This window comes from Azospirillum agricola (genome assembly GCF_020005195.1).
GTDB lineage: Bacteria > Pseudomonadota > Alphaproteobacteria > Azospirillales > Azospirillaceae > Azospirillum > Azospirillum agricola.
Window position 1 is genome coordinate 1437501 of the sequence record NZ_JAIFZR010000005.1, and the last position, 55805, is coordinate 1493305.

General features: G+C 69.3%; 51 protein-coding genes (2 of these 51 cut by a window edge). 26 read left to right on the top strand and 25 right to left on the bottom strand.

The genetic code is table 11. The features are described 5' to 3' along the window. From JN22_RS21830 to mdh, 6 genes are all read right to left on the bottom strand, one after another. Positions 1–357 carry the 5' portion of a PAS domain S-box protein gene (locus JN22_RS21830; protein WP_085555919.1) on the bottom strand. Its footprint begins 78 nt before the window's first position, so 357 of the gene's 435 nt are visible here — the first part of the coding sequence; it begins with the start codon at positions 355–357; its stop codon lies beyond the left edge, outside the window. Positions 358–1110: 753 nt separating this feature from the next. After that, on the bottom strand, positions 1111–2358 hold the full coding sequence (gene odhB / locus JN22_RS21835) for a 2-oxoglutarate dehydrogenase complex dihydrolipoyllysine-residue succinyltransferase (RefSeq protein WP_085555920.1): 1248 nt from the start codon (positions 2356–2358) through the stop codon (positions 1111–1113). 43 nt (positions 2359–2401) lie between these two features. Further along, complete coding sequence (locus tag JN22_RS21840) at positions 2402–5308, bottom strand: 2-oxoglutarate dehydrogenase E1 component (protein WP_085555921.1); 2907 nt, start codon at positions 5306–5308, stop codon at positions 2402–2404. Positions 5309–5461: 153 nt separating this feature from the next. Next, positions 5462–6337: a succinate--CoA ligase subunit alpha gene (gene sucD, locus JN22_RS21845; RefSeq protein WP_085555922.1), complete on the bottom strand. Its 876-nt coding sequence runs from the start codon at positions 6335–6337 to the stop codon at positions 5462–5464. Between the two features lies 1 nt (position 6338). Beyond that, positions 6339–7535 (bottom strand): ADP-forming succinate--CoA ligase subunit beta, encoded by a 1197-nt coding sequence (gene sucC, locus JN22_RS21850; RefSeq protein ID WP_085555923.1) that lies wholly within the window; start codon positions 7533–7535, stop codon positions 6339–6341. 134 nt (positions 7536–7669) lie between these two features. Further along, positions 7670–8638 carry a malate dehydrogenase gene (mdh, locus tag JN22_RS21855; protein ID WP_085555924.1) on the bottom strand — a complete coding sequence of 323 codons (969 nt, stop codon included), beginning with the start codon at positions 8636–8638 and terminating at the stop codon, positions 7670–7672. Between the two features lie 269 nt (positions 8639–8907). On the opposite strand from mdh, the gene JN22_RS21860 reads away from it, so the two are divergent. Continuing rightward, a complete protein-coding gene (locus JN22_RS21860) occupies positions 8908–9372 on the top strand; it encodes a hypothetical protein (protein WP_085555925.1) in 465 nt (154 codons plus the stop codon). Positions 9373–9391: 19 nt separating this feature from the next. Here JN22_RS21860 and JN22_RS21865 read toward each other — a convergent pair whose 3' ends face one another. The 3 genes from JN22_RS21865 to JN22_RS21875 all read right to left on the bottom strand — a co-directional run bounded on the left by JN22_RS21865 (position 9392) and on the right by JN22_RS21875 (position 13733). Beyond that, on the bottom strand, positions 9392–10570 hold the full coding sequence (locus tag JN22_RS21865; RefSeq protein WP_223677838.1) for a DUF2336 domain-containing protein: 1179 nt from the start codon (positions 10568–10570) through the stop codon (positions 9392–9394). 221 nt (positions 10571–10791) lie between these two features. Beyond that, positions 10792–11709, bottom strand: a complete 918-nt coding sequence (locus tag JN22_RS21870) for a hypothetical protein (protein WP_085555927.1) — start codon at positions 11707–11709, stop codon at positions 10792–10794. Positions 11710–12164: 455 nt separating this feature from the next. Beyond that, complete coding sequence (locus JN22_RS21875; RefSeq protein ID WP_085555928.1) at positions 12165–13733, bottom strand: lysine--tRNA ligase; 1569 nt, start codon at positions 13731–13733, stop codon at positions 12165–12167. A gap of 187 nt (positions 13734–13920) precedes the next feature. On the opposite strand from JN22_RS21875, the gene JN22_RS21880 reads away from it, so the two are divergent. Next, positions 13921–14244 carry a DMT family transporter gene (locus JN22_RS21880; RefSeq protein ID WP_085555929.1) on the top strand — a complete coding sequence of 108 codons (324 nt, stop codon included), beginning with the start codon at positions 13921–13923 and terminating at the stop codon, positions 14242–14244. Here JN22_RS21880 and JN22_RS21885 read toward each other — a convergent pair. Further along, the gene (locus tag JN22_RS21885) at positions 14213–16921 is read right to left on the bottom strand and encodes an EAL domain-containing protein (protein ID WP_085555930.1); all 2709 of its coding nucleotides are present in this window, start codon (positions 16919–16921) and stop codon (positions 14213–14215) included. The genes JN22_RS21880 and JN22_RS21885 overlap by 32 nt on opposite strands. Before the next feature lie 313 nt (positions 16922–17234). On the opposite strand from JN22_RS21885, the gene JN22_RS21890 reads away from it, so the two are divergent. After that, on the top strand, positions 17235–17738 hold the full coding sequence (locus JN22_RS21890; RefSeq protein WP_085555931.1) for a GAF domain-containing protein: 504 nt from the start codon (positions 17235–17237) through the stop codon (positions 17736–17738). Positions 17739–17779: 41 nt separating this feature from the next. On the opposite strand, the gene mtgA is transcribed toward JN22_RS21890, so the two are convergent. Next, positions 17780–18454, bottom strand: coding sequence for a monofunctional biosynthetic peptidoglycan transglycosylase (gene mtgA, locus JN22_RS21895; RefSeq protein ID WP_085555932.1), 675 nt, complete (start codon positions 18452–18454; stop codon positions 17780–17782). A gap of 117 nt (positions 18455–18571) precedes the next feature. Here mtgA and JN22_RS21900 point away from each other — a divergent pair, with 117 nt between their 5' ends. Continuing rightward, a complete protein-coding gene (locus JN22_RS21900) occupies positions 18572–21352 on the top strand; it encodes an ATP-dependent DNA helicase (protein WP_085555933.1) in 2781 nt (926 codons plus the stop codon). 22 nt (positions 21353–21374) lie between these two features. Here JN22_RS21900 and JN22_RS21905 read toward each other — a convergent pair whose 3' ends face one another. The 3 genes from JN22_RS21905 to JN22_RS21915 form a co-directional block, all read right to left on the bottom strand. After that, the gene (locus JN22_RS21905) at positions 21375–21779 is read right to left on the bottom strand and encodes a hypothetical protein (protein ID WP_085555934.1); all 405 of its coding nucleotides are present in this window, start codon (positions 21777–21779) and stop codon (positions 21375–21377) included. Positions 21780–22203: 424 nt separating this feature from the next. Further along, entirely contained in the window at positions 22204–23895 is a 1692-nt protein-coding gene (locus JN22_RS21910) for a methyl-accepting chemotaxis protein (protein WP_085555935.1), read from the bottom strand. Between the two features lie 448 nt (positions 23896–24343). After that, on the bottom strand, positions 24344–25273 hold the full coding sequence (locus JN22_RS21915; RefSeq protein WP_247877518.1) for an AEC family transporter: 930 nt from the start codon (positions 25271–25273) through the stop codon (positions 24344–24346). A 210-nt stretch (positions 25274–25483) separates the two neighbouring features. On the opposite strand from JN22_RS21915, the gene JN22_RS21920 reads away from it, so the two are divergent. Together JN22_RS21920 and JN22_RS21925 are read left to right on the top strand one after the other, a co-directional pair. Beyond that, positions 25484–25888: a tellurite resistance TerB family protein gene (locus tag JN22_RS21920; RefSeq protein ID WP_085555937.1), complete on the top strand. Its 405-nt coding sequence runs from the start codon at positions 25484–25486 to the stop codon at positions 25886–25888. Between the two features lie 8 nt (positions 25889–25896). Next, positions 25897–26823 (top strand): NAD(P)-dependent oxidoreductase, encoded by a 927-nt coding sequence (locus tag JN22_RS21925; protein WP_085557286.1) that lies wholly within the window; start codon positions 25897–25899, stop codon positions 26821–26823. 84 nt (positions 26824–26907) lie between these two features. Here the strand turns inward: JN22_RS21925 and JN22_RS21930 are convergent, their stop codons facing one another. Then, entirely contained in the window at positions 26908–27927 is a 1020-nt protein-coding gene (locus tag JN22_RS21930; RefSeq protein WP_085555938.1) for an aspartate-semialdehyde dehydrogenase, read from the bottom strand. Between the two features lie 207 nt (positions 27928–28134). Between JN22_RS21930 and JN22_RS21935 the strand changes: the two genes are divergently transcribed. The 5 genes from JN22_RS21935 to JN22_RS21955 all read left to right on the top strand — a co-directional run bounded on the left by JN22_RS21935 (position 28135) and on the right by JN22_RS21955 (position 32053). Further along, positions 28135–28395 (top strand): hypothetical protein, encoded by a 261-nt coding sequence (locus JN22_RS21935; protein WP_085555939.1) that lies wholly within the window; start codon positions 28135–28137, stop codon positions 28393–28395. Between the two features lie 260 nt (positions 28396–28655). Beyond that, positions 28656–29045: a succinate dehydrogenase, cytochrome b556 subunit gene (gene sdhC / locus JN22_RS21940; RefSeq protein ID WP_085555940.1), complete on the top strand. Its 390-nt coding sequence runs from the start codon at positions 28656–28658 to the stop codon at positions 29043–29045. An 11-nt stretch (positions 29046–29056) separates the two neighbouring features. Beyond that, on the top strand, positions 29057–29458 hold the full coding sequence (sdhD, locus tag JN22_RS21945) for a succinate dehydrogenase, hydrophobic membrane anchor protein (RefSeq protein ID WP_085555941.1): 402 nt from the start codon (positions 29057–29059) through the stop codon (positions 29456–29458). A gap of 5 nt (positions 29459–29463) precedes the next feature. Then, positions 29464–31248: a succinate dehydrogenase flavoprotein subunit gene (gene sdhA, locus JN22_RS21950; RefSeq protein ID WP_085555942.1), complete on the top strand. Its 1785-nt coding sequence runs from the start codon at positions 29464–29466 to the stop codon at positions 31246–31248. Between the two features lie 28 nt (positions 31249–31276). Beyond that, positions 31277–32053 (top strand): succinate dehydrogenase iron-sulfur subunit, encoded by a 777-nt coding sequence (locus tag JN22_RS21955; RefSeq protein WP_085555943.1) that lies wholly within the window; start codon positions 31277–31279, stop codon positions 32051–32053. Between the two features lie 87 nt (positions 32054–32140). On the opposite strand, the gene JN22_RS21960 is transcribed toward JN22_RS21955, so the two are convergent. After that, positions 32141–32353 carry a hypothetical protein gene (locus tag JN22_RS21960; RefSeq protein WP_085555944.1) on the bottom strand — a complete coding sequence of 71 codons (213 nt, stop codon included), beginning with the start codon at positions 32351–32353 and terminating at the stop codon, positions 32141–32143. Positions 32354–32513: 160 nt separating this feature from the next. On the opposite strand from JN22_RS21960, the gene JN22_RS21965 reads away from it, so the two are divergent. Beyond that, a complete protein-coding gene (locus JN22_RS21965; protein WP_085555945.1) occupies positions 32514–33362 on the top strand; it encodes a branched-chain amino acid aminotransferase in 849 nt (282 codons plus the stop codon). Between the two features lie 325 nt (positions 33363–33687). Here JN22_RS21965 and JN22_RS21970 read toward each other — a convergent pair whose 3' ends face one another. Further along, entirely contained in the window at positions 33688–34320 is a 633-nt protein-coding gene (locus tag JN22_RS21970; protein WP_085555946.1) for a S24 family peptidase, read from the bottom strand. A gap of 203 nt (positions 34321–34523) precedes the next feature. Between JN22_RS21970 and JN22_RS21975 the strand changes: the two genes are divergently transcribed. The 6 genes from JN22_RS21975 (at position 34524) to JN22_RS22000 (ending at position 40559) form a co-directional block, all read left to right on the top strand. Continuing rightward, positions 34524–34910: a hypothetical protein gene (locus tag JN22_RS21975; RefSeq protein ID WP_085555947.1), complete on the top strand. Its 387-nt coding sequence runs from the start codon at positions 34524–34526 to the stop codon at positions 34908–34910. Positions 34911–34984: 74 nt separating this feature from the next. Beyond that, positions 34985–35344 carry a hypothetical protein gene (locus tag JN22_RS21980; protein ID WP_223677839.1) on the top strand — a complete coding sequence of 120 codons (360 nt, stop codon included), beginning with the start codon at positions 34985–34987 and terminating at the stop codon, positions 35342–35344. Positions 35345–35361: 17 nt separating this feature from the next. Further along, positions 35362–36963, top strand: coding sequence for a portal protein (locus tag JN22_RS21985; protein ID WP_085555948.1), 1602 nt, complete (start codon positions 35362–35364; stop codon positions 36961–36963). Continuing rightward, complete coding sequence (locus JN22_RS21990; protein WP_085555949.1) at positions 36956–37213, top strand: Bbp19 family protein; 258 nt, start codon at positions 36956–36958, stop codon at positions 37211–37213. Before JN22_RS21985 ends, JN22_RS21990 begins: the two co-directional genes overlap by 8 nt. 50 nt (positions 37214–37263) lie before the next feature. Next, a complete protein-coding gene (locus tag JN22_RS21995) occupies positions 37264–38022 on the top strand; it encodes a capsid assembly protein (RefSeq protein ID WP_085555950.1) in 759 nt (252 codons plus the stop codon). Between the two features lie 212 nt (positions 38023–38234). Further along, positions 38235–40559 (top strand): EAL domain-containing protein, encoded by a 2325-nt coding sequence (locus JN22_RS22000; protein ID WP_085555951.1) that lies wholly within the window; start codon positions 38235–38237, stop codon positions 40557–40559. On the opposite strand, the gene JN22_RS22005 is transcribed toward JN22_RS22000, so the two are convergent. Next, positions 40560–41087, bottom strand: a complete 528-nt coding sequence (locus JN22_RS22005) for a metallophosphoesterase family protein (protein ID WP_085555952.1) — start codon at positions 41085–41087, stop codon at positions 40560–40562. Positions 41088–41148: 61 nt separating this feature from the next. After that, a complete protein-coding gene (locus JN22_RS22010; protein ID WP_085555953.1) occupies positions 41149–41385 on the bottom strand; it encodes a DUF4170 domain-containing protein in 237 nt (78 codons plus the stop codon). Positions 41386–41595: 210 nt separating this feature from the next. Between JN22_RS22010 and JN22_RS22015 the strand changes: the two genes are divergently transcribed. Both JN22_RS22015 and JN22_RS22020 read left to right on the top strand, forming a co-directional pair. Beyond that, a complete protein-coding gene (locus JN22_RS22015; RefSeq protein ID WP_085555954.1) occupies positions 41596–42285 on the top strand; it encodes a cytochrome b/b6 domain-containing protein in 690 nt (229 codons plus the stop codon). A gap of 213 nt (positions 42286–42498) precedes the next feature. Next, on the top strand, positions 42499–43557 hold the full coding sequence (locus tag JN22_RS22020; protein ID WP_085557288.1) for a cytochrome-c peroxidase: 1059 nt from the start codon (positions 42499–42501) through the stop codon (positions 43555–43557). Between the two features lie 247 nt (positions 43558–43804). Here JN22_RS22020 and JN22_RS22025 read toward each other — a convergent pair whose 3' ends face one another. After that, a complete protein-coding gene (locus JN22_RS22025; protein ID WP_085555955.1) occupies positions 43805–44236 on the bottom strand; it encodes a c-type cytochrome in 432 nt (143 codons plus the stop codon). Between the two features lie 271 nt (positions 44237–44507). Here JN22_RS22025 and JN22_RS22030 point away from each other — a divergent pair, with 271 nt between their 5' ends. After that, a complete protein-coding gene (locus JN22_RS22030) occupies positions 44508–45713 on the top strand; it encodes an aspartate transaminase (protein WP_085555956.1) in 1206 nt (401 codons plus the stop codon). A gap of 189 nt (positions 45714–45902) precedes the next feature. Continuing rightward, positions 45903–46865 carry a polyphosphate kinase 2 gene (gene ppk2 / locus JN22_RS22035; protein WP_211099680.1) on the top strand — a complete coding sequence of 321 codons (963 nt, stop codon included), beginning with the start codon at positions 45903–45905 and terminating at the stop codon, positions 46863–46865. A gap of 114 nt (positions 46866–46979) precedes the next feature. Here ppk2 and JN22_RS22040 read toward each other — a convergent pair whose 3' ends face one another. After that, complete coding sequence (locus JN22_RS22040) at positions 46980–49019, bottom strand: elongation factor G (RefSeq protein ID WP_085555957.1); 2040 nt, start codon at positions 49017–49019, stop codon at positions 46980–46982. A gap of 664 nt (positions 49020–49683) precedes the next feature. On the opposite strand from JN22_RS22040, the gene JN22_RS22045 reads away from it, so the two are divergent. From JN22_RS22045 to JN22_RS22060, 4 genes are all read left to right on the top strand, one after another. Next, positions 49684–50148 carry a cache domain-containing protein gene (locus tag JN22_RS22045; RefSeq protein ID WP_085555958.1) on the top strand — a complete coding sequence of 155 codons (465 nt, stop codon included), beginning with the start codon at positions 49684–49686 and terminating at the stop codon, positions 50146–50148. A 47-nt stretch (positions 50149–50195) separates the two neighbouring features. Continuing rightward, positions 50196–51908, top strand: coding sequence for a methyl-accepting chemotaxis protein (locus JN22_RS22050; RefSeq protein ID WP_085555959.1), 1713 nt, complete (start codon positions 50196–50198; stop codon positions 51906–51908). Positions 51909–52011: 103 nt separating this feature from the next. After that, positions 52012–52479 carry a Dps family protein gene (locus tag JN22_RS22055; RefSeq protein ID WP_085555960.1) on the top strand — a complete coding sequence of 156 codons (468 nt, stop codon included), beginning with the start codon at positions 52012–52014 and terminating at the stop codon, positions 52477–52479. A 184-nt stretch (positions 52480–52663) separates the two neighbouring features. Next, positions 52664–53260: a hypothetical protein gene (locus JN22_RS22060; RefSeq protein ID WP_085555961.1), complete on the top strand. Its 597-nt coding sequence runs from the start codon at positions 52664–52666 to the stop codon at positions 53258–53260. A 93-nt stretch (positions 53261–53353) separates the two neighbouring features. Here JN22_RS22060 and ahcY read toward each other — a convergent pair whose 3' ends face one another. The 4 genes from ahcY to JN22_RS22080 form a co-directional block, all read right to left on the bottom strand. Then, a complete protein-coding gene (ahcY, locus tag JN22_RS22065) occupies positions 53354–54655 on the bottom strand; it encodes an adenosylhomocysteinase (protein ID WP_085555962.1) in 1302 nt (433 codons plus the stop codon). A gap of 201 nt (positions 54656–54856) precedes the next feature. Next, the gene (locus JN22_RS22070) at positions 54857–55075 is read right to left on the bottom strand and encodes a hypothetical protein (RefSeq protein ID WP_085555963.1); all 219 of its coding nucleotides are present in this window, start codon (positions 55073–55075) and stop codon (positions 54857–54859) included. A gap of 83 nt (positions 55076–55158) precedes the next feature. Then, positions 55159–55389, bottom strand: coding sequence for a hypothetical protein (locus JN22_RS22075; RefSeq protein WP_085555964.1), 231 nt, complete (start codon positions 55387–55389; stop codon positions 55159–55161). Between the two features lie 57 nt (positions 55390–55446). Next, on the bottom strand, positions 55447–55805 hold the 3' end of the coding sequence (locus JN22_RS22080) for a DUF4142 domain-containing protein (protein ID WP_085555965.1). 673 nt of this gene lie beyond the right edge of the window; only the last 359 of its 1032 coding nucleotides appear in the window; the start codon falls outside the window, past its right edge; it ends in the stop codon at positions 55447–55449.

Genomic DNA, 55805 nt, shown 5'->3' on the forward strand with positions numbered 1-55805 from the left:
GTCGCGGACGACGGCGACGATGGCGTCGACGCTGCCGTCGGGCTTGCGCAGCAGCGCCACGGTGAAGGCGATGGACAGGGCGTGGCCGTCCTTGTGCAGCGCCGGCACCCGCAGCACGTCGTTGCCGTAACGGGTCAGGCCCGTCCGCATGGTCTTGTCGTAACCGTCCCAGTGACGCTGGCGCTGGCGTTCCGGGATGATGAGGTCGAGCGACTGGCCGAGCGCTTCGGCCTGGGTGAAGCCGAACATGCGTTCGGCCGCCGCGTTCCACAGGGTGATGGCGCCCTGCGCGTCCGACACGATCACCGCGTCGCCGATGGCTGCGATCAGTTGGGCGTAATCGATGTCCGTGGTCATGACGGGCCTCGCACCAGGAAGGGACGCGACCCGCGGGAGCGCGGGTTCGTGAAAGGGATGCCGAGCGTTCGCGCGCTTTTCGGCGTTGGCTTCATTCCGATCTCCTCGACGCTTTTCGGGCGTCCGGCCTCGGCACCGTTCGAGACGCCGGCTTGACCCGCAGCGACTTCTTGCCGGTGTGGAGGGCCCTTGGAGCGGCCGCGCACTGACATTATCGATATGGTATACCAGATACCAATCTAAGGCAAGCGCAATTGAAAGCGCTCCGAACTATTGCGCATGCGAACAGAGTGAGAGGGGGTGGCCACGCGGCGGGACGGCGGCGGAAAGGCAGGGAAAATCGGGGCCGCCAGCCGGTTGGGGCGGATCCCTTGCGTCAACTCGTCGAGGATGACAAAGCCGTTCATCGCGATGCCCGGCGGTCACGCGGTCGCGGTCGCGGTCGCGGACGGCTTCCGGCGCGGCGCCGATGTCGCCGGCGGCTTTGCCGACGAAATGGATCACTCGGCGGGAGGAGAAGGCGCCGACGCCGGTGCTTCCCGACGACTCGCGATCCAAGGGATGTGGCGATGGCGGTGGAGACGGTTGGGGGTAGCCCCCAGCACCGGGGCCGCCCAAGAACGGGAGGCGCACGCCATAGAAAAAAGGGCGCCTTTCGGCGCCCTTTTGAGGGTTCCAAGGGCGGTCGGGCCCCTGGCGGGTGGGTTGTGCGGAGGGCGGAGCCCTTCCGCAGTCCCTTGTCGGAAATTCGGCTCAGACGTCCAGCAGCAGGCGGCGCGGATCCTCGATCAACTCCTTGATGCGGACGAGGAAGGTGACCGCTTCCTTGCCGTCGATGATGCGGTGGTCGTAGGAGAGCGCGAGGTACATCATCGGACGGACCTCGATCTTGCCGTTGACCACGACCGCGCGGTCCATGGTCTTGTGCATGCCGAGGATGGCCGACTGCGGCGGGTTGATGATCGGGGTCGACATCAGCGAGCCGTAGACGCCGCCGTTCGAGATGGTGAAGGTGCCGCCGGTCAGCTCGTCCATCGACAGCTTGCCGTCGCGGCCCTTCTTGCCAAGGGCGGCGATGGTGCCCTCGACGCCGGCGAAGTCCAGCTTGTCGGCGTCGCGGATGACCGGAACCACCAGACCCTGCGGCGTGCCGACGGCGACGCCGATGTCGTAGTAGTTCTTGTAGACGATGTCGGTGCCGTCGATCTCGGCGTTGACCGCCGGGATTTCCTTCAGCGCCTGAATGGCGGCCTTCACGAAGAAGGACATGAAGCCGAGACGCACCTTGTGGCGCTTCTCGAAGAAGTCCTTGTACTCCGAGCGCAGAGCCATCGCCGCGCTCATGTCCACCTCGTTGAAGGTGGTCAGCATGGCGGCGCTGTTCTGGGCCTCCTTCAGGCGCTCGGCGATGCGCTGGCGCAGGCGGGTCATGCGGACCCGCTCCTCCTGCGCGGCGCGCGGCCGCTCGCCCTGGGTGCCGGCGGCCCACTGGAACTTGGGCGCGGGGGCGGCGGCGGCCGGAGCCGACGCGGCGGGCTTGGCCGGGGCGGCCAGCACGTCGCCCTTGGTGATGCGGCCGTCCTTGCCGGTGCCGGCGATGGAGGCGGTGTCGACGCCCTTCTCGTCGGCCAGCTTGCGGGCGGCCGGGCCGGAGGCGGCGATGTTGCCGGGAGCCGCGGCGGGCGCCGGGGCGGCGGCCGGAGCCGGAGCAGCCGCCGGAGCCGGGGCGGCAGCGACCGCCGGAGCGGCGGCGGCGCCGGCCGCGCCCTCGGTGATGACGCCCAGCAGTGCGCCGACGCCGACGTTGTCGCCCTCGGGGGCGACGATCTCGGCCAGGACGCCGGCGGCGGTCGCGTTGACCTCCAGCGTGACCTTGTCGGTTTCCAGCTCGACCAGCGGCTCGTCGACGGCGACGCTGTCGCCGACCTTCTTCAGCCAGCGGGCGATGGTCGCCTCGGAGACGGATTCACCCAGCGTGGGGACCTTGATTTCGGTAGCCATGACTTCCTCAGTTCGTCTTTTTTTGGTCGCTTGGGTGAACGGATTACCGGACCGTCAGCGCGTCGTCCAGCAGCTTGGCCTGCTCCTGGTTGTGGCGCTTCAGCAGGCCGGTCGCGGGCGACGCGGTGGCCGGCCGGCCGGCGTAGACCGGACGGCCCGCCTTGTGGTCGGTGGCCTTCAGGCAGCCCTCGATGCGGCGGTCGACGAAGGTCCAGCCGCCCTGGTTCTCCGGCTCCTCCTGGCACCAGACGACCTCGGCGTTCGGGTATTTTGCGAACTCCTTGGCCATGGTGGTCTTGGGGAACGGATACATCTGCTCCAGGCGGATGAGGACGACATCCTTGATGCCGCGGCTCATGCGTTCCTGCAGGAGGTCGTAATAGACCTTGCCGGAGCAGACGACGACGCGGCGGATCTTCTCGTTCTCGACCAGATCGTTGGCGGTCTCGCCGAGCACGCGGTGGAAGCTGGTGTTCGGGCCCAGTTCGGCGAGGTCGGAGATGCAGAGCTTGTGGCGCAGCAGCGACTTCGGCGTGAAGAGGACCAGCGGCTTGCGGAAGGAGCGGCGGACCTGGCGGCGGAAGATGTGGAACAGGTTGGCCGGGGTCGTGACGTTGCAGATCTGCCAGTTGTCCTCGGCGGAGTTCTGGAGGAAGCGCTCCGGACGCGCCGAGCTGTGCTCGGGGCCCTGGCCCTCGTAGCCGTGCGGCAACAGCAGGACCAGGCCGGACATGCGCAGCCACTTGGATTCGCCCGACGAGATGAACTGGTCGATGATGGTCTGCGCGGTGTTGGCGAAGTCGCCGAACTGCGCCTCCCACAGGATCAGGTCGTGCGGCTCGGCCAGCGAGTAGCCGTACTCGTAGCCGACGACGGCCGCTTCCGACAGCGGGCTGTCGTGAACCTCGAAGGTGCCCTGCTCCGGGTGGAGGTTGGTCAGCGGCAGGTACTTCTCTTCGGTGTTCTGGTCGTACATCACCGCGTGGCGGTGCGAGAAGGTGCCGCGGCCGGAATCCTGGCCCGACAGACGGACGCCGGTGCCCTCGACGAGCAGCGAGCCGTAGGCCAGCGCCTCGGCGGTCGCCCAGTCGATGCCCTCGCCGGTTTCGATGGCCTTCTTCTTGGCCTCGAGCTGGCGGGCGATCTTCGGGTTGATCGCGAAGTCCTTGGGATACTGGCAGAGCTTCAGGCCGATCTCCTTCAGGAGGTCGAGCGAGACGCCGGTGTTGCCGCGGTGCTCGGTCTGTTCGTCCTGCTGCTGGAGACCCGCCCACTTGCCTTCCAGCCAGTCGGCCTTGTTGGGCTTGTAGGTGCTCGACGCCTCGAACTCGGCTTCCAGCTTCTTCATGAAGTCGCCGGTGATCTGGTCGGATTCGGCCTGGGTGATGACGTTCTCGTCGACCAGCTGCTTGGCGTACAGCTCGCGCGTCGTCGCGTGGGCGCGGATCTTCTTGTACATCAGCGGCTGGGTGAAGCCCGGCTCGTCGCCCTCGTTGTGGCCGTGGCGGCGGTAGCACACCATGTCCACGACGACGTCGCGCTTGAACTTCTGGCGGAACTCGATGGCCATGCGGCTGACATGGACCACGGCCTCGGGGTCGTCGCCGTTCACGTGGAAGATCGGCGCCTGCACCATCTTCGCCATGTCGGAGCAATAGACGCCCGAGCGCGAGTAGGTCGGGTTCGTGGTGAAGCCGATCTGGTTGTTGATGATGAAGTGCATGGTGCCGCCGGTGCGGTAGCCGCGCAGCTCCGACAGGCCGAGCGTCTCGGCGACGATGCCCTGGCCGGCGAAGGCGGCGTCGCCGTGGATCAGCACGCCCATCACCTGCTCGCGTTCCAGGTCGCGGCGCTGCTGCTGCTTGGCGCGCACCTTGCCGAGCACGACCGGGTTGACCCATTCCAGGTGGGACGGGTTGGCGGTCAGCGACAGGTGGACGATGTTGCCGTTGAAGTCGCGGTCCGACGAGGTGCCGAGATGGTACTTCACGTCGCCCGAGCCCTGGACGTCGGTCGGGCTCGACGGGTTGCCCTGAAACTCGGAGAAGACGGCCGAGAAGGGCTTGCCCATGAAGTTGGTCAGCACGTTCAGACGGCCGCGGTGGGCCATGCCGACGACGACTTCCTTGAGGCCGAGCTGGCCGCCGCGCTTGAGGATCTGCTCCAGCGCCGGGATCATCGACTCGCCGCCCTCAAGGCCGAAGCGCTTGGTGCCGGTGTATTTCAGCTGGAGGAACTTCTCGAAGCCCTCGGCGGCGGTCAGGCGCTCCAGGATGGCACGCTTGCCGTTCACCGTGAAGTCGGTGTGGTTGCGGCCGCCCTCGATGCGCTCCTGGATCCAGGCCTTCTCCTCCGGGTCCTGGATGTGCATGAACTCGACGCCGATCGTCCCGCAGTAGGTCTTGTGCAGGATGTCGAGAATCTGGCGCAGCGTCGCCGTTTCCAGGCCGAGCGAGTAGTTCAGGAAGATCGGGCGGTCGAGGTCGCCGGGGCCGAAGCCGTAGGTCGCCGGATCGAGTTCCGGGTGCGGCTCGCGCTTTTCGAGGCCCAGCGGGTCGAAATGCGCGTTCATGTGGCCGCGGACGCGGAAGACGCGGATCAGCATCAGGGCGCGGATGCTGTCGAGGGTCGCCGCGCGCAGCTGCTGCGGGCTGATGCCGCCGTGGACGGCCTGCGCGTGGGCGACGAGGCCGCCGTTGGCGGGGCCGGCGAAGCCGTTGCCGCCGGTGGTCTCCGGGGCAGCCCCGTTCGTCTCATCGTCCCGCAAGGTCCAGGAGGCGCCGCGCAGCTCGTCGAGCACGGCGCGCGAATCGTCGTCCAGGTCCTTGAAGAAGCCGTTCCAGCTCGGATCGACCGCGGCGGGATCCGTGAGGAAGCGGGCGTAGAGTTCGGCGACGTAACCGGCGTTCGATCCGAAGAGGAACGAGGTCTGCTCCAAATTTGCCGACATGATTCACTTCGGGCTTTCGCCCGATTCCCTGTGAGGGTTCTTTATGTGCGTTGGAGAGGCGCAGCGGCCTTCGGATCCCCGTGCGAGAGGGGATCCAAGGGCCGCCGGCCCTTGGCGGGGGTTGCGAGGGGACGGCGTCCCCTCGCTGTCACCTCAGCCCTTGAACACCTTCAGCATGGTCGAGCCAAGCGAAGCGGGGCTGTCGGCGACGGCGATGCCGACCGACTTCATGAAGTCGATCTTGAAGTCGGCGGTGTCGTTGCCGCCGGAGATCACCGCGCCGGCGTGGCCCATGCGGCGGCCCGGAGGGGCGGTGCGGCCGGCGATGAAGCCGACGACCGGCTTCTTCGTGCCCGACGCCTTGAGGAACTCGGCCCCCTTGACCTCGGCGTCGCCGCCGATCTCGCCGATCATGATGATGCCCTCGGTCTCCGGGTCCTTCACGAACAGCTCCAGGCTGTCGACGAAGTTGGTGCCGTTGACCGGGTCGCCGCCGATGCCGATGCAGGTGGTCTGGCCCAGGCCGGCCGCCGTGGTCTGCGCGACGGCCTCGTAGGTCAGCGTGCCCGAGCGGGACACGATGCCGATCTTGCCGCGCTTGTGGATGTGGCCGGGCATGATGCCGATCTTGCACTCGTCCGGCGTGATGATGCCGGGGCAGTTCGGGCCGATCAGGCGGGTCTTGGAGCCGCTGAGCGCGCGCTTGACCCGCACCATGTCGAGCACCGGGATGCCCTCGGTGATGCAGACGACCAGCGGGATTTCGGCGTCGATGGCCTCCAGAATCGCGTCGGCCGCGAAGGGCGGCGGCACGTAGATCACCGACGCGTTGGCGCCGGTCTTCTCGACCGCGTCGGCCACCGTGTCGAAGATCGGCAGGTCGAGGTGCTTGGCGCCGCCCTTGCCCGGCGTCACGCCGCCGACCATCTTGGTGCCGTAGGCGATGGCCTGCTCGGAGTGGAAGGTGCCCTGGGCTCCGGTGAAGCCCTGGCAGATCACCTTGGTGTTCTTATCGACGAGAACAGCCATTTCACGCGGCCTCCTTCACGGCCTTGACCACCTTCTCGGCGGCGTCGGCGAGGTTGTCGGCCGAGAGGATCGGCAGGCCGGATTCGGCCAGGATCTTCTTGCCCAGATCGACGTTGGTGCCTTCGAGGCGGACGACCAGCGGAACGTGCAGGTGCACCTCGCGGGCCGCGGCGACGACGCCCTCGGCGATCACGTCGCAGCGCATGATGCCGCCGAAGATGTTCACCAGGATGCCTTCGACGTTGCTGTCCGAGAGGATCAGCTTGAAGGCCGCGGTGACGCGCTCCTTGGTGGCGCCGCCGCCGACGTCGAGGAAATTGGCCGGCTCGCCGCCGTACAGCTTGATGATGTCCATGGTGGCCATCGCCAGGCCGGCGCCGTTCACCATGCAGCCGATGTTGCCGTCGAGCTTGACGTAGTTGAGGCTGTGCTTGGCGGCCTCGATCTCGTACGGATCCTCTTCGGCCTCGTCGCGCAGCTCTTCGACGTCCTTGTGGCGGAACAGGGCGTTGTCGTCGAAGCTGATCTTGGCGTCGAGCGCCAGGATATCGCCCGAGCCGGTGACGATCAGCGGGTTGATCTCGACGATCGCGCAGTCCAGGTCGATGAACGCCTTGTAGGCGGCCGTGATGAACTTGGCGGCGGCGCCGACCTGCTTGCCCTCGAGCCCGAGGGCGAAGGCGACCTTGCGGGTGTGGTAGCCCTGGACGCCGGTCGCCGGGTCGATGGCGACCTTGACGATCTTCTCGGGCGTGTTGTGGGCGACCTCTTCGATCTCCATGCCGCCCTCGGTGGACGCCATGATGGTGACGCGGCCGGTGGCGCGGTCGGTCAGCATGCCGAGATACAGCTCGCGCTTGATGTCGGCGCCTTCCTCGACGTAGAGGCGCTTGACCTCGCGGCCTTCCGGACCGGTCTGCTTGGTGACCAGAACGTGGTTGAGCATCTCGCCGGCGTTCTTGCCCACGTCCTCGATGGACTTGACGACGCGGACGCCGCCCTTGCCCTCCGGGTTGTCCTTGAAGCGCCCGGCGCCGCGGCCGCCGGCGTGGATCTGGGACTTCACGACCCAGACCGGACCGCCCAGCTCGCGGGCGACCGTCTCGGCCTCCTGCGGGGTGTAGGCAACGCCGCCGCGGGGAACCGCGACGCCGTACTTCTTCAGCAGGCTTTTGGCCTGATACTCATGGATGTTCATCGGGCGTCCATCTGTTTTTTGGTTCGGCTGACGAGATCGGATCGACTGACGATGGGGAACCGCCGCGGCCCGGCCTCCGGCACCCGCTCCCGACCCGTGGGAGATGGGGTGGAGGCCGGGCCGCGGGAAGGGCCTTAGGAGGCGGCCTTCTCGGCTTCCTGCTTCTTGACGACGTCGACCAGGGTCTTCACGGCGTCGACCGAGTTCTGGAACATCGCCTTTTCGTCGTCGTTCAGCTCGATCTCGATGATCTTCTCGACGCCGCCGGCGCCGATGATCACGGGAACGCCGACATACAGGTCGTCCTGGCCGTACTGGCCGGTCAGGTGGGCGGCGACCGGCAGGACGCGCTTCTGGTCCTTGAGGTAGGCTTCCGCCATCTGGATGGCCGAGGCGGCCGGGGCGTAGAAGGCCGAGCCGGTCTTCAGCAGCTTGACGATCTCGGCGCCGCCGTCACGGGTGCGCTGGACGATCTGGTCGAGCTTCTCCTGCGTGGTCCAGCCGAGCTTGACCAGATCGGGCAGCGGGATGCCGGCGACGGTCGAGTAGCGGACGAGCGGGACCATGGTGTCGCCGTGGCCGCCGAGCACGAAGGCGGTGACGTCCTCGACCGAGACGTTGAACTCCTCGGCCAGGAAGAAGCGGAAGCGCGCCGAGTCGAGCACGCCGGCCATGCCGACCACGCGCTCCGGCGGCAGGCCGGAGGCCTGCTGCAACACCCACACCATGACGTCGAGCGGGTTGGTGATGACGATCACGAAGGCGTTGGGGGCGTACTTGCCGATGGCCTCGCCGACGGTCTTGCAGACGCCGCTGTTGATGCCGATCAGGTCGTCGCGGCTCATGCCCGGCTTGCGCGGGATGCCGGCGGTGACGATCACGACGTCGGCGCCCTCGATGACCGAGTAGTCGTTGCCGCCGGTCAGGCTGGCGTTGTAGCCCTCGACCGGGGCCGTCTCGGCCAGATCCAGCGCCTTGCCGGCCGGCATGCCTTCGGCGATGTCGAACAGGACGACGTCGCCCAGTTCCTTCTGGGCAGCGAGCAGGGCCAGCGTGCCGCCGATCTGGCCGGCACCAACGAGCGCAATCTTCTTGCGAGCCATGGAGCGTTTCCTAAAACGTTGAGCGTCCCCCATTCAGCGGGAGACTAGAACCAATGGTCATTCTAACGTCTTAGGGATCCAGCGCCCCGAGATTTCGGGATGGTTGGTAGCGCGTTTTGTCGCGGAGAGCAAGCGTGACCGCAACGCTGCTGTTGCAGCGCAGTGCCGCAGCCCCGATCTTCATTGCGCGCGACAGGATCGCCGGGTTCTATGCGTAGGATATCCAATCGTTTCGCGACCCGTTCACGAAGGTTCAAGGGAGAGCGTCCATGGCCCGTTTCACCACTTTGCTGTCCGTGTCCCTGCCGCTGGCGCTGCTGGCCGGCGGGGCGCTGGGACAAACCGTCGCGGACTACGAGGCGGCGCTCGCGGCGGCGCCGGTCACCGACAGCACCAGCGCCGTCAGCGTCGCCCATTGCCGGACGCTGACCAACTACGTCTTCACCAACATCCCCGGCGGCGAGCGCACCGGGCTGGTCCTGCCGCTCTACGCCTTCAGCGGTTCGGACGCGGCCGGGATCGCCGACAAGCGGGCGGCCTGCAAGGAGGTGCGCAAGCAGGCGCTGATCGCCTTCGACGGCGGCACGGGCGAGCAGATCGTCACCCCGGCCGAGGCGCTGGCGTCGCCGACCGACCGCGGCCCCTACTACAAGGAGCCGTCGGCCGACACGCCGCTGCCGCACGCCGGCCGCGCGACGCCGCGCCAGCCGATGCCGCGCACCGGCACGCCGTAAGGACGGTCGCAGGCCGGGCTCAACTGCGGATGCCGTAACGCTCCAGGTGCCGTTCCATGGCGGCGGCGGACAGCGGGAAACCGCTGCCCTGCCGGGCGTTGAGCATCGAGCGCGGCGGGATGCCGGCGACGCGCGCCTGGATCTGCATGGCGCAGCGCATCGACAGCCCGGCGCGCCAGACCAGCGCGGTCACCGCCGTGGCGTCGTGGGCGTCGAGGATCAAATCCACCACGTCGGGCGCCACGCGGGTGCGCAGGGTCAGGGCGGCGCGGACAAATCCGGTCTCGTTCCAGGACAGGGCGTCGCCGAGCGCGGTCTCGTCCAGCTTGCCCTGGCGGTGCAGGCGGACGGCGCGGCGCTCCGGCGATTCGCCGCCGTCGGCCGACTGGGCGGCGACCTCGGCCCAATCGATGCGGCGGCGGGTGGCCGCGGCGATCTCCGCCACCGTCGCGTCGTCGAAATCGGGGCGGCGGCGCAACGCCTCGACCACCGTCAGATCGACGAAATCGGCCAGCCGCACCGCCAGCCGGCGGGGCAGGGCGGGGCGGCGGGCCAGCGTCGCCTGCCAGTCCGGATGGCGGGCCGCCGCCTCGACCAGGGATTCGAGCGTGCGCTCGGCGATCACGGCGCCGCTGTTGTCGAGCAGGATGCCGGTCGCCGCGGGGTCGCCGGCCCCGGCGATGGCGTCGGACAGCGGGGCGCCGACATGGCGCCGCCGCGCGATGGCCGCCAGCGCCCAGCCGGCCGGGGCGCCGGCGACGATGTCCAGCAGATCCGCGTCGGTCAGGGCGGCGCAGCAGCGCAGCACCGGCTCCGCCACCGAGCGCTCGACGTCGCGCGCCAGCGTCGCCACCAGGGCGGGCGGCGCGCAGGCGACGTCCTTGATGGCGGTCGCCAGCGCCTCGCGCACCCGCAGGATGTGGTCGCGGGCAAGCTGCTCCAGCGCGCGGACGGCGACGGTGCCGACGGTCTCCGCCCCGCCCGGCGGCAGGTCGGGCAGCAGGCGGCACAGGGTGCGGGCCAGCCGGGCGCGGACGTCGGCGTCGCCCATCCCGGCGAGCCGCGACTCGACCAGCGCGTCGCCGACCCGCTGCGCCGCCTTGCGGGCCGGGACTGGCGCGGGAAGCGGCGCCGGCAGGGAGGCGGGCGGCGGATCCGATGGCTCCTCGAACAGGTAGTCGAGCAGTTCGGGCGCCACTCCCTCCCCGGCGTCCGCCGTGGGCACAGGGTGGGGGAGGGGGCGCTGGGGTGTCACCGGACCATGAGCCTCGACAGGGATGCCCCGATGCGGGGGGACGTGGGCATTGCGCCATCATGCAACCGCAGCTTCGGTTAACAGCCGGCTAATTCGGCTACGTGAGAACCGCCGGTTTCCTGCGTCCCTTTTCCTCGGCGCCCCTTTTCCTTCGGCGTCCGGGTTCAGCGCCGCTTCGCCGCCGGGGTGGAGCCCAGCATGCTGCGCTGGGCCAGCATCGGGCGCGGCTTGCTGCGGCCGCCCAGCGCCTTGATGGGAAGCGACTGGTCCAGCCGGTGCTTGTCGAACTGGTCGAAGATGCGCAGCAGGCTGTCGGCGGTTCCCTCGCCGTAATGGATGTCGACGCGGGCCCGGTCGAACTCGCTGCGCAGATGGTCGCGCAGCCGGCCGAACAGGCTGTCGAACAGCGTGTCGAAATGCTCGTCGGCGAAGACGAAGCGCTTGTCGCGCAACAGCCCGGTCATCCGCCGCATGAAGGTCTGGCGCTGCGGGTGGAACTGGCGGAAACGCAGCATGACCCGTACGAGCAGGGTGTCGGCCAGCACCGCCAGCGTGCCCTCGCCGGCGATGCGGTCCCAGATCCGCTCGTCGCGCTCGGTGCCGATGCGGTTGTAGATGGCGATGGCGTCGGCGTTCAGCGCCTGCCATTCCCGGTCGTAGAACAGGCCGTTCAAGCTGGCCTGGAGACCGCCGACGATGATCTGGGGGAAGCGGACGCCGGTGATCGGGTCCATCGCCTCCGGCACCCGCGCCCGCAAGGTGGAGACGATCAGCCGCGTCGCGAAGTCCCGCCGCCGCTCGTCTGATTTCGGGGCGGACTGGAGGAGGGCCGGGCGCGGCTCCCCGCCGCCGCAGCCCCTGCCGGCCCGGCAGCCGGCGGCGGTGCAGGACTGGCAGATGCCGGCGAACAGCGGCAGGACGGCCGGCCAATGCGCCATCATCAGGTTCACGGCGCGGGCGAAGTCGTCGCGCGACAGGGCGCCCTTGCTGGAGAATTGCGGCTCCAGCGCTTCCTGGAAGGTGCTGACCAGGGCCTGTGCCGCGCGGTGGTGGCGCACGAAGGGCGGTGGATCGGTCGTCATCCCGGAAAGCTCCCCATCGGCCCGCGCCTGTCCAAAGCGCGGTGGTGATGGGACAATTTATCGCGTATTTTATTCATTCCGCTGTGATGGCGGTCACAGGCGCGGGCCGGGCGGCGTCCGGGCAGAAAAAAAGGCCGCAGCCCCGAGGGGCGCGGCCTTTGAAGTCTAGGGAGGAAACGCACTGCAAAATGCAGTAACGGGACCGAGTATACGGACGCCCTCCTGTTAGCGGTATCACGCTTTTGGAATTGGTGCGGTGCGGCATCCGCATGGCACGGAACGGAATAAGTCTTTTTCTGCGCGCACAATAGGCAGGCGGGCAGAAGATTGCCCAAGCCGCGAACAAAGATCCTTTCGGGGGAGGCGCAGATGATCCCGAATCTGGACTGTCGCGTTTTCAAGAAGAGGAAGAAGCGCCGGGTGGCGCTCCTTCCCATTCCCTGTGGAATGACTGGTCAGGCCGCCAGCTTCTCACGAATGAGCGCCTTGGTTTCCGCAACTCCGTAAAGTTGAATGAAGGAACCCATGCGCGGTCCGGTTGTCTGGCCGAGCAGCACCTCGTAGAGCGCCTGGAACCAGGCGCGCAGCTCGGTGAAGCCGTGCGCCTTGCCGACCTCGAACACCTCGTTCTGGATGACGTCGGCCTTGGCGTCGGCCGGCAGCGTGTCGAGCTTGACCAGCAGGGCCTCCAGCGCGGCGCGCTCGGCGTCGGTCGGCGCGCGGAAGCGCTTCGACGGCTTGATCTGGTCCTGGTAGTAGCGGACCGCGTAGCCGACCATGCTGTCGAGGAAGGGGCTGTTCTCCGGCGTGGCGTCGGGCGCGTAGCGGCGGATGAAGCCCCACATGGTCTCCTTGGTCTCGGCGTTCGCCGCCGCCGCCAGATTGAGCAGCAGGACGAAGGAGACGTCCGAGCGCACCGCCGGCGGCTTGCCGCCATGGATGTGCCAGGCCGGATTCTCCAGCTTGCGGGCCGGCTCCTCGCCATGGACCTTTTCGACGAAGGTCAGATACTCGTCCACCGCGCGCGGGATGACGTCGAAATACAGGCGCTTGGCCGATTTCGGCTTCTGGAACATGTAGAGGGCGAGGCTCTCCGGCGGCGCGTAGGCCAGCCATTCCTCCATGGTCAGGCCGTTGCCCTTCGACTTGGAGATCTTCTGGCCCTTGTCGTCGAGGAAGAGCTCGTAGTTGAAGCCCTCCGGCGGGGTGCCGCCGAGGATGCGGCAGATCTTGCCCGCCAGCTCGGCCGAGGGGATCAGATCCTTGCCGTACATCTCGTAATCGACGCCCAGCCCGAACCAGCGCATGCCCCAGTCGGGCTTCCATTGCAGCTTCACATGGCCGCCGGTGACCGGCAACTCGATCTTCTTCCCGTCCTCGTCCTCGAAGACGATGGTTCCGGCCTCGAGGTTGCGCTCCAGCACCGGCACCTGGAGGACCCGGCCGGTGGAGGGCGAGACCGGCAGGAAGGGGCTGTAGGTCGCCTGCCGCTCGGCGCCCAGCGTCGGCAGCATGACCGCCATCACCTCGTCGTAATGGCGCAGCACGCCGAGCAGCGCGTCGTCGAAGCGGCCGGACTTGTACCAGTCGGTCGAGGACTGGAACTCGTACTCGAAGCCGAAGCTGTCGAGGAAGGCGCGCAGCCGGGCGTTGTTGTGGGCGCCGAAGCTGTCGTGGGTGCCGAACGGGTCGGGCACCTGGGTCAGCGGCTTGCCGAGGTTGGCGGAGACCAGCTCCTTGTTGGGGATGTTGTCGGGGACCTTGCGCAGCCCGTCCATGTCGTCCGAGAAGCAGAACAGCTTGGTGGGCAAGTCGCTCATGGTCTCGAAGGCGTGGCGCACCATGCTGGTGCGCGCCACCTCGCCGAAGGTGCCGAGATGCGGCAGACCCGACGGGCCGTAGCCGGTCTCAAACAGGACGTAGCCTTTGGCGGGCGGCGCTTTCGCGAAGCGCGCGACCAGTTTGCGCGCCTCCTCGAACGGCCATGCCTTCGCCTGCAACGCCAAATCCCGCTCGCCGGTCATTGTCGGACCCTTTCGACACCAGAAACATAAGAATGGAAGAGGGCAACGACCCTAGGGCGGGGCGGGCGTGCCGTCAACCGCAGGTGCGCGTCGTCGAAGCCGTCCGGGGGCCGCTGCCGGGCTTGCCGGGCACCGGGCGGGGGGCTAGGCTCGCGCCGCCTTTTCCGCTTTCCGCCGGGTGTGTTCGATGAGCTGGCTGTATCTGGGCGCGGCGATCGCGCTGGAGGTCATCGCGACCTCGGCGCTGAAGATGTCCGATGGGCTGACGAAGCCCTGGCCGGTCGCCGTCGTGGTGCTCGGCTATGTCGCGGCCTTCGCGCTGCTGGCGCAGGCGCTGAAGACGATGGAGGTCGGCATCGCCTACGCCGTCTGGTCGGCGGCCGGCACCGCGGCCATCGCCGCGATCGGCGTGCTGGTGTTCGGCGAGACGCTCAGCGCCATGAAGGTTCTCGGCGTCGTGCTGATCGTCGCCGGCGTCGTCAGCCTTCATGTGGCGGGCGGCCCGGCGTGACCGGAGCCCGCTCGCGGGGCTGATTCTCGGAAAGCGGCGGGGGTGCCGGCAGCGACTGCCGGGCGGCGCGCTCCACCGCCTCGGCCGGGCCGGGGCGGCCGAGGAAGTAGCCCTGGGCGACGTCGCAACGCAGGTGGCGAAGCTGGTCCAGCGTCTCCTGGTCCTCGACCCCCTCGGCGACGGCGGTCAGGTTCAGGTTGTGGGCCATCTGGATGACGGCGGCGGTGATCTTGGCGCTGTCGTGGTTGCGGCAGAGATCGGCGATGAAGGAGCGGTCGATCTTCAGCTTGTCCACCGCCAGACGGCCGATGTAGGACAGGTTGGAGTAGCCGGTGCCGAAATCGTCGATCGAGAGCTGCACGCCCAGCGCCTTGAGCCGGCGGATGTTCTCCACCACCAGATCGGTGTTCTGGATCAGCGTCGATTCGGTCAGCTCCAGCTCCAGGCAGAGCGGGTCGAGGCCGCTGCCGGCCAGCGCGTCGGTGACCGTCCGCACCAGATCGGTCCGCTGGAGCTGGCGCGCCGAGAGATTGACCGCCACCGTCAGCGGCAGGCCGGACTCGTGCCAGCGCGCCGCCTGCCGGCAGGATTCGCGCAGCACCCATTCGCCGATCGGCACGATCAGCCCGCTGTCCTCGGCGATGGGGATGAAGTCGCCGGGCGGGATCAGCCCGCGCTCGGGGTGGTTCCAGCGGAGCAGCGCCTCGGCCCCGATCACGGCGCCGCTGTCGATCGCCACCTGGGGCTGGTAGGCGACCTGGAACTCGTTGCGCTCCAGCGCCCGGCGCAGGCCGCTCCGGGTCGAGAGATGGGCCACCGCCTCGGCGTTCATCGCCTCGGCGAAGAAGCGGTGGGTGTTGCGGCCGCTGGCCTTGGCGTGGTGCAGGGCGGTGTCGGCGTTCTTCAGCAGCGTCGCGAAGTCGCTCCCGTCGATCGGGGCAAGCGCGATGCCGAAGGACAGGGTGACGGTCAGTTCGTGCCCGTCGATGTCGAAGGGCCGGGCCATCGCCTCGTGAAGCGAGGCGACCGTCTCGACCACCGCGTCGGCGTCGGGCAGGCCGGACAGCAGCAGCAGGAACTCGTCGCCGCCCGGCCGGCTGACCGTGTCGGTGTCGCGGACGCAGGCCGTCAGCCGTTCCGCCACCGCGCGCAGCAGCCCGTCGCCGACGCCGTGGCCCAGCGAATCGTTCACCGTCTTGAACTGGTCGAGGTCGCCGGCCAGCAGCGCCACGATGCGGCCATTGTGCTCGCCGCGGGCGATGGCCTGGGTGGCGCGGTCCTGCACCAGCAGCCGGTTGGGCAGCAGCGTCAGCGGGTCGTGGTGGGCCAGGAACTCCATGCGCTCCTGCGCCGCCTTGCGCTCGGTGATGTCGCGCACCACCACCAGCAGCCGGCGGTTGCTGCCGCCGAGCGCCGCGCGGCGCATGTTGACCTCGACCCAGAACAGGCTGCCGTCCAGCCGGCGGGCGTGCCATTCGAACAGCGGGGTGTCCCCGCCGGCGGCCTTGCGCACCCAGCCGATGGCGTCCTCCAGGCTGTAGGGCGGCTCGCCCGCGCTCAGCATGCCGATGTCGAGCGCCGACAGCGGCATGTCGCCGATGCGGTACATCTCGATCATCCGGCGGTTGGCCTGGATGATCTCGGTGCCGTCGAGGTCGTGGATGAAGATGGCGTCGTTCACGCTGTCGAAGATGGTGCGGAAGCGCGCCTCGCTGGCCGACAGGGCGGCGACGGCGTCGCTCAGGCTCTCGGTCTTGGCGTCGACCTGCCGGCGCAGCAGCGTGATCCAGACCAGCGTCACCGCCCCCAGCGCCAGCGCGCCCAGCAGAATCTTGACCAGCAGCGCCAGCAGGTTGGATTCGGCCGGGTTGGACAGCTTGCGGCCGAACCAGCGCTCGTCGATGGCGTGGCGCTCCTCGGGGGTGATCTGCGCGAAGCCATCGGCGACCTGCTGGAGCAGCGCCGTGTCCTCCTTGCGCACCGCCCAGTGGAGCTGCCCGGTGTAGAGCGGGTCGGTGTAGCGGAACTGGCCCTGGATGCCGCGTCTGGCCATGTAGTAGCGCGCGGACGGGTCGTCGATGCAGAAGACCAGCAGATCGCGCCGGGCGGCGGCGTCGAGCATCGCCTCGAAGTTCGGAAAGCGCTGGAAGCCGGTGATGCCGCGGTCGCTCAGCCATTCGACGCAGAAGTCGCTGTCCTTCACCCCCACCGTGAAGCCGCGCAGGGATTCGCTGCCGGTGATCCCGCTGAGGTCGGCGTTGAACCAGATCGGCACGTCGATGGCGGCGTAGGGCGCCGAGAAGGCCAGGGTCCGTTCGCGGGCGGGGCTGCGGAAGATCGTCTCGATGACGTCGGCCTTGCCCTCCTCCATCACCTTGCGGGCCAGCCCCCAGTCGGTGGGCAGCAGTTCCACCGGCACGCCGGTCCGGCGCGACCACAGCGCCCACAGATCCGCCACGATGCCCATATGGACCCCGTTCGCGTCGCGGAAGCTGAAGGGTGGGTAATTGTCGTCCATCGTCACCCGGATGGGGGAGCGCGCGGCCGGCTGCCCGGCCGGCTCCGCGCCCGCCGCGCGCGTCCATCCCGGCACGGCGGCCGCCAGGACCACGGTGGCGCACAGCGCGAAGGCGGCGCGGCGCGACCCCGATCCAAGGCGCGAAGGGACGGATGGCATGCAGGACCCGGCGGGTTGTTGGGCGGTGTTCAGGCGCGCTGTGTGGATGACGGTGCCTGCGCACGGGTCGCCCCGCCGCTTTCTCCTTGTCCAGTCCCGAGTCTACTCCTTTTGTTGCGAAGCGGCAACGCGAGGTTCGGCAGGTCCGGCGAAGATCACGCGCGCAGGTTGGTGTTGTCCGATCTGATCGAGATCTCGATCGCTCCGGATCACAGCTTGAGGATGCGATGATTCGATGGCGTTCGACATTCCGTTGCTGCGCCGTTACTGTCACGATTAAGATGATCGCGGCGATGGCGGCGGGGTTGTTTCGATGGACAGAACGCGGGCTGCGGTGTTCGGGTTGCGGGTCGGCCATGCCAAGGCCGGGGATGTGTGGAAGGCGGCCTGCGAGGACATCGTGGAAGGGCTCGGCGTGTCGCGGGCCAGCGTCTGGGTCTTCGACGCGGACCACGAGACCCTGGTCTGCCGCAACCTGTTCGACGCCGCGCGGCGGGAGCACCGGTCCGGCATCGTGCTGACGCGCGCCGACCATCCCGACTATTTCCGCGCCCTGACCAACAACGCCCGCGTCGTCGCTTCCGACGCGCTGGGCCATCCGGCGACCAGGGGCTTCGCCGACGGCTACTTCAAGGAAAGCGACGTCCGCAGCCTGCTGGACTTCATCGTCCTGCACGAGACCGTGCCGGTGGGCGTGCTCTGCTGCGAGCAATCCGGGACGATGCGGGAGTGGAGCGCCGCCGACATCGCCTTCCTGCAATCGGCGGCGGTGCTGATCGGCACCGTGTTCCTGGCCGGGAGCGCCGTGCCGCCCTGACGCGGCCCCCCCCGGCGCGGTTTGCGGCTTGCGGGAGGCGGTCAGCGCACGCAGCCGGCCAGCCCGTCGCGCTCCACCACGGCCATCCGCCGCTCGATGATTCCGGCGCGGCGGACGACGTAGGCGCTGGGCGTGGCGGGCGACCAGCGCAGCGGGCTCGGCAGCACCACCGCCAGCAGGGCGGCCTCCCGCCGGGTCAGCGCCGAGGCGGATTTGCGGAAATGATGCCGGGCGGCGGCCTCGGCGCCGTAGATCCCGTCGCCCCATTCGACGATGTTCAGATAGACTTCCAGGATGCGGCGCTTGGGCCACAGCCCCTCGATCAGCAGGGTGAACCACGCCTCCGCCCCCTTGCGGGTCCAGCTCCGGTCGGGCCACAGGAAGGCGTTCTTGGCGGTCTGCTGGCTGATCGTGCTGCCGCCGCGCAGCCGCTTGCCCTCCTCGTTCTCCTCCAGCGCCGCCTCGATGGAGGCCCAGTCGAAGCCGCCATGGCCGCAGAAGCCGGTGTCCTCCGCGGCGACCACCGCGCGGGCGAGGTGGGGCGAGATCGCCTCCAGCGGCTCCCAGTCGCGGTCGAGGCCGGAACCGCCGGCGGCGCGGATCAGCATCAGCGGAGTCGCCGGCACCGGGACCACCCGATAGAGCAATGCCCAGGCGACCGTCAGGCCGACCAGACCGAACACCCCGACCAGCGCCCACCGCAACAGCCGCCGCATGCCACCCCCACGCCGAACCCGCCGTTCTCAATGGGGGCGGCGGGGGCATCCGTCAACAGGCAGGCCGTCCGCAAGCGGCGCTCGCTTGCCGGGGACGGGCACCCTATAGTGCGCGCGATGGACATGACCTCCGACCCAGAGCAGCTTCCCCGGCTCGACGACGCGCCCGCCATGGTGGCCGGGGCGCGCCGCGTCGTGGCGCTGTCGCTCGACGGCGAGGTCGAGGAGCTGACGCTGGCCGCCGCCGCGTCGCGCGTGCGCCGGCAGCCGCCGCTGCTCTGCCACGCCCGCGCCTTCGCCCGCCGGCTGGGCATCGACGGCTTCCCCGCCTTCGACGCGCTGGAGCTGTTCGCCTTCGTCCATCCCGCGCGCTTCTGCGTGCCGACCCCGCGCGGGCTGGCCGAGGCGCTCGACCTGCCGGCCCCCGACGGGCACGAGGGCGAGGCGCTGGCGTTGCAGCGCGCGGTGCGCCGGCTGCTCGGCGACCTCGGCGCGCCGGGGCGGGAGGAAAGCTCCGACCCGGTCGCCTTCGCCTGGGAGATGGGGCGGTCCGGCTGGCTCTGGGCGCCCGCCGTGCTGGCGGCGCTCGGCAAGCCGGACGGGCCGGAAAAGGGGGCCGCCCGCTCCGGCCTGCGCGTCTGGACCCGCATCAAGGAGTGGGAGGAGGGCGCGCCGCCGCCGCCGCCCGCGCAGAACCCGGTCGATCCCGACGAGGCGCGCCGCCGGCTGGCCGTCATGCTCTCGGCGCTGGTGCCCGGCAAGCAGGCCGAGCCGCGCCCGCAGCAGGCCGACTATTCCAGCGCCGTGGCCGCCGCCTTCGCCCCGCGCCCGGCGCCCGACACGCCGACCGTCGTGCTGGCGGAGGCCGGGACGGGCGTCGGCAAGACGCTCGGCTACCTCGCCCCGGCGACGGTGTGGGCCGAGAAGAACGGCGGCACCGTCTGGATCTCGACCTACACCCGCAACCTCCAGCACCAGATCGACGCCGAGCTGGACCGTCTCTATCCCGACCCGGCGACCAAGGCGCGCAAGGTCGTGCTGCGCAAGGGGCGCGAGAACTACCTCTGCCTGCTGAACCTGGAGGAGGCGGTGCGCGCCATGCACTTCCAGCCGCATTCCGGCTCCGGGAGCGGAGCGGTCGGTGTCGGGCTGATGGCGCGCTGGGCGGCGGCGACCCGCGACGGCGACATGACCGGCGGCGACTTTCCCGGCTGGCTGGTCGACATCGCCGGGCGGGGGGCGACGCTCGGCCTCGCCGACCGCCGCGGCGAGTGCATCTATTCGGCCTGCGACCATTACGGCCGCTGCTACATCGAGAAGAGCGTGCGGCGCGCCCGCCGGGCCGACGTCGTCATCGCCAACCACGCGCTGGTCATGGTGCAGGCGGCGCTCGGCGGCGGCGAGGAGCCGACGCTGCCCAGCCGCTACGTCTTCGACGAGGGCCACCATGTCTTCGACGCCGCCGACAGCGCCTTCGCCGGCCATCTGACCGGGCGCGAGACGCAGGAGCTGCGGCGCTGGCTGCTCGGCGCCGAGGAGACCGGGCGCAGCCGGGCGCGCGGCCTGAAGCGCCGGCTGGAGGACATCGTCGCCGGCGACGAGGAAGCACTGGCTCATCTCGACGCCGTGCTGATGGGTGCCCGCGTGCTGCCGACCGACGGCTGGGGCGCCCGGCTGACCGCCGACAACCCGCAGGGGCCGGTCGAGCGCTTCCTGCGGCTGGCCCGCCAGCAGGTCTACGCGCGCACCGCCGGGCAGGGTGGCGTCTACAGCCTGGAGGCCGACAAGGCCTATCCGGTGGATGGGCTGGTCGAGGCGGCGGCGGATCTGGAACAGGCGCTGGTCAAGCTGTCCGAGCCGGTGGAGGCGCTGTCGCGCCGGCTGGCCCAGCGGCTGGAGGACGAATCGGCCGAGCTGGAAACCGACCAGCGCCGCCGCATCGACGCGCTGTCGCGCAGTCTGCACCGGCGCGGCACGCTGACGGTCGAGGCGTGGCGCTCGATGCTGCGCACGCTGCCGACCGAGACGCCCTCGCATTTCGTCGACTGGTTCGCGGTGGAACGCATCGAGGGGCGCGACGTCGACGTCGGGCTGTACCGCCACTGGGTCGACCCGACGGTTCCCTTCGCCGAGGCGCTGGCCGGGCCGGCGCACGGCATGGTGGTGACCTCGGCGACGCTGACCGACGGCACCGGCGACGTCGGGCAGGACTGGCGCGCGGCGGAGGACCGCTGCGGCGCCACCCACCTGCCGATGCCGGCGATCCGGGCGCAGGTGCCGTCGCCCTTCGACTACCCCAGCCGCACCCGCATCTTCGTGGTCAACGACGTCCGCAAGGACGATCTGGGCCAGGTGTCGGCCGCCTACAAGTCGCTGTTCCTGGCGGCGGGTGGCGGCGGGCTCGGCCTGTTCACCGCGATCAGCCGCCTGCGCGCCGTGCGCGAGCGCATCGCCGAGCCGCTCGACGCGGTCGGCATCCCGCTCTACGCCCAGCACGTCGACCCGCTCGACGTGGCGACGCTGATCGACATCTTCCGCGGCGAGGAGCACGCCTGCCTGCTCGGCACCGACGCGGTGCGCGACGGGGTGGACGTGCCGGGGCGGTCCTTGCGGCTGATCGTGTTCGACCGCGTGCCCTGGCCGCGCCCGGACATCCTGCATCGCGCCCGCCGCGACGCCTTCGGCCGCCGCCGCTACGAGGACATGATCACGCGCCTGCGGCTGAAGCAGGCCTTCGGCCGGCTGGTGCGGCGGGCCGACGATACCGGCGTGTTCGTGCTGCTCGACCCGATGATGCCGACCCGCCTGTGCGGCGCCTTCCCCGAGGGGGTGGAGGTCAAGCGGGTCGGGCTGAAGCAGGCGGTCGAGGAGACGGCGGAGTTCCTGCGCGGCTGGTGAGGCTGCCGAGGCGGCGGGCGCGTCAGAGCACCAGCGCCGTTGCCGGGTAGAAGACGGTGTTGCAGACCAGCAGGAAGGCCCACAGGCCGATCTCCAGCGTTTCGGTGACTGGCTGGATGCGGCGCAGGGCGCCGTACACATGCACGGCGAGCATCAGCAGGAAGACGCAGAACAGGACGTCGAAGACGTGGGTCAGGCCGGTCCCCGTGGTGACGGCGCGCAGCATCAGCAACTCGACGATCAGGATGAAGGCGCCCAGGCAGCGGCCGAAATAGACGGCCAGATCGGTCTCCGCCGGCACCCGCCACAGCATCAGCCGCGCCCAGGTCAACGGCGCCACGAGGATCGGCAGGGCGAAGGACAGGGTGGTGACCGTCATCAGGACGGTCAGGTAGGTCGTTCCATGGTCGGCGTAGAGGCCCAGCATGCTTCCCCCCGGATTTCTTCGATTTTCTGGAGACGGCCGCCCCCGTTCCGGCTGGCCTGATCGGACCCGGTTTCCACGGTTCGGCGTGTCGTAAGGGACGGCGCGGGGGAGGGATAAGGGGGCGGCCTTCGCGGCGTCAACGCCGCTCGCGCCGGTTCGATCGAAAGTACCATACCAGAGCCAGAAAGTTTTGACTTCTGGCTCTGGTATCGGCCGCGACTGCGGCCGCGCGGGCCCATGCCCGCGAAGCCAAGGCCCGCGGAGGCGGGCCGCCCGGCGTTTGAGGGACCGGAAAGTTCCGACCACAGGTCGGAATTTTCCGGTACTGGTATCAGAGGTTGCGGACGCGAAAGGGCGCCCGCCTCCCCCCGGAAGCGGGCGCCCTTTCGCGTGTCGCCGTGGCGGAGCGCTTGCGCGGCGGCGCCTACGCCGTCTTGATGGCCGACAGGAACTGGTCGACCTCGCGGCGCAGGTTCTCGGCCTGCCGCGACAGGCTGCCGGCGGCGCCGAGCACCTGATGGGCGGCCGCACCCGTTTCGCCGGTGGCCTGGGTCACGTCGCTGATGATCCCCGACACCTGCTGCGTGCCGACGGCGGCCTGCTGGACGTTGCGGGAGATCTCGGCGGTCGCCGCACCCTGCTCCTCGATGGCCGCGGCGATCGAGGTCGAGATGTCGTTGATCGAGGTGATCGTGCCGCTGATCCCGGCGATGGCGCCGACGGCGCCGTCGGTCGCCTCCTGGATCGCGGTGATCTGGGCGGCGATCTCCTCGGTGGCCTTGGCGGTCTGGTTGGCGAGGCTCTTCACCTCGCTGGCGACCACCGCGAAGCCCTTCCCGGCCTCCCCGGCGCGCGCCGCCTCGATCGTCGCGTTCAACGCCAGAAGGTTGGTCTGGCCGGCGATGTTGGTGATCAGCTGGACGACCGCGCCGATCCGCTGGGCGGCGTCGGCCAGCCCCTTCACGGTGTCGTTGGTCCGGCTCGCCTCGTTCACCGCCTGTCCGGCGATGCTGGTCGAACGGGTGACCAGCGTGGCGATCTCGCGGATCGAGGTCGACATCTCCTCCGACGCGCTGGCGACGGTCTGGACGTTGGCGCTGGTCTGCTCGGCCGCGGCCGCGGCGGACGTCGCCTGGTCGCGGGTCTGGCTGGCGGTGCGCTCCATGGTCTGCGCCGTGCTGTCCAGTTCGGTCGCGGCGGCGGCGACGGTGCGCAGCGCGTCGGCGGCCTGCGCCTCGAAGCCCTGGATCAGGCGGTCGACGGTCGCCGCCCGGCGCTGCTTCGTTTCCTGCTCGGCCGCCTGGGCGGCGCTCAGCCGGTCGCTCTCGATCAGCCCGTCCTTGAAGACCTGGACGGCGCGGGCCATCGCGCCGATCTCGTCCTGGCGGTCGCCGCCGTTCACCTCGGCCGCGTAGTCGCGCTTGGACAGGCGGTGCATGACGGCGGTCAGCCGGTCGACCGGGCGCGAGATGGTGGCGACCGCCGCCACGGCGGCGGCGATGCCGAAGGCCAGGGCGAAGACGATGGCGCCGATGACCCAGTAGATGGAGCTCCGGTAGGCCGCCTCGCCGCGGTTGGCGGCCATCCGGCCCTGCAGGGTGTTGAATTCGGTGAGTTCCTGGAGAATGGCGGTCGCCTTGACGATGGCCTCGCGGGATTCGCCGCGGAAGATCTCGCCGGCCCTCTCATTCTCGTTCTTGCGCGACGCGACCAGCACCTTGTCGCGGCTGATGGCGAGATACTGCTCCCAGACCACCGAGAAGCGGGCGTAGAGCTCCTTCTCCTGGGCGAGGTCGATCAGCGCCTCGTACTGGCGGCGCTTGTCGTTCAGCGTCTTGACGAAGCCGGCGAGGCGCTCCTCGGAAAGCTGCTGGTCGGCCTGAGCGGTCGAGATGATGTGGGTGCCTTCCTGCGACCGGTAGGACTGGGCCGTGCTGCGGATGTCGCCAAGCAATCCGACGCTGACCAGCCAGTTGTCGCGAATGTCGGCGGCTTCCTCGTTGAGGGTTGCAAGGCGGTCGAGCGAGAAGACGCCCAGCCCGATGACAAGAAGAAAGAAAGATCCAAGAATTCCCAGCAATTTTGAGCGAATTGTCAAATTTTCAAAGCGTTTCATTGTCTGAGCCCGCCGCCTATCAATGATTGTGCGTGCGCGCGATGCTCGATTTTAAATTTTCACTGCATGGCGCGCGACGGGTGACGGGTAACATACGCCGGTATGGAAGTACAGCGTTCGACATATGTCAAAATGTAGCAAGAGCCGTGACATCCGTGATGGCGCCTGGTCTATTCATCGCTTTCCGGTTTCCGGAATGCGTAAATGATTTTTAAATCATAAAATAAATATATGGCTGCTATCGCAAAATCATATGGGATCGATGATCCGGCTTTTCTTGATTATTCATTCAAATATGGGAAGGAAGCCAGGGATTTTCCGATTGTCTTAAAATCGGCGATTCCATCGGTCGCATACTGGGCGGTTCCTGCAAGAATGCTCCGGCGCGTCTTCCACGTCGCGGGGGAACTCCGGCGCAGGGCATGATTTTTCCCGTGAAATCAGTGTTTTATCCAGCGGGGGCGTAGACCGCGAGCAGCGCGGACAGCGTGACGACGCTCAGCACCGTGGACACCAGGATCGCCGAGGATGTGCGCTCGACATAGAGCTGGTATTGCTGCGCCACCACGAAGGTCAGGGCTCCGGTGGGCAGGGCGGCCAGGATGATCGCCGAGCCGGTCCAGAAGGGATCCATGGGGAACAGCGTTTCGGTCAGCACCCAGGTCAGCGCCGGCTGCGCCAGCAGCTTCATCGCGCTGATCCAGCCGGCCTCGGCCAGCCCGGCGGTCAGCTTCTGCGTCGCCAGGAACAGGCCGATGGCGAACAGCGCGCAGGGGCCGGCCGGCGCGCCCATCAGCTCGCAGAAGGTGGCGATCGGCTTGGGCACCGCGACGCCGGGCAGCAGCGCCGACCACGCGATCCCCAGCGCGGTCGCGATGATCAGGGGATTCTTCAGCAGCGCGCGGCCGACGTCGCGCAGCGCCTTGCCCAGCCCGCCGCCATGGCTGTTGGCGAACTCCAGCCAGATCACGGCGATGCCGACCATCACGGCGCTCATGATGACGGTCGCCAGGATGGTCGGTGCCAGGTGGTCCGGGCCGAAGGCGGCCAGGAACAGCGGGATGCCCATGTAGCCGGTGTTGGAGAAGGCGGCGTTCAGTCCCTGCATGCAGTGGATCTGCGTGCGGTCGCGGCGGATCAGCCAGCCGGCCAGCGCGCCCAGCGCGTAGACCGCCAGCATCGCGCCAAGAAAGGCGCCGATGAAGGGGCCGTTGAAGATCTCGGGCAGCGAGCGGCGCGCGGTGCCGAGGAACAGCACCGGGGGCAGGGCCATCCAATAGACGAACTTGTTCAGCGCCTCCGACGACGCGGGGCCGAGCAGCTTCGCCTTTCCGGACAGCACGCCCGCCAGGATGATGGCGAATACGGGAAGTGCCACGTTGAACACGACGGACATGGCGCGGACAATACGGATCACGAACGGTCGCGTCGAGGCGCCGACCCTCCCGTTCCGGGCATGGCACCCCTGCCCGTCGGGGCGCCGCCGCTTTCCCGTCGGGACGGCCCCCCTTGACGCGTCGCCGCCGCCGGGCAAGATAGCCGCGACGGGGACTCCCGGTTCCGGAGGAGGCCCCGCGAAGGAAGGCCAATGATCGACCACCACAGCGCGCTGATCTACGTCATGGTCCTGGTGTCCGCCTGCGACGGCGACATGACCAACGACGAGCTCGAGACCATCGGCGAGAATGTCCGCTACCTGCCCATCTTCCGCGACTTCAACGGCGAGCAGGTGATGGCGGCGACCCGCGAATGCACCGCCATGCTGGCCGACAGCGACGGGCTGGACACGGTGCTGACCATCGTCGAGCAGGCGCTGCCGGCCAAGCTGCGCGAGACGGCCTACGCCGTCGCCTGCGACATCGCCGCCGCCGACGCCAAGGCCTCGCAGGAGGAGCTGCGCATGCTGGAGATGATCCGTCACCGGCTGGGCGTCGACCGCCTGTGCGCCGCCGCCATCGAGCGCGGCGCCCGCGCCCGCCACATGCGCCTGTGACGGTGACCATGACGACGCCTTCCACGACCCCCGCTCTCCCCTCCGCCCCGGCGGGCGACCCCCCGCGCCCCGACCTGTCGGGCCGCGGCGTCGGCTTCATCGGTCTGGGCCTGATGGGCAAGCCGATGGCCCGCGCGCTCGCCCGCGTCGGCGCCTCGCTGGTGATCTCCAGCCGCAGCCCCGGCCCGGTCGCCGAGCTGGCGGCCGAGGGCATGCTGGCCGCCACCGGCCCGGTCGCCGTCGCCGGACAGACCGACACCATCATCCTGATGCTGAGCGACACGGTCGCCGTCGGGAGCGTCGCCGAGGCGCTGCTGCCGGCCCTGAAGCCCGGCCATCTGGTGATCGACATGGGCACCACCGCGGTGGACGCGACGCGGGCGCTGGCGGCGCGGGTGCGCGCGGCCGGCGCCGACTGGCTCGACGCCCCGGTGTCGGGCGGCACGGTCGCGGCCGAGGCGGCGACCCTCACCATCATGGCCGGCGGCCGCGAGGCGTCCTTCGCCCGCGCCCTGCCGCTGTTCCAGGCGATGGGGCGGCGGATCACGCTGGTCGGCGACAGCGGCGCCGGGCAGATCGCCAAGACCGCCAACCAGGTCATCGTCGGCCTGACCATCGGCGCGGTGGCGGAGGCGCTGGCGCTGGCCAAGGCGGCCGGGGCGGATCCGGCGCGGGTGCGCGACGCCATCCGCGGCGGCTTCGCCGAATCCCGCATCCTCGACCTGCATGGCGGGCGCATGGTGTCCGGCGACTTCACGCCGGGCGGGCGCGTCGTCACCCAGATCAAGGATCTGCGTCAGGCGGAGCAGCTCGCTGAGCAGTCCGACGTGGATCTGCCGGCGCTCGGCCTGACGCTGGAGCTGTTCGAGATGCTGGCCGAGCAGGGCGACGGCGGTCTGGACCACTCGGCGCTGTACCGCCTGTTCGCGCGCTGAGGGGCTTCCCCATAGCGGCTGACTTTGCCCTCTTCCTCCTGGGGAGAGGGTTATGTCAGCGCCGATGGGGGCTTTCCCGGCTCCTCACTCTTCCAAGTAATCGCTCGCCAGGATCTCGGCGATCTGCACCGCGTTCAGCGCGGCGCCCTTGCGCAGGTTGTCGGCGACCGACCAGAAGGCCAGCCCGTTCTCGACCGTGATGTCCTCGCGGATGCGGCTGACGAAGACCGGGTTCTCGCCGGCGACCTCGACCGGGGTGATGTAACCCTCGCCGGCGCGCTGGTCGAGCACCGACAGGCCAGGGGCGGCGCGCAGGACCTCCAGCGCGTCCTCGGCGGTGATCGCCTCCTCCGTCTCGATGGTGACGGCCGCGGAGTCGCCGATGAAGACCGGGACGCGCACGCAGGTCGCCGTCACCTTGATCTTGGGGTCGAGGATCTTCCTCGTCTCGACGTTCAGCCGCCATTCCTCGTGGGTGTAGCCGTCGTCCAGGTTGCGGTCGATGTGCGGGATGACGTTGAAGGCGATCTGCTTGGGCAGGACGCTCTTGGCGACGGGATCGTTGACGAAGATGGCGCGGGTCTGGGTGAACAGCTCGTCCATCGCCTCCTTGCCGGCGCCCGACACCGCCTGGTAGGTGGCGACGACGGCGCGGCGCACGGTGAAGCGGTCGTGCAGCGGCTTCAGCGCCAGCGCGAGCTGGATGGCGCCGGCGCCGGGGTTGGCGACGATGTAGCGCTGCTTGTAGCCGGCCAGCGCCGCGCCGTTGACCTCCGGCACCACCAGCGGGATTTCGGGGTCGGTGGCGTAGTGGCCGGACATGTCGATCACCACGCAGCCCGACGTCGCGGCGCGCGGGCTGTGCAGCGCCGCCAGCTTCGGATCCGACGACGAGAAGGCGATGTCGATGGTGGAGAAGTCGAACCTGGCGGCGTCCTGCACCTTCAGGACCTCGTCCTCGCCGTAGGAGACCTCGTGCCCGACCGCCCGGTCGGTGCCCAGGGCGACGACGGAGTCGGCCGGGAATTTCCGCTCGGCCAGCGTTTGCAGGATCTCGCGCCCGACATTGTCGGTGGCGCCGATGACCGCGACGGTGAAGCCCATGACGGAGGTATCCTTCTGGCAATAAGAAAAGGCAGCAAGCCAAGACCGCAACGAGCTAGGCGCTTTCCCGCCGGATTGCAACCCGGCCCGCCGGAACGGGGCGAGCCACGGGAGGAGTCGCGGGAGGAATTGCGCGGGCGCGCCGGCTGTGACACGGTGGCGCCCGCCCTTTTCCCGATCACAGTGGACACCCGAAGCGCCCGCGCCATGCCGCTCATCGAGGACATCATCGCCAAGGCGATCAAGGACGCTGACAAGTCCTTCTTCAACGAGGATTACGCCAAGCAGGCGCGGTCGGTGACCGCGGCCCTGAAGAAGGCCGGCTATCAGGTGGCGCCGATCAAGCCGCCCGACGGTCTGGTCGAATGGGCCAAGGAAAACATACCCTTCGGCCGTCTGCGCCCGGCGGAACTCATCACCCAGATGTACTCGATGATGCTGGAGAACGTGCGGCGCTTCGACAAATAGCAGTCCGCAGTCCTCGACCGCCGGAACCCGCTGGTAATACCACGGACCGCGAAGGCCGTTTCTTTTCAGCCACTTCCCGCACTGCTCCAAAATCGCCGCAGTCCGGTCCCGCGCCGTTGACTCAGGTCCAGCGGGGGCGTAATTCATTGCGCCAACCAATCGGACGGACAACCGTCCCAAATCCCGGGCACGCACCACACCCAGCCGCCGCGGCAATCGTCATGTTGCGCCGCGACCGGCCGCGAACAGAGGACGACGCAATGGCAAACGGCAGCGGTCGGCCGCTCTCCCCGCATCTGCAAGTCTACCGACTTCCGCTGACCGCGGTCATGTCCATCACGCACCGCATCACGGGCGTGGGGCTGGCCGTCGGCACCCTTCTCCTGACCTGGTGGCTGGTCGCCGCCGCCGTCGGCCCCGACGCCTTCGCCAGGGCGCAGGGCTTCATCGGCTCGCCCATCGGCCTGCTGTTCATGTTCGGCTGGTCGGTGGCGCTCTACTACCATCTGTGCAACGGCATCCGCCATCTGGTGTGGGACGCCGGCAAGTCGTTCGAGCTGGCCGACGCCGACCGCAACAACAAGATCGTGCTGGGGGCCACCGCCGTCCTGACCGTGCTGACGTGGATCGTCGGCCTGGCCGCGTGGTGAGGAGAGAGAGCATGGCGTCCAATTCCTCCAAGTCCTCCCTGCGTTCGCCGCTGGCCCACGCCCGCGGCCTGGGTTCCGCCAAGCACGGCACCGAGCATTGGTGGGGCCAGCGGCTGACCGCCATCGCGCTGGTCCCGCTGACCGTCTGGTTCGTCTTCGGCGTCATCGGCCATCTCGGCGCCGACCACGCGGCCTTCGTCGCCTGGATGCGGTCGCCCTTCTCGGCGGTCATGATGATCCTCACCGCCGGCGTCGTCTTCCACCACGCCCATTCGGGCCTCCAGGTGGTGATCGAGGACTACATCAACGTCGAATGGCAGAAGCTGACGGTGCTGATCGCCGTGAAGTTCCTGTCCTTCGCGCTGGCGGCGGCCTGCGTGCTCGCCGTCGTCAAGATTTTCATCGGAGCCTGACGAGCATGGCGACCGCCTATCAGATCATCGATCACACCTATGACGTCGTCGTCGTCGGCGCCGGCGGCGCGGGTCTGCGCGCCACCTTCGGCATGGCCGAGAAGGGCCTGAAGACGGCGTGCATCACCAAGGTGTTCCCCACGCGCAGCCACACGGTCGCCGCCCAGGGCGGCATCTCGGCGGCGCTCGGCAACATGGGCGAGGACGACTGGCGCTACCACATGTACGACACCGTCAAGGGGTCGGACTGGCTGGGCGACCAGGACGCCATCGAGTACATGTGCCGCGAGGCCATCCCGGCGATCATCGAGCTCGAGCATTACGGCGTGCCCTTCTCGCGCACCCCGGAAGGCAAGATCTACCAGCGCGCCTTCGGCGGCATGACCGCGCAGTACGGCAAGACCCAGGCCTACCGGACCTGCGCCGCCGCCGACCGCACCGGCCACGCCATGCTGCACACGCTCTACCAGCAGTCGCTCAAGCACGAGGCCGAGTTCTTCGTCGAGTATTTCGCGCTCGACCTGATCATGGAGGACGGCGTCTGCAAGGGCGTTCTCGCCTGGAACCTCGACGACGGCACCATCCACCGCTTCCGCGGCCAGCTCGTCGTTCTGGCGACCGGCGGCTACGGCCGCGCCTACTTCTCGGCGACCTCGGCCCACACCTGCACCGGCGACGGCGGCGGCATGGTGCTGCGCGCCGGCCTGCCGATGCAGGACATGGAGTTCGTGCAGTTCCACCCGACCGGCATCTACGGCTCGGGCTGCCTGATCACCGAGGGCGTGCGCGGCGAGGGCGGCTACCTCACCAACTCCAACGGCGAGCGCTTCATGGAGCGCTACGCGCCGTCGGCCAAGGATCTGGCCTCGCGCGACGTCGTGTCGCGCTCGATGACCATCGAGATCCGCGAGGGCCGCGGCGTCGGTGAGCACAAGGACCACATCCACCTGCACCTGGAGCATCTGCCGCCCGAGGTCATCCACCAGCGCCTGCCCGGCATCGCCGAGACGGCCAAGATCTTCGCGGGCGTCGACGTCACCAAGGAGCCGATCCCGGTCCTGCCGACCGTCCACTACAACATGGGCGGCATCCCGACCAACTTCCGCTGCGAGGTGGTCACCCCCACCGCCGACAACCCCGACCAGGTCGTCCCCGGCCTGATGGCGATCGGCGAGGCGGCCTGCGTGTCGGTGCACGGCGCCAACCGCCTGGGCTCCAACTCGCTGCTCGACCTCGTGGTGTTCGGCCGCGCCGCCGCCATCCGCGCCGCCGAGATCGTGACGCCGGGCAAGGCCGTGTCGGTGAAGGCCGACAGCGCCGACGCCGCGCTGGAGCGCTTCGACCGCATCCGCAACGCCAAGGGCTCGATCAAGTCGGCCGACCTGCGGCTGGAGATGCAGCGGACGATGCAGAACAACTGCGCCGTCTTCCGCACCGGCGAGGTGATGAGCGAGGGCGTCCAGAAGATCGACGCGATCTTCGCCAAGAAGAACGACATCTCCATCAGCGACCGCTCGCTGGTGTGGAACTCGGATCTGGTCGAGGCGCTGGAGCTGGACAACCTGCTGTTCCAGGCGGTCGCCACCCTGCATTCGGCGGAGAACCGGCCGGAGAGCCGCGGCGCCCACGCGCGCGAGGATTACCCGAACCGCGACGACGAGAACTGGATGAAGCACACCGCGATCTGGGTGGGCGAGGATGGCCAGACGCGGTTCGACTACCGCCCGGTCCATCTCTACACGCTGACCGACGAGGTCCAGGTGTTCCCGCCCAAGGCCCGCGTGTACTAAGGCCCCGCTCAAGGCAAGGATAGCAACCATGGTCGAATTCAACCTGCCAGCCAACTCCAAGGTCGGCGTCGGCAAGACCATCAACGTCGCGAACGGCGCCAAGCGGGCCAAGACCTTCAAGATCTACCGCTGGAGCCCGGACGACGGCCAGAACCCGCGGGTCGACACCTACGTCGTCGACCTCGACAAGTTCGGGCCGATGATCCTCGACGCGATCATCTACATCAAGAACCAGGTCGACAGCACGCTGACCTTCCGCCGCTCCTGCCGCGAGGGCATCTGCGGGTCGTGCGCGATGAACATCGACGGCACGAACACGCTGGCCTGCCTGAAGGCCATCGAGGACGTGAAGGGCGACGTCGCGATCTATCCGCTGCCGCACATGCCGGTGGTGAAGGATCTCGTCCCCGACCTGAAGCACATCTACGCCCAGCTCGCCTCGATCAAGCCGTGGCTGCAAAGCCAGTCCCCGGCGCCGAGCCGCGAACGGCTGCAATCGCCGGAGGACCGCGCCAAGCTGGACGGCCTCTACGAGTGCATCCTGTGCTTCTGCTGCTCGACCTCCTGCCCCAGCTACTGGTGGAACGGCGACCGTTACCTCGGCCCGTCGATCCTGCTCCAGGCCTACCGCTGGATCGCCGACAGCCGCGACGAGATGACGGGCGAGCGCCTCGACAACCTCGAGGATCCGTTCCGTCTCTACCGCTGCCACACCATCATGAACTGCACCAAGGCGTGCCCCAAGGGCCTGAACCCGGCCAAGGCGATCGCCGAGATCAAGAAGCTGATGGTGGCCCGCCGCTGATCCATCCGTCAGCGACGCATCGACACGCGATGGGGCGCTCCGCGAGGAGCGCCCCGTTTGCGTTCGGGCCTGCCGCTGGCTTGCGGTTCAGCGGAAGTCCGGATCGGTCGGCTGCGATGGCGGCAGGTCGGCGCCCGGCACCGGCGGCATGGTCGTGCCCGGCCCGCCGGGATCGGGCAGGTCGGGGTTGTCGGTGATCGGGCCGTCGGTCAGCGGGACATCCTCGTGCGGCCGCGGTTGGGGATTGGGAGGGGCGGCGCGCAGCGGCTGCGGACCGGGGGTCGGGGAAATCCAAGGCATCGTCGGTATCCTCGCGAACAGACTTGGGATCACGAGAGTCAACCACGGGCGCGGCAAAGCGCTCCCCCCGGCATCGGTTGACCGGCGGCGATGAGGGGGTATCCTCTTCGCACGGGCGTCGCCAACAACGGAACACACCAAGCGAGGGAAGGAACCAATCATGGGCGGGACAACGGGTCAGGCGTGGAGCTGGGTGCAGGGCGAATGGGTGGAGGGCAATCCCCCCATCGTCGGTCCGCTGTCGCACGCGCTCTGGCTCTCTTCGGTGGTCTTCGACGGCGCGCGGGCCTTCCAGGGCGTCGCCCCTGACCTCGACCTGCATTGCGCGCGGGCGATCCGCTCGGCGCTCGCCATGGGGCTGGCGCCGATGGTGACGGCCGGCGAGATCGAGGAGCTGTGCTGGGACGGCATCCGCCGTTTCGGCAAGAACGCCGAACTCTACATCCGGCCGATGTTCTTCGCCGAGGAGGGCTTCGTCGCCCCCGATCCGGAGACCACCCGTTTCGTCCTCTCGATCTACGAGGACCCGCTGCCGCCGCCGACCGGCTTCACCGCCTGCCTGTCCTCGCGCCGCCGTCCGCCGCCCTCGATGGCGCCGACCGAGGCCAAGGCGGCCTGCCTCTACCCCAACGCCGCCCGCGCCCTGACCGAGGCGCGCAAGCGCGGCTTCCAGAACGCGATCCTGCTGGACGCCATCGGCAACGTCGCGGAGTTCGCGACCTCCAACCTGTTCATCGTCAAGGGCGGGGTGGTGCGGACGCCGGTGCCGAACGGCTGCTTCCTGAACGGCATCACCCGCCAGCGCGTCATCGCCCTGCTGCGGGCCGATGGCGCGGTGGTCGAGGAGTGCACCCTGACCCCGGCCGACCTGCTGGAGGCCGACGAGGTGTTCTCGACCGGCAACCATTCCAAATGCGTGCCGGTGACCAAGGTCGAGGACCGTGCCTTCGCCCCCGGCCCGTTCTTCAAGCGGGCGCGGGCGCTCTATTGGGAATACGCCTTCCGCTGAGAGCGTTGCCGGGGGCGTGGACGCGAAGGGCGACCCTGCCGGCGAAGGGGCTTGTGCCCGACCGGGGCGAGCGGGAACTCTCCGTCAGGCTGCCCTGCTCACGGGCCGCCTTCGGCGATGTCCCGGTCTGCCTTCCGGTATTGGACCGGCCGGGCGGACCGGCCCGGCATCGTGCGGCGGCGCGCACCCTGCGCCGCTGATGCCGGCGACGCCGCGGCCGGAAGGAAACAACACCTAGGACCTTGGACCGGGAGCGGCGGGGGATACATCCAGCGTCATCCGCCGCGCCGCCATCCGCCGCGCGGCCTTCCCGCCCACTGGCCGTCTACTGGCTGGCCCAGATGATCCGCGCGATCCAGGCGATGTCGCTGCGCGGGATGCTGCGGTCGGGATGGGCGCGGTTGATCGACAGGAGGTCGATCTTCGTCGCGGTTTCGCGGAGCAGCTGCTTCGCCATCACCTCGCCGCCGCGCGTGCGGACGACGACCCGGTCGTTGCGGCGGATCTGCGCGCTGGGCGACACGATGATGGTGTCGCCGTCGCGGTACACCGGCTCCATGCTGTCGCCGGCGATCTCCAGCGCGTAGGCGGAGGGATCGCCGAGATCGGGGAACATCAGCTCGTCCCAGCCGCTGCCGACCGGATAGCCGGCGTCGGTGAAATAGCCCGCGTTGCCGGCCTGGGCGTAGCCGATCACCGGCACGCGCTGGAAGCTTCCCGGCCCGCCGCCCTCGCCGATCAGGCTGACGAACTCCGACAGGGAGGCGCCGGTCGCGTCGAGAACCTTGGAGATGCTCTCGGTCGAGGGCCAGCGCAGCTTGCCGTCTCCGGTGGTGCGCTTGCTCTTGTTGAAGGTCGTCGGATCCAGCCCGGCACGCCGCGCCAAGCCCGACGCCGACAGTTCGTGCGTCGCCGCGAGGCGGTCGATGGCCCGCCAGATGTCCGAATGCTTCAGCATGGGACGATAATCTCATAAACGCGGGAGGCGGTCCCTAGGAACTTTTTCATATTCTCGTTGACGGAGGTGCCGGGCGAGAACATAAAGCGAACGAAAGCGCCACCAGACCGCGAAAAACCGTTCGGAGGATCGGTTGAGGCGCGAGTCGCAAGGGGTGGCGAAGCTTCCGCGCGCAAGCGCCCCCGTCCTTCAGGGAGACGATCATGCTGTCTCGACACGCCGTGCGTTCCGCCCCGTCCCGGCATCTTTCCAACCCCTACACCGCCGACGGAACCCCCTTCGACAGCGGGGAGGAGGCGTGGTTCTGGTCGGTGCAGGCGCAGGACGCCAAATCGGCCGGTGCCCGTGTCGTCGCCGGTTGCGGTCTGGTCCAGCGCCCCTGCGAACCGGCCGACGTGCTGCGCGTCGTCGACCGTCTTTTCCGCAACCGCCAGCTCGTCCGCGACCATCTGCATGTGCTGGTCCATTACGGCCGCCGTCTCAGCGCCCCCGACCCCGGCCGCCATCGCGAGCAGCGCGCCCATGCCCTGTGGCGGGAGGCGTTCGAGCGGGTCACCCCGGTGCTGCGCCAGAAGGGCATCGCGCGATGAGCCAGGCGCCGGCCCCCACACCAGTCCCGGCCCCGATTCCGCTCCCGGCCGGGAGCGGGGCGCCGAGGGCCTGGGTGGTGTTCCGCGGCGAGGCGCCGCTGTGGTGGCTGCGGGCCCTGCGGCCGGGCTTCCGCCACTGCCTCGCCCTGCTGAACGACGGGCGGCACTGGCTGGTGGTCGATCCGCTGGCGCCTTTCACCGACGTCGCGGTGCTGGACCTGCCGGCCGATCATGACCTGCCGGGCTGGTACCGCGACCGCGGCCTGACCGTGGTGGCCGCTCCGCTGCGGCGCGGTCTGGTCCGGCCGGCGCCTTGGGGGCCCTTCACCTGCGTCGAGGCGGTCAAGCGGCTGCTCGGCCTGCACGCCCCGCTGGTGCTGACGCCGTGGCAACTGCATCGCCACCTGACCCGCCCGGTTTCCTCCGGGCCTTGAACAAAGGGACCGCCCCGATGCCCGACCACGCCGCCCGATCTGCCGCCCAGCCCGCCGCCCAGCCCACCGCAAGACGCCGGCGCGGAGCCGAACCTTCCGAGCCCGAGGCGCTGCTCGACCGCTACCGCGCCGCGCGCGAGCGGCGCGGCGTCTGGGAAAGCCACTGGCAGGACTGCTACGACCACGCCCTGCCCAACGGCCAGCCCTTCCGGGGCACCGGCACGCCGGGGGAACGGCGGGTCGACCGCCTGTTCGACGGCACCGCCCCCGACGCGGTGGAGCAGCTCGCCGCCAGCCTGCTGTCGGAGCTGACGCCGCCCTGGTCGCGCTGGTTCGGTTTCCAGCCCGGTCCGGCCCTGACCGGGGCCGAGCGCGACCGCGTCGCCCCGATGCTCGACCGTGCCGCCGGGATCGTCCAGGCGCACCTCGACCGTTCCAACTTCGCGGTCGAGGTGCATCAGTCCTTCCTCGACCTCGTCACCGTCGGCACCGCCAGCCTCCTGATGGAGGAGGCCGCCCCCGGTTCGCCCTCCAGCCTGCGCTTCACCGCCGTGCCTTTGGCCGAGGCGGTGCTGGAGGAGGGGCCGGACGGTCGCCTCGACGGCACCTACCGCCGCAGCGAGGCGACGCTCGCCCAGATCGTCCACCGCTTTCCCGCCGCCGAACTGCCGGAGGAGGTGCGCCGCCGCGCCGCCGCCGAGCCCGACGCCCGCTTCCCGCTGGTCGAGGCGGTGCTGCCCGACGGCACCGCCTACCGCTGGGCGGTGGTGCTGGACAGCGGTCTGGCCGACCCGTCCTGGCTGGCGCGTGGGCGCTTCGCCCAGTCGCCCTTCGTCAACTTCCGCTGGCTGAAGGCGCCGGGCGAGACCTACGGCCGCTCGCCGGTGATGAAGGCGCTGCCCGACATCAAGACCGCCAACAAGGTGGTGGAGCTGGTTCTGAAGAACGCCTCGATCGCCGTCACCGGCATCTGGCAGGCCGACGACGACGGCGTGCTGAACCCGGCGACGATCCGGCTGGTGCCGGGGACGATCATTCCGAAGGCGGTCGGCTCGGCCGGGTTGACGCCGCTCGCCAACCCCGGCCGCTTCGACGTGTCGCAGCTGGTGCTCGACGATCTGCGCGGGCGCATCCGCCATGCCTTGATGGTGGACCGGCTGGGGCCGGTCGAGCAGGCGCGCATGACCGCCACCGAGGTGATGGAGCGATCGGCCGAGATGGCCCGGCTGCTCGGCGCCACCTATGGGCGTTTGCAGGCGGAGATGCTGACGCCGCTGCTGCTGCGCGCCGTCGCCATCCTGCGCCGCCGCGGCGAGATCCCCGACATCACGGTGGACGGGCGGCTGGTCGAGCTTCAGCACCGCTCGCCCCTGGCCCAGGCCCAGGCGCAGCGCGATGTGCAGGCGACCCTGCGCTGGCTCGACACCGCCAGGCAGTTGGGGCCGGAGGCCGCCGCGACGGTCGACGCCGCCGCGACCGCCCGCTGGCTGGGCGAAGCCTTCGGCGTGCCCGCCAAGCTGATCCGCGCCGAGGACGCCGTTGCGGCGGCCGCGCCCGCTGCCGCTCCGTCGCCATCGCCCACCCCGCAGCCCACGCCGGTGGAGGCGCCGCATGGCTGATCCCGCCGGCTGGGACTGGCTGGACGGCGCCGCGACGGTGTCGGGCGGCGGTGGCGACGACCCGTCGCCAAGCTTCGCCCGCTGCTTCGCCGGGCCGGATGGCGTGCGGGTGCTGGCCGTGCTGCGGGCGATGACGCTCGACCGCGCGCTCGGCCCCGACGCGCCGGAGGCGGCGCTGCGCCACCTGGAGGGCCAACGCCAGCTGGTCGCCGTGATCCTCGCCCTGACCGCGCGCGGCCGGGCGCGCTGACCCGCCCCTTCCTTAACCCTTCCTGTGTTTCATCCTTCCGGGAGTATCCGATGGCCGACAATCTGCTGACCTCGCCCCTGTCCGGTTCCGAGCCGCCGCCGCCGGTGCCCGGGAAATTCCGTGACCCGAAGACCGGCGCCGTCCGTGTGGACGCTCTGCTGAAATCCTATCTGGAGCTGGAGCGCCGCCTGTCCGCCGCTCCGCCCGAGGTTCCGGGCCCGGCGCCCTTCGATCCGGCCTCCTTCGATCCGGCGGCGCTCGACCCGGTCCAACTCCGCCGCGCGCTGGGGGCGCCGGACGCGCCGGAGGGGTACTGCATCGCCTGCGACCATGGCCTGTTCGAACCCGACGCCGAGATCAACGGCCGCCTGTTCGAGGCCGGTTACACCCCTGCCCAGGCGCAGCTCCTCTACGACCTCGCCGCCGAGCGGATGATGCCGCTGATCCAGCGTCTCGCCGCCGAGTTTCAGGCCGAACGCGAGGTCGAGCGGCTGGTCGCCCGCTTCGGCGGCGAGGAGAAATGGCGCGAGGTGTCGCGCCAGCTCCTGGCCTGGGCGGGCCGGAATCTGCCGCCGGCGGCCGTCGAGGGGCTGTCGACCACCTATGAAGGCGTGATGGCGCTGCACGCGATGATGTCGGGAACCGAGCCGGCGGCCCTGTCGATGCCGGCCGGGCGCGCGCCGGGTGGCGACGGCGAGGCCGACCTGCGGACGCTGATGCGCGACCCCCGCTATTGGCGGGACCGCGACCCGTCGGTGATCGCCCGCGTCACCGACGGCTTCCAGCGCCTCTATCCGGGCCGGGGGTGAGTGACCGGCCGGCGCCCTGTCCCCCGCCACCCGCTGCCGCCAGCACGCGAGGCAAAGCGCCGCACCTCCGCTTCATGGTTGCATTGGACAGCCTGCCGGTGCGTGTGCGAAGAAAAATACGATTGCGCGTTTGAAATGAAAACGCCAACCTGCCGGCCACGCAGGAAACCGTTCGTGAAGCGAACGGTCATGGGGGGCGACGCCGAATTCGCATGACGCTGCGCCGCAAGATACGATGGCTGACCTGGGTCGGCCTGATCGGCTGCCTGATGGCGGCGATCCCCGCGCTGTATCTGCTGCGTCATGGCCTGATCGCCGAGCGCGAGCGGATGACCGGGGCGCTGGTCGAATCCTCGCACACCATGCTGAGCGATCTGGATGCCGCGGTGCGGGCCGGATCGGTCCCGCGCGACGACGCGCAGGCGCAGGCGCGGCTGGCGTTGCGGGCGCTGGCCGGCGACCCCTTCCATGTCGCGGTCTTCACCGACGGGATCGTCCCGCCGGGCTGGCCGCCGATCGAGCACGCGGTCGTCGCCCAGGTCCGTTTCGAGCCCTGGGGCTGGGCGGTGGCGGCGGCGGGCGACACCGACGACCTCGACCGCGCCTTCGCGGTCGAGGCCTTCGCCTTCGTGCTGTTCCTGTCGGTGCTGCTGGCGCTGAGCTGGCCCTTGTCGATGTTTCTCTCGCAGAACGTCGTCGGCCCGATCGAGGCGCTGTCCACCCGCATGCGCCTGCTGACCGAGGGGCGCACCGACATCGACATTCCCGGCCGCAACCGCCGCGACGAATTCGGCTCGATGGCCCGCGCCATGGAGTTCTTCCGGCGGTCCGCCGGCGCGCTGATCGAGCGCGACGCCCGGCTGGCCGGCATCATGAACAACGTCGGCGAGGCGATCCTGCTGACCGACGAGCAGGGCCGCATCGTCGAGCACAACCCGGCCGCCCTCGTTCTGTTCGGCCGGACGGTGGAGGGGCTGCACGGCCAGCCGCTGGACGCCCTGTTCATCGAGGCCGACCGGCCGCGCGTGCGGGCGCTGCTGGCGGCGGACGCGCCCGCCGGTCCGCCGATCCGCGCCGAGGCGCTGGGAATCGAACGCGGGGACGGGCGGGTCGACGCCTCGCTCGGCCTCTCGCCGCTGGTGGTGCAGGGGCGGCACGGCTTCGTCTGCACGCTTGCCGACATGACCCAGCGCCTGCGCCACGAGCGCGAGCTGATGCGGCTGGCCACCCGCGACCGGCTGACCGGCCTGCCCAACCGCGCCATGATCGAGACGCTGCTGGAAACGGCGGTCGGGCGCTGCCGGAGGCCGCGCCTGCTCGGCCAGCCGGAAGGCGGTCATCTCGCCGTGCTTTGTCTCGACCTGTCGCGCTTCAAGCTGGTGACCGACACGCTGGGCCACGAGGCCGGCGACGAGCTGCTGCTGGAGGTGGCGCGGCGCATCGCCGCCGCCGTCCGGCCCGCCGACACGGTCGGCCGCATCGGCACCGACGATTTCGCCATCATCCTGGAGGAGATCGCGGACGCGAAGGAGGCCGCCGCCCTCGCCGACCGCATCCTGGAGGCGTTCGACGTTCCGGTGACGCTGGTCGGCAACGAGCATTACGTCCGCCCCTCCATCGGCATCGCGCTCTACCCCGACCACACCGAGGAGCCGCACGAGTTGATCCGCGCCGCCGACACCGCGCTCTACGCCGCCAAGCGGCAGGGCGGCCGGCGTCACGCCTTCTTCCGCAAGGAGCTGGCCGATCAGGCCCGGCGCCATCTGGCGCTCGACGGCGACCTGCGCTCGGCGCTCGCCAACCAGCAGTTCCGGCTGCATTATCAGCCGAAGGTCTCGCTGGTCGATTTCTCGCTGGAGGGCTTCGAGGCGCTGCTGCGCTGGGACAAGCCGGGGCAGGGCATGATCCCGCCCGGCGAGTTCATCCCGGTGGCCGAGGAGACCGGCTTCATCGTCCCGCTCGGCGACTGGGTGCTGGACGAGGCCTGCCGGCAGCAGCGCGTCTGGCTCGACGCCGGGGTGGAGCCGGTGCCGGTGGCGGTCAACATCTCGCCCCGCCACCTGCGCCACCGCACCGCCGAGGATTTCCGCCGCATCGTCGACCGCCACCGCGTGCCGCCCGAACTGATCGAGCTGGAGATCACCGAAGGGGCGGTGATGCAGGATCTCGACCACGCCCTGGCGGTGCTGGGCGCGCTGAAGGCGATGGGCATCCGGGTGGCGGTGGATGATTTCGGCACCGGCCATTCCTCGCTCAGCTACCTGAAGCGGCTGCCGATCACCACCCTGAAGATCGACCGCTCCTTCATCAACGGCGTGCCGCTGGAGCGCGAGGACACCGGCATCGTCTCCACCATCATCGCCATGGCCGACATGCTCGGGCTCGACGTGGTGGCGGAAGGGGTGGAGAAGACCGAGCAGGCCAATTTCCTGCGCCACAAGAACTGCAATCTGGTCCAGGGCTGGCTGACCGGCCGCCCGATGCCGGCCGACGCGGCGTGCGACCTGCTGGCCAAGCGGCTCAAGGAACCGGCCTGATCAGGGCGCCGGCGTGGCCGCCTGCCTGGCGCGGCGGCGCGGGGCGGCCAGTTCGGCCAGCGTGACCGGCCGGAAGTTCCAGACATCGACGCCGACGTCGATCTGGCGGGGCAGCCCCTTCAATTGGCCGTGGCTGTGGCCGTGCAGGTTCAGCGCCTTCCTGTGCATGCCGTTCCAGGTGCGGAACGGGTAGTGGCACAGCACCAGCGCGGTGCCGTCGAGGGTCAGTTCGGCGTAATGCCGGACGCTGGCCCAGCCGGGCAGGGCCAATGTGGCGGGGCCGTCGTTGTTGCCGGCGACCAGATGCTTGACGCCGTTCAGGCCGCGAAGCCGCTCCGCCATGGCGTCGGCGGCCAGGTGCAGGGCGAAGTCGCCGAGGTGCCAGACCTCGTCATCGGGGCCGACCACGGCGTTCCAGTTGGCCGCCATCGCCGCGTCCATGGCGGCGGTCGTCTCGAAGGGACGTCGGAACCGGCCGCGCGCGCCGCCATGCCCGAAATGCGTGTCGCTGGTGAAGAAGACGGTCATCGGCGGACTTCAACGCCCTGGAGCGGGCAGGGTTCCCGCTCCAGGGCGCCGCGGCCGTCGCTCAATGCTTGTGGTCGCCCGCCGCCGGGTCGAGGAAGCGGTGCATGTGGACGATGTAGTAGCGGGTGTGGGCGTCGTCGATGGTCTGCCCGGTGGCGCCGCGCCACGCCTTGTAGGCTTCGTCGTAGTTCGGGAAGATGCCGACGATGTGCAGCTTGGACGGATCGACGAACTGGTCGGAATCCGGACGCACGAGTTCGCCGCCGAACACGAGGTGGAGAAGCTGTTTGTCGGGCATGGTCAGGGTCCTTCGGACAGGGGTCTCGGGGCGCCCGTTCGGGCTGATGCTTCGCACTCTCATATCCGCCGTCCCTGCGCGTCATCAAGCCTGTTGACAGGACATTCGACCTTTGCCACCACCAAACCGGCGGCTTTTTCAGGACGAGCCTCAAAAAATCCCAGGACCAGCCCCAGATGAGGGGCGCCCAAACACAGCGAGGATCGAGCGATGGCAAGTGGTCATACCGCGACTCGGGAGAAACTCACCCGCGACGTTCGGGTCTGGGACCTGCCGACCCGCCTGTTTCATTGGTCGCTGGTGCTGCTGGTGACGGTCGCGGTGGTGTCCGCGAAGATGGATATGCTGTCGATTCATATGTTGGCGGGGGAAACAATTCTGGCGTTGGTGCTCTTCCGCCTGGTCTGGGGGGTGATCGGCAGCCAGACGGCCCGCTTCGCCGATTTCGTGAAGGGGCCGCGCGCCATCCTCGCCTACCTCGCCGGATCGCGGGGCGGGGCGGCCCCGGCCACGCTGGGGCACAACCCGCTGGGCGCCCTGATGGTGGTGGCGCTGCTGCTGGCGCTGGCGGTGCAGGCCGGCAGCGGCCTGTTCACCAGCGACGACATCCTGGTCGACGGGCCGCTGGTGCCGCTGGCCTCCAGCGGCGCGGTGGCGACGCTCGGCACGCTGCACCGGCTGCTCGCCGACGGCATCCTGATCCTGGTCGGGCTGCATGTGCTGGCGGTCTTGGGCTATCTGCTGGTGAAGAAGGACAACCTGATTCGTCCGATGATCACCGGCTGCAAGCGGGTCGAGGGGGTGGTCGCCGAGCCGCGCCGGGCCTCGCCGGCGCTGGCGCTCGCCATCCTGGCGGCAACGGGTGGCCTGGTCGCGCTGGTCTTGCGGTCGGTGGCCTGAGGGCGCCTGCCAGGGGTCCATCGGCGCGGTTTTTGCCATTACAGATTGTCTGCGACAATGCGCGCCCAGCGGTTGCCGACGGACAAGATTAGAATGGCTCCAGATTGCTCCGCTTCAACAATGACGCAGCGCCGACCCAGGATCAATCGACCCTCGCCCGGTCGAAACGCCGGAGCTTGGGTGCAGGTCGGCCGCGCCGGGGGACATCCGACCATGACACACACTCTCAGGGCTCTGGCCGTAGGCACCGTGTCTGCCATCGGCGCTCTGCTGATCGCGGGGAGCGCGCTCGCCGCCGACCCGCTGATGGAGCGCGCCCGCGAACTGTTCAAGCCGCTTCCCGCCTCGATCCCCGTGGTGAAGGACAACGCCGTCACCCGCGAGAAGATCGAGCTGGGCAAGATGCTGTTCTTCGAACCGCGCCTGTCGGCCAGCGGCATCTTCTCCTGCAATTCCTGCCATAATCTGGGGTTGGGCGGCGTCGACGGGCTCGAGACCTCGGTCGGCCATGGCTGGCAGAAGGGCCCGCGCAACTCCCCGACCGTGCTGAACGCGGTGCTGAACGTCGCCCAGTTCTGGGACGGCCGCGCCGAGGATCTGAAGGCCCAGGCCAAGGGGCCGATCCAGGCCGGCGTCGAGATGAACAGCACGCCCGACCGCGTGATGGCGGTGCTGACCAGCATCCCGGCCTACACCGCCAGGTTCGCCGACGCCTTCCCCAACGAGAAGCAGCCGGTCACCTTCGACAACGTCGCCAAGGCGATCGAGGCGTTCGAGGCGACCCTGACCACCCCGGCCGCCCCCTTCGACCAGTTCCTGGAGGGCAAGGCCGACGCGCTGACCGACGCCCAGAAGGCCGGCCTGACCCTGTTCATGGACAAGGGCTGCTCGGCCTGCCACAACGGCGTCAACGTCGGCGGCCAGGACTACTTCCCGTTCGGCGTCGTCGAGAAGCCGGGCGCCGAGATCCTGCCACCGGGCGACAAGGGCCGCTTCACCGTCACCAAGACGGCGGACGACGAGTATGTGTTCCGCTCGCCGACCCTGCGCAACGTGGCGCTGACCGCGCCCTACTTCCACTCCGGCAAGGTGTGGGATCTGCGTCAGGCGGTGGCGGTGATGGGATCGAGCCAGCTCGGCGCCAAGCTGAGCGAGCAGGAGATCGATCAGATCACCGCCTTCCTGCACTCCCTGACCGGCCAGCAGCCGCGCGTCGAATACCCGCTGCTGCCGGCCAGCCTGCCGGCGACCCCGCAGCCGATGCTGCGCTGAGAAGACGCGCCGGGACGGTCCGCCTTTCTTCGAGCCACGTCATGACCGGGCTTGGCCCGGTCATCCACGGGCGCGCTTGCCCGGGTGCATGGGAGGCTTGCGCGTGGATGCCCGGCTCAAGGCCGGGCATGACGGACGGGGGCAGGGAGCGGGTGTCCAAGGGCGTCTCTCGACATGAAAAAAGCCCCTCTTCCAGTTGGGAGAGGGGCTTTTTCAAAACACCCGTCCGGTTCGGACGGATCCGCCGTCAGTCGGCGCGGTAGCGCTGGTGGCAGGCCTTGCAGGTGTCGGCCAGCGCCGCGAAGGCCTGGCCGGTCGCGGCCTTGTCGCCGGTGGCGGCGGCGGCGGACAGCGCCTTGCCGGCGTTCTCGGCGTCCTTGGCCTTGGCGGTGAAGTCCGGGAAGTTGGCCCAGATGACTTCCTTGGCGCCGGTCTTGCCCTTGTCGGAGCCGGCGGGGAACAGGCTGGGAATGGTGGCGGCGAAGGCCTCGATGCGCTGCCCGACCGGGGCGACGGCGGCGACATCGCCCTTGCCCAGCGCGTCCTTGATCTCGCCCATCGCCTTCTTGTAGTCGCTGAAGCCGGCTTGGCGGGCCTTGATGACATCCTGCTGCGCCAGGGCGGCGCCGCCGGTCAGGACGAGCGCGGCGGTGGCCGCGATCACGATACGGGACAGCATGACGGTTCTTGAACCCCTCTCTCGGTGGAAGTACCCCCCACAGGGACGTTACACATGGGGTTGTGCTTTCTGTCAAGAAAGGGCGGTTTTCACGAATTTTTCCGCTTAAATCCGTTCGCGTGGCAAACAAAGCGACGCGCCGCCACGCTGCGGACCGGCCGCTCGGCCTTGCAACGCCGTTGGAGCGGAAGTAAGGTCCCGCGTCGCGCGCCTCCCGCGCGCGCAGGCCATCCGGCACCTTGTCACCACAGCCCTGAGGGGGCCCATCGCCATGTCGATTCTCGCGTCCCGCCTGTCCCGCATCAAGCCGTCGCCGACCATCGCCGTGACCAACAAAGCCCGCGAGCTGAAAGCGGCCGGTCGCGACGTCATCGGCCTGGGTGCCGGCGAGCCGGACTTCGACACCCCCGACAACATCAAGGCCGCCGCGATCAAGGCGATCGAGAGCGGCGACACCAAATACACCGCCGTCGACGGCACGCCCGCGCTGAAGAAGGCGATCTGCGCCAAGTTCGAGCGCGAGAACGGCCTGACCTACACGCCCGACCAGATCTCGGTCGGCGTCGGCGGCAAGCAGGTGCTGTTCAACGCCCTGATGGCGACGGTGAATCCCGGCGACGAGGTCATCATCCCGGCGCCCTACTGGGTCAGCTATCCGGACATGGTCGAGCTGGCGGAAGGCACCCCGGTGTCGGTCTCCTGCCCGGCCGAGCAGGGCTTCAAGCTCCAGCCCGCCGACCTGGAAGCCGCGATCACGCCGAAGACCAAGTGGCTGATCCTGAACTCGCCGTCGAACCCGTCGGGTGCCGCCTACACGCGCGCGGAGATGAAGGCGCTGACCGACGTGCTGGTGAAGCACCCGCATGTCTGGATCATGACCGACGACATGTATGAGCACCTGCTGTACGACGGCCTGGAGTTCGTCACCCCGGCCCAGGTCGAGCCGAAGCTGTACGACCGCACGCTGACGGTGAACGGCGTGTCGAAGTCCTACTCGATGACCGGCTGGCGCATCGGCTACGCCGGCGGCCCGAAGGAGCTGATCAAGGCGATGGGCGCGATCCAGAGCCAGTCGACCTCCAACCCGACCTCGATCAGCCAGGCCGCCGCCGTCGAGGCGCTGAACGGCCCGCAGGACTTCATCAAGGAGCGCGCGGAGGTGTTCCGCCAGCGCCGCGATCTGGTCGTGTCGATGCTGAACCAGGCGACCGGGCTGCACTGCCCGAAGCCGGAAGGCGCCTTCTACGTCTACCCGTCCTGCGCGGGCACGATCGGCAAGAAGACCCCCGAGGGCAAGGTGATCGAGACCGACGAGGATTTCGTCACCTACCTGCTGGAGGCCGAGGGCGTCGCGGTGGTCCAGGGTTCGGCCTTCGGCCTCGCCCCGCACTTCCGCATCTCCTACGCGACCTCGACGGAAGCGCTGGAGGAGGCGTGCAAGCGCATCCAGCGCGCCTGCGGCAACCTGCGGGACTGAGGTCCGGCGGCATCGCCGACGGACGGTGAAAAGGGGAAGGGCCGGCGCGCAAGCGCCGGCCCTTTTCCATTGCGGGATCCGGCCGGGCCCCCGGTCACTTCGTCGCGGTGCCCGCGCGGGCGGTTGCCTGACGCGGCGGCTTCTCCTAGCGTTGGTTGGTTGGGAAAACGATACGCAAGGGACGCTGCGATGGACGAGGTCAAGACGGCTGGCGGAGCCGAGGCGCAGGACATGCCGAAGAGGAAGCGGAAGGCGCCGAAGCTGAAGGACCTCGGACTCGGCGTGCCGGCCACCGGCGGCGAGGTGCTGCGCGACGCCAAGGAGGCCGCCGCCATCGAGGCCCACTGGCGCGATCTGGGCGACGCCAAGCCGCCGAAGGGCGGCGGGAAGCTCAAATACGTCGACGAGTTGGCCCGGTTGCAGTTCGAGCTGATCAAGCTTCAGGAGTGGGTGCGGGTCAACGGCCTGAAGGTGTGCGTGCTGTTCGAGGGGCGCGACGCCGCCGGCAAGGGCGGCGTCATCAAGCGCATCACCGAAAGCCTCAACCCGCGCGTCTGCCGGATCGTGGCGCTCGGAACGCCGACCGAGAAGGAGCGCGGGCAGTGGTACTTCCAGCGCTACGCGGCGCAGCTTCCCGCCAAGGGCGAGATCGTGCTGTTCGACCGCAGCTGGTACAACCGCGCTGGCGTCGAGCGGGTCATGGGCTTCTGCACCGACGGGGAGTACCAGGAGTTCCTGCGCGCCTGCCCGCAGTTCGAGGAGATGCTGGTCCGCTCCGGCATCATCCTGGTCAAATACTGGTTCTCGGTCAGCGACGAGGAGCAGGAGAAGCGCTTCACCGAGCGGATGCGCAACCCGATCAAGCGCTGGAAGCTCAGCCCGATGGACCTCGAATCCCGCAAGCACTGGGTCGAGTATTCCAAGGCCAAGGACGCCATGCTGGAGCACACCGACAAGAAATTGACGCCCTGGTACATCGTCGACGCCGACGACAAGAAGAAGGCGCGGCTGAACTGCATCCATCACCTGCTTCAGCAAATTCCCTACCAGGACATCGCCCCGGTGGAGCTGGAACTGCCGCCGCGGCAGGGCGACGACGGCTACAAGCGGCCGAAGAAGTCGAAGCAGAACTGGGTGCCGGAGATCTACTGAGGGCGGTTCGGTCATTCCCCTCCGCCCCACCGGTGGAACGGGCGCAGGCGCCAGGAAGCCCTTCTCCCGCAGGGGGAGAGGGGCTTTTCGGTACCTAGGCGCGGAACGGGACCCTCACTGCGCGGCCAGCGTCTCGCGGCGGATTTCGACCGCCCGGTCGGCGGCCTTGCCGGCGACCTCCTGGAGGCGTTCGAAGACCCATTGGTAGGTGCCGACGCCGAGCGACAGCGAGCGCAGCTCGACGATCAGATCCTGCATCTCGGCCTGCGGGATCAGCGCCTTGACCTCGTCCCAGCCGGCCCAGCCCGGCCGGGAATCGAAGCCCAGAAGCTGGCCGCGCCGGCCGGTGACCAGACGCTGGACCTTCGGCGTGAACTCGCTGGGGGCCGCGATGGTGACGGTGAGGATCGGTTCCAGAAGCACCGGCTCGCAGTTCGGCAGGGCCTCGGCCATCGCCTGACGGGCCACCGTCTTGAAGGCCATGTCGGAACTGTCGACCGCGTGGAACTGCCCGCCGGTCAGCGTCACCGCGAAATCGACCACCGGGAAGCCGAGCGGCCCGCGCGCCGCCGCCTCGCGGATGCCGGCCTCGACCGCCGGGATGTACTGGCGGGGGATCGCCCCGCCGACCACGGAATCCTCGAACTGGATGCCCTCGCCGCGCGGCAGCGGGCGGATCGAGACGTGGATGTCGGCGAACTGGCCGTGGCCGCCGGTCTGGCGCTTGTGGCGGGCGTGGTGGGTGGTGGGTTTGCGGATGGTCTCGCGGTAGGGCACCTGCGGCGCGTGGCCCTTGACCGCGACGTTGAACTTGCCGCGCAGCCGGTCCATGGCGATGCGCAGATGGATGTCGCCCTGGCCCCACAGCACCATCTCGCCGGTGTCGGGCGACTGCTCCAGCACCAGCGAGGGATCCTCCTCGATCAGCTTCTGGAGGGCGGCGGACAGCTTGACCTCGTCGTTGCGGTTCTCGGCGTGCAGCGCCAGCCCGTGCACCGGCGCCGGCCGTTCCGGCCAGCCCTCCGGCGCGCCGAGGTTGCCCTTCTCGGTCAGCCGGTCGCCGGTCGCCGCCTTGTCGAGCCGGCCGAGCGCCACCAGATCGCCGGCCGTGGCCTGCGGCACCTTCGTGCTCTCATGCCCGAACAGGCGGAAGATGCCGGACACCCGCTCGCCGCCGAGCGTCATGCCGTCGGTCACGCTGCCCTGCCAGACCCGCGCGACGCTGAGCTTGCCGGCGTGGGAGCCGGTCTGCGTCTTGATCACCTGCACGGCGGTCGCGGCGTTGGCCGGCACGCCGGCGCGGGCGGCGGTGGTCGCGACCTCCGGCCCGTCGTGGCGCAGCGCCTTCAGCAGGCGGCGCACCCCGTTGTCGTTCTCCGCCGAGCCGAAGAAGACCGGGACGATCAGGTCGTCGGCCAGTTCGCGGGCCATCTTGTCGTAGATCTCGCCGCTGTCGGGAACCATGTCCTCCAGCAGCTTCTCCAGCAACGAATCGTCGAAGTCGGCGACCGATTCCAGCAGGGACTGGCGGGCTTCCGCCTCCTGGTCCTTCACGGTGTCGGGCAGCGCCACGAGGTTGGAGGGCTTGTGCGGGTTGAACCTGTAGGCCCGCTCGCTGACCAGATCGACCAGCCCGGTGACGGCGCCCTTCTCGCGGATCGGCACCTCGCGCAGCACCAGCTTGCGGGCCGACACCGCCTGGTAGGCGGTGACGACGTCGCGCACCCGCTGGTCGCCCAGCGCGTCGATCTTGTTGATGAACAGGATGTGGGGGATGCCGCGGTCGTCGAGGAACTTGAACAGCGGCGCGAGCAGCACCGCCTTGTCGGGCGCGGCCTCCGCGACCACGACGGCGACGTCGGCGGCCATCAGCGCGTTCTGGCTCTCGCAGGCCAGCTCGACCGAGCCGGGGCAGTCGAGGATCGACCAGCGCTCGCCGAGATATTCGAAGGAGGCCACGGTCAGCTCGGTGCTCATCGACCGGGCCTTGGCCTCGGGCGCGCTGTCGCCGACGGCGTTGCCGTCGCGGACGCTTCCCTTGCGGGCGATGGCGCCCGCGGCGGACAGCAGGCTTTCCAGCAGCGTCGTCTTGCCGGAGAGATAGGGGCCGACGAGCGCAGCGCAGCGTGCCGTCCGGATTTGGCTGTGGGGCATTCGCACCTCCCGAAAGTGTTTGGTGTTGATTGGTCCGGCCATATGGACGGGCGCGTCGACCGGTCGTGTCGCGCCGGAGCTGGCCGTCGGATGGGGGATGCCGGGCGCCGGCCTCGCGGTGGCCCGCTTCGTTCGAATCCCCTGGGGCGAGTCCTCTGCGTCGAGTCCTCCATGCCTGGCGTGGAGCGCAAAAGATCGGGCGGGCTTCGGGCGGCGGCGAAGGGAGGGGGCCGCCGGGCGGCCGTGTCCCGAGCCGGAGGGAACCCGCATGTCGATGATGTTCTTCCCGAATCGCGTGCCTGTCGATGGGAAAAAAGAGCGTCAAGACGTCACGCGCGGGTGGGGCCGGCCTCCCACGGGTTGTGCGGCCTTGTGTCGCGCGCGATCGCGCGCGGCGATGTCCGGCGGCGCACCATCCGTTAGGATGCGTTGTCCTTACTGATTTTCCCGTGGAAAGCGGCTGGTTGCCTCGGGCGATACCGTTATTGCCGCGCTGCAACGCACTGTGACCGCAACGAAATGCGGGCGACAAAATCCGGAAACCTCTTGATAGTAAATCCCGTGGAACGATGCCCGCCTGGGATGCCGGGGTGGGCGGTCCAAACAACAAGCGCCGGGCTCGCGCCGTTCGGGGCGGGCTGCAAAACTTTGGGGAAAAGCACTCATGCGCATGTGGATTCGTTTGCTGCTCGCCGGCCTGTTCGCCATCGGGATCGCCGGGGCCGCCGCCGCCCAGGACGCCAAACCCAGCCAGGAGGAGGCCAAGGCCGTTACCCTGAAGGCCGCCGACCTGATCGCCGCCAAGGGTCTGGAGGAGGCCGCCAGGAGCTTCAACGCCGAGGGCGAGTTCAAGCGCGGCGAAATCTACGTCAACGTCATCGACTTCACCGGAGTCTGGAAGGTCTACCCGCCGCGCCCGGCCGGGGTCGGGCAGAGCGTCATCAACGTCAAGGACCCGGACGGCCGCTTCATCGTCCAGGACGTGCTGGCCACGGCCAAGGACAAGGGCGAGGGCTGGGTCGAATACCGTTGGCTGAACCCGGCCACCAACAGGATCGAGCCGAAGGTCACCTACGTGAAGCGGGTGCCCGGCCAGGACCTCGTCGCCTACGTCGGCGTCTACAAGTAACGGCGCGACGGGGCGCCGCCGCGAACGGATCAAGCAAGGGGGTGGTGATGGGCGGTGGTGTCTTCGCGCGCCTGACCGGCGCGTCGGTGGCGGCGCGCGTGTTCGTGGCGCCGGTGGTCGGGATCGTGCTGACCGTGGTCGCGCTGGCGTTGGCCGACCGGCAGTCGGAACAGGCGATCACGGCGGTGGACGGCATCCACCGCTCCGCCGCCGAACGGCGCGAGCGGATCGATCGGCTGGTGTCCACCGCCTACGTCATCCACAGCGACGTGTCGCGCCATCTGGCGCTGTCGGGCTCGGGCATCGAGGACGCCAAGCTCCAGACGATGCGCGATGCCATCGCCGCCAACCTGACGGCGGCGCGCGGGCTGATCGGCGACTTGCGGGCGATGCCGCTGACCGACGCCGAGCGCGGCATGCTGGACGAGGTGACGGCGCGCGTCGGCGACTACGCCAAGGCGGTCGACGGGATGAACCAGATGGCGGCCATCGACCGGCTGATCGGCATCCCGATGATGGCCCACACCGACGACCAGTTCAACGCGCTGACCGCGCGCATCGTCGCCGTCCAGCAGGCCATCGCCCAGTCGACCGCCGAGGCGACCCAGGCGACCCGCGACGCGGCGGCCGAGGCGCGACTTCGCTTCGCCGGGGTGATGGCGCTGCTGCTGGCCGGCATGATGGCGGGCGGGCTGGTGCTGGCCCGCTCGATCACCAGCCCGCTGCGGCGCCTGTCGCGCACCACCACCGACCTCGCCGCCGGGGAACTCGAAACGGTGGTCGAGGGCGTCTGGATGAGGAACGAGATCGGCGCCATGGCCCGCGCGCTGGAGGTCTTCCAGACCAACGCCCGCGAGGTCGGGCGGCTGACCGCCGAGCAGGCCCGCCAGAAGGCGGAGGCCGAGGAGGAGAAGCGCCGCGCCATCCACGAGCTGGCCGACCTGTTCGAGGCCCGCGTCGCCGAGGTGGTTCAGCAGGTCGGGGCCGGCGCCCATCAGGTGCGCGGCAACGCCGCCGGCATGCGGGAGCGCGCCGACGGCGCCACCCGGCAGGCGGCCACCGTCGCCGCCGCCAGCCAGCAGGCCGGCATGAGCGTGCAGACCGCCGCCGCCGCGACCGAGCAGATGGCCGGGTCGATCGCCGAGATCGGCGCCCAGGTCCGCCGCTCCTTCGACATGGTGCGCGGCGCCGTGCGGGCGGTGGAGGAAACCAACGGCCATGTCGTCGGCCTGTCGGACGCGGCGGCGCGGATCGGCGAGATCGTCGGCCTCATCAACTCCATCGCGGCGCAGACCAACCTGCTGGCGCTCAACGCCACCATCGAGGCGGCGCGGGCCGGAGAGGCCGGCAAGGGATTCGCCGTGGTCGCCAGCGAGGTGAAGAACCTCGCCAACCAGACGGCGAAGGCGACGGAGGACATCGGCGCCCAGATCGCCGCCATGCAGCAGGTGACCGGGGCGGCGGTGACGGCGATCAAGGGGGTGGGGGACACGGTGGTCGGCATTGACGAGATCGTCGGCTCGATCGCCGGCGCCATGGAGCAGCAGGCCGCCGCGACCCAGGAGATCACCCGCAACGTGCAGGAGGCCGCCGCCGGCACCAGGGAGGTGTCGCAGACCATCGCCGGCGTGTCGGCCAGCGCCGGCGAGACCGGCACCGCCGCCGGCGAGGTGCTGCGCGCCGCCGAGCTGCTGGACGGTCAGGCGGTGGCGCTGAACCGCGAGGTCAAGGGCTTCATCGGGCGTTTGCGCCAGGGTTGATTTGCCTCAAGGCTGATGCGTGTGCGAACTTCGGTCGCAGGCGCTTGAAACCCGCCGCCCGGGACCAAGCTGTTGTCCCGGACAACAAGAAGGATCTCAATCCATGAAGATCGACATCGGGATTTCGGACGGTGACCGCAAGGCCATCGCCGAGGGGCTGAACAAGGTTCTGGCCGACACGTTCGCGCTCTATTTGAAGACCCATTCGTTCCACTGGAACGTGACGGGCCCCATGTTCAACACCCTGCACACCATGTTCATGACGCAGTACACCGAGCTGTGGACCGCGCTGGACGAGATCGCGGAGCGCATCCGCGCGCTCGGCCATCCGGCGCCGGGCAGCTTCTCCCAGTTCGGCGAGCTGGCCTCGATCAAGGAGGAGGCCGGGGTTCCCAAGGCGAACGACATGATCCGCCAGCTCGTCGAAGGCCACGAGGCCGCCGCCCGCACCATCCGCGCCGTCTTCCCGGCCGCCGAGAAGGCGTCCGACGAGCCGACCGCCGACCTGCTGACCCAGCGTCTGCAAATCCACGAGAAGACCGCCTGGATGCTGCGCAGCCTGCTCGAATAGCCCGCGAGGGGCGGGGAGGCTCACGCCGGCCCGTTCCCAAGCGACCGACGCCACAGGGACGCCCTCCGCCGCCGGCCTGACCGGGCGGGTGTGGCGTCCTTGTGGCGTTTTCGCCGTTTCCGGAGGAAGCACCCGTGCTTCATCTCCTTCCTTCCCAACGCCCGTTCCGTGTCACGGAGTGTCCATGCCGCCCCGCCGTCTCGTCCTCGCCGCCGGTCTGGCCGTCCTCGCCCTGTCCGCCTGCCAGAGCACGCCGCCGCGCCCGGCTCCCCGGCCCATCGATTTCTCCAACTTCGGCCCGATCGTGCTGAACGCCGGCAGCGTCGACGTGGTCAACGCCTACCGTCCGCTGGGCGGCAACCATGTCGAGGACCGCTCCGCCGTGCCCCCCGCCGAGGCGGTGCGGCGCTGGGCGTCGGAGCGCCTGCAGGCGGCGGGCGGACCCGGCCGCGTCAGCGTCGTCATCAAGGACGCCGGCATCGTCGAGGTGCCGCTGCCCCGGACGCAGGGGGTGAAGGGCTATTTCACCACCGACCAGGCCCAGCGCTACGACGGCCGCCTGGAGGTCGAGGTGTCGGGCGAGGCCCCGGACGCGACCGGTGCCGTCTTCCGCGGCATGACCAAGGCAACGGTCACCTACTCGACCACCGTGCCGGAGAACATCGCGCTGGCCGACCGCGAGGCGACCTTCCTCGACATCACCCGCCGCATGGTCGAGGATCTGAACGCCCGTCTGGACGCCGGCATCCGCCGCGATCTGGCGCCGATGGTCCGGCGGTAGGGCGCGCGCAGCCCACCCACGCCTCCAAAGAAAAAGGGCCGCCCCATCGGAGCGGCCCTTTCCCCTGACACTGGCTTCGCGGGAAGCCGGCGATCAGTAGCGGTAGTGGTCCGGCTTGTACGGGCCGGCGGTCGGCACGCTGATGTAGGCGGCCTGCTTCTCGGTGAGCGTGGTCAGCTTGGCGCCGATCTTGTCCAGATGCAGGCGGGCGACCTTCTCGTCCAGGTGCTTGGGCAGCACATAGACCTTGCGCTCGTAGGCGGCGGCGTTGGTCCACAGCTCGATCTGGGCCAGCACCTGGTTGGTGAAGCTGGCGCTCATCACGAAGCTGGGATGGCCGGTGGCGCAGCCGAGATTGACCAGACGGCCCTGGGCCAGGACGATCAGGCGCTTGCCGTCGGGGAACACGACCTCGTCGACCTGCGGCTTGACCTCTTCCCACGCGTAGTTGCGCAGGGAGTCGATCTGGATCTCGCTGTCGAAGTGGCCGATGTTGCAGACGATGGCGCGGTCCTTCATCGCGCGCATGTGGTCGAGCGTGATGACGTCGACGTTGCCGGTCGCGGTGACGAAGATGTCGCCGAGCGGCGCCGCCTCGTCCATGGTGACGACCTGGTAGCCTTCCATCGCGGCCTGGAGCGCGTTGATCGGGTCGATCTCCGTCACCATGACGCGGGCGCCCTGCGAGCGCAGCGAGGCGGCGGAGCCCTTGCCCACGTCGCCATAGCCGGCGACCACGGCGACCTTGCCGGCCATCATCACGTCGGTGGCGCGCTTGATGCCGTCGACCAGCGACTCGCGGCAGCCGTAGAGGTTGTCGAACTTCGACTTGGTGACGCTGTCGTTCACGTTGATGGCCGGAACCTTCAGCGTGCCCTTCTTCATCATCTCGTACAGGCGATGGACGCCGGTCGTCGTCTCTTCCGACAGGCCGCGGACCTCGGCCAGCATCTCCGGATACTTGTCGTGCATGATCTGGGTGACGTCGCCGCCATCGTCCAGGATCATGTTCGGGGTCCAGCCGTCAGGACCGCGCAGCGTGGCCTCGATGCACTCCCAGAACTCCTCCTCCGTCTCGCCCTTCCAGGCGAAGACCGGGATGCCGGCGGCGGCGATGGCGGCGGCGGCCTGATCCTGGGTCGAGAAGATGTTGCAGGACGACCAGCGCACGGTGGCGCCGAGCGCGGTCAGCGTCTCGATCAGCACGGCGGTCTGGATGGTCATGTGCAGGCAGCCGACGATGCGGGCGCCGGCCAGCGGCTTGGAATCACCGAACTCCGCGCGCAGAGCCATCAGGCCGGGCATCTCGGTCTCGGCGATGTTGATTTCCTTGCGGCCCCACTGGGCGAGGCTGATGTCCTTGACCTTGTAGTCGGTGAAGTCGGCGGCGGCCATGCAGGCTCTCCTGAGGGTGGGATGGAATTGCCCAGGGTGTAGCAGCGGGCACGCCGCCACGCAAGCATAAAGATATCTTTATGTTTATGGGGTAAAGGGTATCGCCGCCCGGCTCCTCCATCGGGTTTCTCCGCTGGATTCCGCCCATGAAAAAAGCGCCCCCCGAAAGGGAGGCGCCCTCTTTGAACCCGGCTTATGCCCTCACTCGTCCAGCGGACGGTTCGCGGAGTGGTCGCGGAGCTGTTCGGTCTGGACGGTCTTGCTGTCCAGGCCGCGCTCGTCGGAGTGGCGCGACTTGTCGCGGTTGGAGAGCACCATGTTCTCGCCGACCGCGCCCTCGGGAAGTTCGGTGGTCGCCCCCACGCCCGCGCTTTTGCCGTGCGCGCCGACACCGATGTGCTTCTTGCTGGCGTTCGCCATGATGACATCCTTTCTGCTGGGGAAACGGTTTTCTCGCGGCGGCGGGCGTTGCGCCCGCCACCCGTGCCGGACGGAGGCGGCCGTCAGGCCTGCCGGGGCCGCGGCGGGGCGTTGCCCCGGCTGCCCGGCTTGTCGACCCCGCCCTGGGGGTTCGTGTCGTTCTCGACGTCGCCCTCGATGGTGTTGGCGCCTTGCGCCTGCTCCAGCTCGTCCGGGGTGACGCCGGCCATCCGGGCGCCCTTCGATCCGCCGATCAGGGGGTTGTTCTTGAGGTCGGCATCGGTCGGCTGCCGGGTCTTCTCGTGCTTGGTCATGAAGCGTCTCCTTGGCTGGTCCGTCGCGGGCGCGGCATCACCCGGTGTCTCCCGGCGTCACTGCGGGGCGCGCGGTCCGTCCGCCGACGGGGCGCGGGAGCCCTGGCCGAGCGACACGGTGGTGTCCTCGTAGCGGAATTCGGGCATGGCCCTGACCTGCTCCTCGGTGATCTGGCGGGCGATGACGCGGTCCTCGCGCTCGTCGAGCAGCGCGTAGTCGAGGGCGATGTGCTTGGCGCCGATGCCGAGCACACCGCCACGGTCGAGGATGACCGCCGTGGCGCTCCCGGATTGCGCATCGAGAATGACGTCGGCGACGTCGCCGAGCTTGTCGCCGTTCTCGTCGTAGACGTTCGCGCCGATCAGCTTGGCGAGGCTGGCGCCGCTCTGCGTCTGGCGCTCGCCGGCCAGGGCGT

What these genes read in the sequence shown, in the direction of transcription:
- sucC (WP_085555923.1), bottom strand. Translation starts at nt 7,535, where the DNA reads ATGAACATCCATGAGTATCAGGCCAAAAGCCTGCTGAAGAAGTACGGC.
- JN22_RS21965 (WP_085555945.1), top strand. Translation starts at nt 32,514, where the DNA reads ATGGGCGGGACAACGGGTCAGGCGTGGAGCTGGGTGCAGGGCGAATGG.
- JN22_RS21930 (WP_085555938.1), bottom strand. Translation starts at nt 27,927, where the DNA reads ATGGGCTTCACCGTCGCGGTCATCGGCGCCACCGACAATGTCGGGCGC.
- JN22_RS22030 (WP_085555956.1), top strand. Translation starts at nt 44,508, where the DNA reads ATGTCGATTCTCGCGTCCCGCCTGTCCCGCATCAAGCCGTCGCCGACC.
- sdhC (WP_085555940.1), top strand. Translation starts at nt 28,656, where the DNA reads ATGGCAAACGGCAGCGGTCGGCCGCTCTCCCCGCATCTGCAAGTCTAC.
- JN22_RS22015 (WP_085555954.1), top strand. Translation starts at nt 41,596, where the DNA reads ATGGCAAGTGGTCATACCGCGACTCGGGAGAAACTCACCCGCGACGTT.
- JN22_RS21925 (WP_085557286.1), top strand. Translation starts at nt 25,897, where the DNA reads ATGACGACGCCTTCCACGACCCCCGCTCTCCCCTCCGCCCCGGCGGGC.
- JN22_RS21880 (WP_085555929.1), top strand. Translation starts at nt 13,921, where the DNA reads ATGAGCTGGCTGTATCTGGGCGCGGCGATCGCGCTGGAGGTCATCGCG.
- sdhA (WP_085555942.1), top strand. Translation starts at nt 29,464, where the DNA reads ATGGCGACCGCCTATCAGATCATCGATCACACCTATGACGTCGTCGTC.
- odhB (WP_085555920.1), bottom strand. Translation starts at nt 2,358, where the DNA reads ATGGCTACCGAAATCAAGGTCCCCACGCTGGGTGAATCCGTCTCCGAG.
- JN22_RS21840 (WP_085555921.1), bottom strand. Translation starts at nt 5,308, where the DNA reads ATGTCGGCAAATTTGGAGCAGACCTCGTTCCTCTTCGGATCGAACGCC.
- JN22_RS21900 (WP_085555933.1), top strand. Translation starts at nt 18,572, where the DNA reads ATGGACATGACCTCCGACCCAGAGCAGCTTCCCCGGCTCGACGACGCG.
- JN22_RS22070 (WP_085555963.1), bottom strand. Translation starts at nt 55,075, where the DNA reads ATGGCGAACGCCAGCAAGAAGCACATCGGTGTCGGCGCGCACGGCAAA.
- JN22_RS21890 (WP_085555931.1), top strand. Translation starts at nt 17,235, where the DNA reads ATGGACAGAACGCGGGCTGCGGTGTTCGGGTTGCGGGTCGGCCATGCC.
- JN22_RS21910 (WP_085555935.1), bottom strand. Translation starts at nt 23,895, where the DNA reads ATGAAACGCTTTGAAAATTTGACAATTCGCTCAAAATTGCTGGGAATT.
- JN22_RS21970 (WP_085555946.1), bottom strand. Translation starts at nt 34,320, where the DNA reads ATGCTGAAGCATTCGGACATCTGGCGGGCCATCGACCGCCTCGCGGCG.
- JN22_RS21905 (WP_085555934.1), bottom strand. Translation starts at nt 21,779, where the DNA reads ATGCTGGGCCTCTACGCCGACCATGGAACGACCTACCTGACCGTCCTG.
- JN22_RS22020 (WP_085557288.1), top strand. Translation starts at nt 42,499, where the DNA reads ATGACACACACTCTCAGGGCTCTGGCCGTAGGCACCGTGTCTGCCATC.
- JN22_RS22075 (WP_085555964.1), bottom strand. Translation starts at nt 55,389, where the DNA reads ATGACCAAGCACGAGAAGACCCGGCAGCCGACCGATGCCGACCTCAAG.
- JN22_RS22040 (WP_085555957.1), bottom strand. Translation starts at nt 49,019, where the DNA reads ATGCCCCACAGCCAAATCCGGACGGCACGCTGCGCTGCGCTCGTCGGC.
- JN22_RS21975 (WP_085555947.1), top strand. Translation starts at nt 34,524, where the DNA reads ATGCTGTCTCGACACGCCGTGCGTTCCGCCCCGTCCCGGCATCTTTCC.
- JN22_RS22025 (WP_085555955.1), bottom strand. Translation starts at nt 44,236, where the DNA reads ATGCTGTCCCGTATCGTGATCGCGGCCACCGCCGCGCTCGTCCTGACC.
- mdh (WP_085555924.1), bottom strand. Translation starts at nt 8,638, where the DNA reads ATGGCTCGCAAGAAGATTGCGCTCGTTGGTGCCGGCCAGATCGGCGGC.
- JN22_RS21960 (WP_085555944.1), bottom strand. Translation starts at nt 32,353, where the DNA reads ATGCCTTGGATTTCCCCGACCCCCGGTCCGCAGCCGCTGCGCGCCGCC.
- JN22_RS22060 (WP_085555961.1), top strand. Translation starts at nt 52,664, where the DNA reads ATGCCGCCCCGCCGTCTCGTCCTCGCCGCCGGTCTGGCCGTCCTCGCC.
- sucD (WP_085555922.1), bottom strand. Translation starts at nt 6,337, where the DNA reads ATGGCTGTTCTCGTCGATAAGAACACCAAGGTGATCTGCCAGGGCTTC.
- JN22_RS22000 (WP_085555951.1), top strand. Translation starts at nt 38,235, where the DNA reads ATGACGCTGCGCCGCAAGATACGATGGCTGACCTGGGTCGGCCTGATC.
- JN22_RS22005 (WP_085555952.1), bottom strand. Translation starts at nt 41,087, where the DNA reads ATGACCGTCTTCTTCACCAGCGACACGCATTTCGGGCATGGCGGCGCG.
- JN22_RS21875 (WP_085555928.1), bottom strand. Translation starts at nt 13,733, where the DNA reads ATGACCGGCGAGCGGGATTTGGCGTTGCAGGCGAAGGCATGGCCGTTC.
- JN22_RS22010 (WP_085555953.1), bottom strand. Translation starts at nt 41,385, where the DNA reads ATGCCCGACAAACAGCTTCTCCACCTCGTGTTCGGCGGCGAACTCGTG.
- JN22_RS22045 (WP_085555958.1), top strand. Translation starts at nt 49,684, where the DNA reads ATGCGCATGTGGATTCGTTTGCTGCTCGCCGGCCTGTTCGCCATCGGG.
- JN22_RS22050 (WP_085555959.1), top strand. Translation starts at nt 50,196, where the DNA reads ATGGGCGGTGGTGTCTTCGCGCGCCTGACCGGCGCGTCGGTGGCGGCG.
- sdhD (WP_085555941.1), top strand. Translation starts at nt 29,057, where the DNA reads ATGGCGTCCAATTCCTCCAAGTCCTCCCTGCGTTCGCCGCTGGCCCAC.
- JN22_RS21935 (WP_085555939.1), top strand. Translation starts at nt 28,135, where the DNA reads ATGCCGCTCATCGAGGACATCATCGCCAAGGCGATCAAGGACGCTGAC.
- JN22_RS21955 (WP_085555943.1), top strand. Translation starts at nt 31,277, where the DNA reads ATGGTCGAATTCAACCTGCCAGCCAACTCCAAGGTCGGCGTCGGCAAG.
- JN22_RS21920 (WP_085555937.1), top strand. Translation starts at nt 25,484, where the DNA reads ATGATCGACCACCACAGCGCGCTGATCTACGTCATGGTCCTGGTGTCC.
- JN22_RS21985 (WP_085555948.1), top strand. Translation starts at nt 35,362, where the DNA reads ATGCCCGACCACGCCGCCCGATCTGCCGCCCAGCCCGCCGCCCAGCCC.
- JN22_RS21990 (WP_085555949.1), top strand. Translation starts at nt 36,956, where the DNA reads ATGGCTGATCCCGCCGGCTGGGACTGGCTGGACGGCGCCGCGACGGTG.
- JN22_RS21885 (WP_085555930.1), bottom strand. Translation starts at nt 16,921, where the DNA reads ATGCCATCCGTCCCTTCGCGCCTTGGATCGGGGTCGCGCCGCGCCGCC.
- JN22_RS21860 (WP_085555925.1), top strand. Translation starts at nt 8,908, where the DNA reads ATGGCCCGTTTCACCACTTTGCTGTCCGTGTCCCTGCCGCTGGCGCTG.
- JN22_RS21995 (WP_085555950.1), top strand. Translation starts at nt 37,264, where the DNA reads ATGGCCGACAATCTGCTGACCTCGCCCCTGTCCGGTTCCGAGCCGCCG.
- ppk2 (WP_211099680.1), top strand. Translation starts at nt 45,903, where the DNA reads ATGGACGAGGTCAAGACGGCTGGCGGAGCCGAGGCGCAGGACATGCCG.
- ahcY (WP_085555962.1), bottom strand. Translation starts at nt 54,655, where the DNA reads ATGGCCGCCGCCGACTTCACCGACTACAAGGTCAAGGACATCAGCCTC.
- mtgA (WP_085555932.1), bottom strand. Translation starts at nt 18,454, where the DNA reads ATGCGGCGGCTGTTGCGGTGGGCGCTGGTCGGGGTGTTCGGTCTGGTC.
- JN22_RS21870 (WP_085555927.1), bottom strand. Translation starts at nt 11,709, where the DNA reads ATGACGACCGATCCACCGCCCTTCGTGCGCCACCACCGCGCGGCACAG.
- JN22_RS22055 (WP_085555960.1), top strand. Translation starts at nt 52,012, where the DNA reads ATGAAGATCGACATCGGGATTTCGGACGGTGACCGCAAGGCCATCGCC.